Below are 55,947 nucleotides of genomic sequence, written 5' to 3' on the forward strand. Positions count from 1 at the left end.
TTGGATTAAAGGGCGGAAGACGGGCGGCAGGAGAGTTCATGGACAAACTGAAATTCGTTGCCATCGTCACACATGTTGCCGATGCGAGAACCTGTATTCTCCATCCGGCAAGCCATACCCATCGCCAGCTTACCGATGAGCAGCTCGTGGAGGCGGGAGTTGATCCGTCCCTGATCCGGCTCAGCGTTGGAATTGAGGATGCGGATGACATTATTGAAGATTTAAGACAGGCACTGGAAGATTAAATGCTCCTGATGTGCAGGCTGTGTTGAGGACCAGATGACAAGAAGCCGCCGGGGAAACAGTCTCTGGAGGCCTAACAGAAGATATGAGGCATAATTTATGATCGAAATGGATGAAATGAAGGGAAGAGGAAAGCGTGGTCTTTTAAGAGTCGTATTCGGACGAACTATGTTCTTCCTGCTGTTTATCGCGCTGCAGCTGGCGTTTTTCTTCTGGATCTATGTATGGCTGGATAACAAATATCAGGCCTGGGGATACGGTTCTTTCGCTTTGATCAGTGCGATCCTCACGATCCATATTCTGAACGAAAAGCAGAACGCCAGCTTTAAAATGGCGTGGCTGATCCCTGTCCTGTTGTTTCCGGTATTCGGAACCTTGTTCTACGTGTTTGTCCAGCTTCAGATGGAGACGAAGATCTTCGCCAAACGGATCGCCGAGGTTCAGAAGAGGACGGACCACTTTCTGGAGCAGGACACGGCTGTCTATGAACGGCTTAGCCGCAGGAGCCGGAGAAATGCGAATCTCAGCCATTATATGAAGAAAAGCGGCGGCTATCCTACCTGGGACCGCACGAACTTCAAATATTTTCCGCTGGGAGATGAGTTCTATACGGATGTCCTTCAGGAGCTCCAAAAGGCCAGAAGATATATTTTTGTCGAATATTTCATTATTTCAAAAGGGATCCTGTGGGATTCGATCCTGAAGATCCTTGAGCAGAAGGCGAAAGAGGGCGTAGAGGTAAGAATCCTCTATGATGGCATGAACTCCTTTTCCAACCTGCCCCACGACTATCCGAAGGAGCTGGAGGCAAAGGGAATCCGCTGCCGGATCTTCAATCCGATCCGCCCGGCGATCTCTACAAGCCAGAATAACCGTGATCACAGAAAGATCCTTGTGATCGATGGTCATACCGCCTACACCGGCGGCGTGAACCTCGCGGATGAGTATATCAACCGGAAAGTCCGGTTTGGCCACTGGAAAGACAATGCGATCCGCCTGAAGGGAGAAGCCGTGAAGAACTTTACGGTGATGTTCCTCCAGATGTGGGATGTCTGCTCAAAAAAGCCGGATTCGGATTTTGATTACAGCCCATATCTTGATACCGGGGATTATTTCCATTCTCCGGAGCTTGACATGGACGGATTTTCGATCCCGTTTTCTGACAGCCCGATCGACGGGGAAGCGGTGGGACACCAGCTTTATCTGGATATTATCTATCAGGCAAAGAAATATGTGTACATTATGACCCCTTATCTGGTGCTCGATGATGATATGATCACAGCCCTGACCTATGCGGCAAAGCGCGGGGTGGACACGGTCATCATCATGCCTCATATTCCCGATAAAAAGTCAGCGTTCATGCTGGCCCATTCTTACTATACGGAGCTGATAGAGGCGGGGGTAAAGATTTACGAGTACCTGCCGGGGTTTGTCCACTCAAAGACGTTTGTCAGCGATGGGGAGAAAGCTGTGGTTGGATCCGTCAATATGGATTTCAGAAGCCAGTATCTGAATTTTGAGTGCGGGGTTTATATTTATGAGAATCCGGTGGTAGAGCAGATCAAAAAAGATTTTGATGAGACACTGCCGAAATGCGTGCGGATGACAAAAGAGAGCGTAGAGGCGCTTCCGGCACTGCATAAGTTCTGCGGAAAGGCGATGCGGCTGATCGCACCGTTGATGTAGGGAGAACGCAGGAGAAAAACGGCCTTGCGGGGAAAGAACCGGATGGCATCATACAGAAAAAGAAAAGGAAGCGGGCAGAGGAGAATTTCCTCTACTCGCTTCCTTCCTTCTCGTTCAGCGGGTCGGCAGCGGCTGTGTTGATGGATGATTCTGCGCGTTCCCGTAAAGAGGTTGCGCCAATCTCCTTTTTGTAGGCTGCGATCGCGTCCGCGATCCGTTCTTTGATGTACTGGTCTTTTTCTAATTTTCTTTCCTGCTCATCCGGATTATCCAGAATGGGTACGAAGAGAAACCTGCGGACAGCGAAGAGGATCGCAACGGCAACACAGCCGATAAGAGCTTCTTTGATGGCAAGGTGGTCGATGACCATCTGTCTTGCCACGGAGAAGAGAAGGACTTCGACGATGGAGTCGATGTCATGGCGGCAGAACATTTTTAAAAGCTCTACGCCAATGACGAGATCGAAGCTTTTCTTCATGAAATCGGAAAGATCGAAGCCATTGTCGAGATACAGGCTGTACAGGTTGTGGGGAACCGGCACAAAGGCGATCAGGATCGCGACGATCAGGATCAGGGCGCAGACAATCTCCAGATAGGAGGAGACTTTCATAAGGAATAGCTGCGCTCTCTGGATGCGGGGACTTGTGTAGTGCTTCATGAGCTGGTACCTCCCGGGGTATAGAGAAGTCTTGGTGACTTATGCAGAGGTGGACGGGTTGCTGCTTTGTCTTGAAACGTGCTGCAGGTGGTGGAAAACTACAGCAATATGGACAAATATTTAAAAATATTATACAGAAAACCGGCAATATTATCAATTATGAATTGAAATTGTGTTAAATAAAATACAAAATCGCCCCGGATCCGTTCATACTTTTTTAATAGAAAAAATTTTGATTTTTTATTACAAATATGTTACACTATTGTTCGTATGTATCGTACAGGAAGACGGAAAACAGTAATGGAGATAAACACATGAATGATGATAAAGATACAGTAAACTATATGGATTCTATCAACAAGGCGAGCAGAAAGCGGAGAAGGAAACCGTCTTTCTGGGAACAGTACGGAATCCTTGTGATCGGAGCGGCTGTTCTTGCAGTGATCGTTGTGGCGGTGGTATTTGGCGGAAAGGCCGTGAACGCCGTAAAAGGAAAAATGGCGGCGGCGCAGGCTGCATCTGAGTCCGCCTCGGAGAGCGAGAGTGCGGAGGAAGCTTCTCTTCAGGCAGAGGAGGAGAGCCGTGCAGAGATCGAATCCGAGTCGGCGGAAACGGATGCAAAGATTAAAGAAGTGATCGATTCCTACTCGAATCTTGGTATCGCGAAGGTCACAGGCTACTTAAATATCCGGAAAGACCCGAATGAGGCAGCGAATGTGATCGGAACACTTTCCGATGGAAGTGCCTGCGAGATCCTGGAGACTCTGGAGGGCTGGTATAAGATCAGCTCCGGCGAGGTCGAGGGATATGCCAGCGCGGAATATATCCTGACCGGGGATGAAGCAAAGACCGCGGCGAAAGACCTTGTAAAGGAACGTGTATATATTACCGCAGACAATTTAAATATCCGTGAGACACCTTCTATGGACGGAAACATCGTTGGAAAGTGCCTTCAGGGCGAGCTTCATGAACTTCTTGGGGAGACGGATGGATGGTATCAGATCTCCGGCGGTTATATCTCTGCGGATTACGCGGAAAAACGGTTCTGTATGAACGAGGCAAACAAGCTGGATATGAAGGCGATGGTCTTAAATTTCTATGACCGCCCGGGCGTATCCAATGTTTCCAATTATTTAAATATCCGTGCGGGCGCCGGTGAGAGCGAAAAGATCATCGGAAAGCTCCCGAGCTATGCCGGATGTGAGATCTTAGAGGACGCCAACGGCTGGTATAAGATCAGTTCCGGTGGAATTACCGGATATGTAAAGAGTGAATATATCCTGACCGGTGACGCAGCGAAGGAAGCAGCCATGAGCCATGCGGAGCTTATGGCGATCGTCCATGCGGACCGCTTAAACGCGAGAACAGAGCCGTCCACCGACGCGAAAATCTGGACCCAGATCTCCGAGAATGAGCGGTATCATGTCGCGGAGCAGCTTGACGGATGGGTAAAGATCGAATTTGATGAGGGCGGAGAAGGCGATGGAAATGATGAGATTTCTTCCGCGTATGTTTCTTCAGAATTTGTGGAAGTACGATATGCCCTGTCTGAGGCGATCAAATTCTCACCGACGGAAGAAAGTGCTTCCTTAAGAAGCCGGATCGTAAACTACGCGATGAAGTTCCTGGGCAATCCATATGTCTGGGGTGGTACGAGCCTTACAAGAGGCGCTGACTGTTCCGGATTTACCATGTCGGTTATGAAAAACTTCGGGATTTCTCTTCCGCATTACTCCGGTTCCCAGGCGAACAGCGGAAAACGGATCAAGTCGAGCCAGATGAAGCCGGGCGACCTGATCTTCTACGGAAGCAGCCGCGGAAGGATCAACCATGTTGCCATGTACATCGGCAATGGACAGATCATCCACGCAGCGAGCCGAAGAAGCGGAATCAAGATCTCTACCTGGAACTACAGAACTCCGGTGTGCATCGTGGATGTAATTGGAAACAGGTCCTGATCGGGTAAATTGTGATAAAAATGGATATGAGAACTCCTTTCTGGACATACTGGGTGTACCTGGCATGTCAGAAAGGAGTTTTTTTGTTATGAATGAAAAGGAACAGAAGGAGACAAAGGCGGAGGAGGAGCGGATCCGGGAGAACGGACAGGTGACGCTGGAAGAGAATGGTAAGAGGATCCATCTCTTATCTATCATCGGGGAGATCGAAGGGCATGACAATCTATCCGGGAGTACGAAGACTACAAAGTATGAACATATTCTGCCGGAACTTGCGAAGGTGGAGAGCGATGAGAAGATCGGAGGGGTCCTGATCCTTGTGAATACCATCGGCGGGGATGTGAGCTGCGGGCTTGCACTGGCGGAGATGATCGCATCCCTCAGCAAGCCGACGGTTTCCTTAGTCATCGGGGACAGCCACTCCATCGGTGTGCCGTTGGCGGTGGCGTCAGATTATTCCTTCATCGTACCCACCGGGACCATGCTGGTTCATCCGGTACGGATGAGCGGGGTGGTGATCGGGACGGCACAGACCTACGAATATTTTGAAATGATCGAGGAACGGATCATAAGCTTTGTATCAGAGCACAGCAGGATCGATCGGGAAAAAATGAAACGGCTCATGCACAATACGAAGATGCTGACGAAGGATCTCGGGACGGTTCTGGTCGGAAAAGAGGCGGTGGAGTGCGGACTGATCGACGGAGAAGGCGGAATCAGGGACGCCATCGAAAAGCTGAATGTGCTGATAAAAAACGACTGACCGAAAATATGTTCGATTTATAATTTCTTACGGTTGCATTTTGGCATTTTTTTTTGTATACTATATTTTGGGGTACTTGCCCCGTAAAGTTAAAGGGGGAAAAGCACTTGGCTGGAACCAGAAAACAAAAAGAAACGACAAAACAATCACAGGCGTCTGCGAGAACAAAAACCACATCAAAGACAACGCAGAAATCTGCACAGACGCCTAAGAATAAGACAACAAGGACAGGGGCGAGAGCTTCCGAAAAGAGAAGAGAAACGAAACCGCAGTATGAGGAAGATACCGGATTCTTACAGTCTGAGGCAGTGATCCTCGGCACCTTCGCGGTATGTGTGCTGTTATTCTTGAGCAACTTCCATATCTGCGGATTCCTCGGTGACTTTTTCAGCCGGATCATGCTGGGCGTGTTCGGCTGTATCGGTTATCTGGCTCCGTTATTGTTGTTCACAGAACTGTTATTCTACGCTTCGAATAAGGGAAATATCCGGGCAGTCTACAAGATGATCGCGGTGGAAGTCCTTCTGATCGTGCTCTGTGGTCTTGCGCAGCTTGTGTTCGGCGGCGGATACCGGGAAGGTCAGACGATCCTCGACATCTATAAGTCCGCCGGAGTAAGTGGACTTGGCGGCGGCGTGATCGGCGGTGTCCTTGTTATGGTTCTCCACACAGCGGTGGGAACCATCGGGGCCTATGTGGTCCTTCTCGTATTTATGATCATCTCACTGGTGTGCATCACGGAAAAATCCTTCGTGTCCGCTGTTAAGAGCGGAAGTGGAAAGGCATATCGGTATGCAAAGGAAGACTACAGCAGAAGAAAAGAGCTCCACGAGGAACGTCAGGAGGAAAAACGCAGACTCCGGGAAGAGCAGCGCGTTCAGGGCGTGGATCTTGCTGCGACCGATCTCTCGAGAACTCCGGATTTCGGTGGAATTGCCGGTGGCTATATGGGCGTTGTGGATGCTGAGGCTGTGTCCGAGGCAGATGAGACGAAACAGGAAATAGATGTTTCCGATACATATAAAGAAGAAACGGCGGATCCGAAGGCGGAGACAGGAAGTATGCAGCCGGATCCTGCAGATATCTTTAAAGGAAAGATCACGATGGGAGGCAGGCCGGTAGAAAATCCGGAGTCTTCCAGTGAGGATCAGAGTAAGGAAGGCCGGTCCGGAGAAGACGCGATGAAGGATGTGGAACGCGTTCCGTTTGAGGAAGATGCTGTCCCGGCCGGAATCCATGAGGATGAGGACGTGTTTATCAGTCATGGGGAGAGTGCCTTTGATGATGAGGATATGTTCCCGGACGAAAAGAAAAGGGAGACAAAGGCCTGGGAGAAAAAACCGAAGGTGTCCGTCTTATCCAATATCCCGGATATCCCGTTAGATGAGCCCGCGGCGGACGATGACGAGATCTTTGAGTCCATGAGAAGGGACACGGAGAGAAGAGCGGACGGACTCCGTGCAGAGAATGCCAAACCAGACAAAATTGCAGAGCCAGACGAAACTGCAGAGACTTCGAAGACGGCAGAGGAGGAAAAAACCGAGTTCCCGGAGACGGAAGAAAATGAAAAGACGGCCGGAATTCCTGTATCCGGAGAAGGATCCATGAGCGATCTTTCAGATGACGAATTTCTCGACACAGAACCTTATGTGGAAAATGAGGACTACTGGATTCAGGCAGCAGAGCCGGGAAGCCGCGCGTATGCGGTGACACACGGCAGCAACGTGAAATCCCCTGAACCTCCTGCCGCTAAGGAACCGTCCGAAGAACACCAACACCGTCAGGTCGTGACCGCGTCCGGAAAAGTCATTGAAACAGATACAGAAGAGATTATAAAGAAAAAGGCGGAAATAAGAAAGCGGGAAGCAGCCGAGAGGGAAGAGGCAGGAAACGAGGTATTAAAGGAGATCCGGCAGACGGAAGAAAAACCGAAGAAACCTTATATGATCCCGCCGCTTGACCTCTTAAAGAAAGGCGCTCCCGTGACGGGGCAGTCGGAACAGGAATTTAAGGATACGGCGATCAAGCTCCAGCAGACATTAAGAAACTTTGGTGTCGGAGTCACTGTTACGAATATCAGCTGTGGGCCGACCGTTACCCGGTACGAACTTCACCCGGAGCAGGGGGTAAAAGTGAGCCGGATCCTGTCGCTGGCGGACGATATCAAGTTAAACCTTGCGGCGGCAGATATCCGTATCGAGGCGCCGATCCCCGGAAAAGCAGCTGTGGGAATCGAGGTGCCGAACAAGGTCAACAGCATGGTCTATCTGCGTGACCTTTTAGAGAGCCCGGAATTTAAAAATCATAAATCGACACTGGCTTTTGCGGTGGGTAAGGACATCGGCGGACAGGTAGTCATTGCAGACCTCGCAAAGATGCCGCACCTTCTGATCGCCGGGCAGACTGGTTCCGGTAAATCAGTAGGGATCAACACGATGATCATGAGCCTGATCTACCGCTCATCCCCGGATGATGTGAAGCTCATTATGATCGATCCGAAGGTGGTTGAACTTTCCGTCTATAACGGAATCCCACATCTGCTGATCCCGGTAGTCACCGACCCGAAGAAGGCGGCCGGTGCCCTCAACTGGGCAGTTGCAGAGATGATGGAACGATACAATAAGTTCGCTTCCTCGAATGTCCGCGACCTGAAAGGGTATAACGCGAAGGTGCAGACTCTGGCGGAGAGCGGGGATATCCCTGCGGACCAGATTCCGAAGAAACTGCCGCAGCTCGTGATCATTATCGACGAGCTGGCGGATCTCATGATGGTTGCCTCAAACGAGGTGGAGGACGCGATCTGCCGTCTGGCACAGCTTGCCCGGGCAGCGGGAATTCATCTTGTTATCGCGACCCAGCGTCCGTCCGTCAATGTCATCACAGGTGTGATCAAAGCGAACGTGCCGTCACGGATCGCGTTCTCTGTTGCGTCCGGCGTGGATTCGAGAACGATCCTCGACATGAACGGCGCAGAGAAACTGTTAGGAAACGGCGATATGCTGTTTTACCCGTCCGGTTATCCGAAGCCGCTCCGTGTGCAGGGCGCTTTTGTATCGGACGGCGAGGTGTCAAATGTAACCGAGTTCTTAAAAGAACAGAACGAGGATACAGGATATAACACGGAAATCGAGAAAAAACTGACCCAGTCCTCCTTAGCCGGAGGAGCGGGCGGACAGAATGAGCGGGACGCATTGTTTACCGATGCGGGCAAGTTCATTATCGAGAAGGATAAAGCGTCGATCGGCATGCTTCAGAGAATGTTCAAGATCGGCTTTAACCGTGCTGCCCGGATCATGGATCAGCTTGCCGAGGCCGGTGTTGTAGGGGAAGAGGAAGGAACGAAGCCAAGGAAGATCCTGATGTCCATGGAAGAGTTCGAAGAATTCCTGGAAGCGGGGTACTAAAGCCTGCGGCTGTTGAAATTGAAATGGCTGCCGGCTGCGGAATCCGCAGATCCACAGAAATGATATGCTACTACAAAAGGAGGATACCGATTATGAAGACCGATATCGAGATTGCACAGGAGACGAAGATGCTCCCGATTACCACCGTTGCGTCCCAATATGGAATTACTGAGGACGATTTGGAACTTTACGGAAAGTACAAGGCAAAGATCTCCAATGAGCTCTGGCAGGAGATCAAGGACAGACCGGATGGAAAACTCGTTCTGGTGACAGCGATCAACCCGACTCCGGCAGGAGAGGGAAAGACCACAACCAGTATCGGACTTGCACAGGCGATGACAAAGTGCGGAAAGAAAGCAATGCTTGCTCTCCGTGAGCCATCCCTCGGACCGTGCTTTGGAATCAAGGGCGGAGCAGCCGGCGGCGGATATGCGCAGGTCGTTCCGATGGAGGACTTAAACCTTCATTTTACCGGTGATTTCCATGCGATCACGACAGCGAACAACCTGTTGGCAGCACTTCTTGACAACCATATTCAGCAGGGAAATACTCTTGGAATCGACCCGAGACAGATCCTCTGGAAGAGATGTCTTGACATGAACGACCGTGTGCTGAGAAACATTGTAGTGGGACTCGGCGCAAAGGCAGACGGTTTCGTCCGCGAAGACCATTTTGTGATCACGGTTGCCTCCGAGATCATGGCGATCCTCTGTCTGGCAACGGATATGAAGGACTTGAAGGAGCGCCTCGGAAGGATCATTGTAGCGTATAATTTTGCGGGTGAGCCGGTGACAGCGAAGGATCTCAACGCGGTCGGCTCCATGGCAGCTCTCTTAAAGGATGCCATCAAACCGAATCTGGTACAGACCTTAGAGCACACGGGAGCTCTTGTACATGGCGGACCGTTTGCGAATATCGCCCACGGCTGCAACAGCGTTATGGCGACAAGAACCGCATTAAAGCTTGCGGATGTGGCGATCACAGAGGCAGGATTCGGCGCAGATCTCGGCGCAGAGAAATTCTTTGATATTAAGTGCCGCAAGGCGGGGATCCATCCGGATGCCGTTGTTCTCGTGGCTACTGTCCGCGCGTTAAAGTACAACGGCGGTGTTCCGAAGGACCAGCTCTCCGAGGAGAATCTTGAGGCATTGAAGAAAGGTATCGTAAACCTTGAGAAACACATCGAGAACATCCAGAAATACCATGTGCCGGTTGTCGTTACTTTAAACTCTTTCCTCACGGACACAGAGGCAGAGTATGAATTTATCCGGAACTTCTGCGAGGAGAGAGGCTGTGAGTTTGCGCTGTCCGAGGTATGGGCAAAAGGCGGAGACGGCGGAATTGAACTCGCAGAGAAGGTAATAAACACCCTGGAGAAAAAGACGAGTGATTTCGCTCCGTTATATCCGGATGAGATGGGAATCTCCGATAAGATCGAGACCATTGCGAAGGAGATCTACGGCGCGGGCAGCGTAAGCTACTCACCGGCGGCAAAAAAGGCGATCGCGAAGATCACAGAGATGGGCTTTGGCGATCTTCCGGTCTGCATGGCGAAGACCCAGTATTCCTTATCCGATGACCAGAAGAAGCTTGGCCGTCCGGAAGGATTTGACCTGACTGTGCGCGATGCGTATGTGTGCGCGGGCGCAGGCTTTGTGGTTGCGCTTACCGGTTCCATCATGACTATGCCGGGACTTCCGAAGAAACCGGCAGCGGACAATATTGACGTGGACGAGAACGGAAAGATCACAGGATTATTCTAAAAAAGAAGTAAGAAAACTCACAGGCGGGCGCATATGTTCCCGCCTGTGTGGGTTATGAGAAAGGATGACGACAGTGGTAATTGGAGATTGGTTAAAACGCATGAAATACGATCTGGTTTGCGGCAGTCTGGACCAGAACGTAGATGAAGTGATCTATGATTCGAGAAAGGCAAGACCGGATTCCGTATTCGTGTGCATTCAGGGCAGCACCAGGGATTCCCACGAGTTTATTCCGGACGTATTAAGGGCTGGCTGTAAAGTTCTTGTGGTAGAAAAAGAAGTGGAAGTACCGGCGGATGTGACTGTGATCCGGGTTGAGAGCGGACGACTCGCGCTGGCGGAGCTTTCTGCGGCGCGATTCGGTTATCCGGCAGAGAAACTGATCACCATCGGGATCACCGGCACGAAGGGAAAGACCACGACGAGCTATATGATCAAGGCGGTCCTTGAGGCAGCCGGAAAGAAGACCGGTCTCATCGGAACGAATGGCGCAGTCATCGGGGATGTGAAATTCCCGACCTCCAATACGACACCGGAATCCTATGTGGTGCAGGATTATTTCCATAAAATGGTGGAAGCTGGCTGTGAGTGCTGTGTGATGGAGGTCTCCTCTCAGGCTTTAATGCTTCACAGGGTCGGCGGGATCATGTTCGACTACGGTCTGTTCACAAATATTTCTCCGGACCATATCGGGCCGAAGGAACACAAGAGCTTTGAAGAGTATCTTTTTTATAAGTCAAGGCTTCTTACTGTCTGCAAAACGGGGATCGTGAATCGTCTGACAGACCACTACGATGAGGTCGTAAAGGATGCGACCTGCAGACTTCTTACATATGCCCTGAATGGAAACGCGGATTTCATGGGTGATGACATTCACTATGCATCAAATCACGATTTTGTGGGAATTGAATTCACAATCCACGGCATGCTTGACGGAAGAGTCCGCGTAGGGATGCCGGGAAAATTCAACGCGGATAATGCTCTGGCGGCGTTGGCGGTCTGCACTCTGGCGCTTTCCGGTGGAAGCGGGGTGCTTGATGATCATACAAAACAGGCAATCCTTGGATCCCTCGTGAAGGTCCGCGTGGATGGTCGCATGGAGATCGCGCACGTATCGAAAAAGTGCAGTGTGATCGTGGATTACGCCCACAATGCGGTCAGCATGGAAAGTCTGCTCACAACACTCCGGGATTATCATCCGAAGCGTCTCGTATGTGTATTCGGCTGTGGTGGAAACCGCGCCAGAGATCGCAGATATTCAATGGGGGAGATCGGTGGAAAGATGGCGGATTTCTGTATCATTACGGCCGACAATCCGCGTTTTGAGAAAAACGAGGACATCATCAAGGACATCGAGGTGGGCCTTGCGAAGACGGACGGAACATATCTTGTGATCCCGGACAGACGGGAAGCAATCTTTTACGCGATCAGGAACGCCGAGGAGGGTGACATGATCGCCATTATCGGAAAAGGCCATGAGGATTATCAGGAGATCGAAGGTGTGAAACATCATTTTCTGGATCGGGAAGTCGTGGAAGAGGCGGTAAATAATGTATGATCGTCCGCAGAGGGACGCAGACTGCAGCAGTAAAGGAGATTGGAAAGGAATGGAGAACGTAAGCGTTCAGGATATCGTCCTTGCCACCGGAGGCGTACTGCTCTCCGGAGATGACGGTGTCATGTTAAACAAGATCCGCCTGGATTCCAGACAGGTTGAGACCGGAGATCTTTTCGTGCCGATCATCGGCGAGAAAGTAGATGCACATAAATTTCTGGAACAGGTTGCCGAAAAGGGAGCCGGTGCGGTGCTTACAAGTGAGCATAAGGAAAAAACGGAAGAAATGGCGGAGACCTCCTGTGCCTGGATCGCTGTGGATGACACGAAAAAAGCACTTCAGGCCGTAGGCCGTTACCTCAGAAAACGTCTGACACTGCCCATTGTCGGTATCACAGGGAGCGTCGGAAAGACCACAACGCGGGAAATGATCGCGGCGGCACTCTCTGCGCGGTTTCATGTATACAAGACTCCGGGCAACAGCAACAGTCAGGTAGGAGTTCCGATTACCGTGTCCGAGATCACAAAAGAAGATGAAGTGGGTGTTCTGGAGCTTGGAATGAGCGAGCCGGGTGAACTTACCGTGATCGCACGGATCGCGAAGCCGGATGTGGCAGTGATCACAAACATCGGGATCACCCACATCGAGCAGCTTGGATCCCGCGAGAATATTTACAGGGAGAAGCTGACGATCCAGGACGGACTTTCCGATGGCGGCATCCTCATCTTAAACGGCGACGATGATATGCTTTGCAGGACCAGGGGAAAGGCCGGTGTGAAGACAGTCTACTATGGCACCGGGGAAACCTGTGATTACCGCGCAGTGGACATCGTCCTCATGGACGGAAAAACGGAGTTTACGGCTGTTCATGCGGGAAAAACCCAGGAAGTCCTCTTGAACGTCATGGGCACACACAATGTGATGAACGCTCTGGCAGCCATTGCGGTCTGCTGTGAACGCGGTATGACGATGGAAGAAGCCGCGGAGGGTCTTCTGACTTTCCATGGATTCAAACACCGCCAGCAGGTCTATGCCGACGGAAGATTTACGGTGATGGATGACTCTTACAACGCGAGTCCGGCATCCATGAAGGCGGCTCTCGATGTGTTTCAGGGACTCACGGGAAAACGCCATATTGCTGTCCTTGCGGATATGAAGGAGCTTGGCGGGAATTATCTGGCCTACCACAGGGAGGTGGGCGAGTACGCGGCCAATTCCGGCGTGGATCTTGTTGTGACGCTGGGCGAGGCATGCAGGAGTCTGGCAGAAGGCGCCCGTGCGGTAAAGGAGATTCCGGTGGTGGAATTTTCAGACTGCGGGGAGATGGTGAAATATCTGGAAGCGGAGATCCGGGACGGAGACTGCGTTCTCTTTAAGGGATCCAACTCCATGGGATTGTCTGCTGTGGCAGATCAATTCGTGGAGATGGCCGGAAGGTAGGAATGGCCGGAAGTTTTGAGAAGGGAGGGATCCGAAATGGAACCGTATGCAGATGTCATCATTGATCTTTCCGTAAAAAATGTGGACCGGATCTTCCAATACCGGATCCCTGACCATCTGAAAGAGCTTGTAAAGCCCGGAGTTCAGGTGAATATCCCTTTCGGAAAGGGAAATACCGAACGGAAAGGGATCGTGGTAGGTCTCTCAAAAGAGACAGATTATGACCCTGAAAAAATGAAAGAGCTCCTGGATGTGGAGACAGGCGCTGTCCCGATCCGTACTCAGATGATCTGCCTCGCCTTCTGGATGAAGGACCGCTATTCCACCACGATGAATCAGGCACTGAAGACGGTTCTTCCCGTAAAGGCGAAGGTGATGCCGAGGGAAGAACGTGTGATCGTTTCCTTAAAACCGAAGAATGAGATCGAAACGCTGCTTATAGAAGCGGAAAAGAAGAAATACCGGGCACGGATAAGGCTTTACCGGGCACTTCTTGAAAACGGGGAGCTGCCTTTGAAGCTGACTTCCGAAAAGCTCGGCATCACGGCTGCGATGCTGAAACCGTTAGTAGAAAAAGAGATCGTGGACCTGAAAACAGTCAAAAAAGAACCGGGAGCAGGAAACAGATTTCCAGAGACCGGACCTGTTGCCCTGAATCAGGAACAGAAGAACGCGGCGGAGACCGTGATCCGGGACTATGATTCCGGACAGCGTAATACCTATCTGCTCTACGGAATCACGGGAAGCGGTAAGACGGAGGTCTACATGGAGCTCATCGACTACGTCCTTCGGAAAGGCCGGCAGGCCATCGTCCTGATCCCGGAGATCTCCCTGACTTACCAGACCGTGATGCGTTTTTACCGGCGATTTGGAAACCGGGTTGGTATCATGAATTCCAGACTTTCGGCGGGAGAGCGCTATGAGCAGTCGGAGAGGGCGGCAAACGGGGAGATCGATATTATGATCGGTCCGCGTTCCGCTCTTTTCACACCGTTTCCGGATCTGGGGCTCATCATCATCGACGAGGAACATGAGGGAGCTTACAAGAGTGAGACAGCACCGCGGTACGATGCCAGGGAGGTTGCAAAGGTCCGGGCAGATATGAGCCGGGCAGCCGTAGTCTTAGGCTCTGCGACACCGTCCGTGGAGAGCTATTATCTGGCAGAACAGGGCGAGTATAAGCTTTTGACCCTCACAAAGAGGGCAAAGGAGAACAGCCGTCTGGCGGGGGTCCATATTGTGGATCTGAGAGAAGAACTCGCAGAGGGAAACCGCTCGATCTTCAGCCGGAGATTAAAAGGGCTGATCGAGGACCGGCTGGCGAACAGGCAGCAGGTGATGCTGTTCATGAACCGGCGGGGATATGCGGGCTTTGTGTCCTGCCGCTCCTGCGGAAAGGCGATGAAATGCCCACACTGTGATGTGAGTCTTACATACCACAAAAACGGACGGTTAAAATGCCACTACTGCGGATTTGAACGGCCGCTGCCGGATCGATGTCCGTCCTGCGGTTCCCCGTTTATCGCGCCCTTTGGGACGGGGACCCAGAAACTGGAAGAATTTACAAAGAGGGAATTTCCAAAGGCCCGGATCTTAAGGATGGATGCGGACACCACGGCAAAAAAAGGGGCTCATGAAGAAATCCTCACCACCTTCGCAGAGGGCGGGGCGGATATTCTCATTGGGACCCAGATGATCGTAAAGGGTCATGACTTCGCGAGTGTGACCCTTGTGGGTGTCATGGCAGCGGATCTCTCCCTCTATGCACCGGACTATAAGAGCGCAGAGCGTACCTTTGAGCTCCTGACTCAGGCATCCGGGCGGGCCGGGCGCGGGGAGCTTCAGGGAGATGTGGTGATCCAGACATATGCGCCGGACCATTATGCAGTATCCTCCGCGGCAGAGCAGGACTATCTGCAGTTTTACCGGCAGGAGCTTCTGTACCGGAAGATGATGGGATATCCGCCCCTTGTGAGGCTTCTGACTATCAGTCTTTCCTCAAAGAGGGAGGCGGATGTGATCCGTGCGTCAGAGGATATGAAACGGGTCATTCTGAGGGAATATGCACTGGATGGACTGAAGGTCATCGGTCCGGTGGAGGATTCCCCCTACAAACTTAATGATAATTACAGAAAAATTTTATATATGAAACATGAAAGTTATGATATACTATTAAAAGTCAGAAATTGCGCCCGGAAGCGGGAGAACATCCCGGATCTTTTCCGGAATGTGTTCGTCCAGTACGATCTGACTTAGTAGTTTTCGATAAAAAATTGAGAGGAAATAAGATAAAATGGCAATCAGACAGATCAGAACCATCGGAGATGAGATCCTTACAAAAGAGTGTAAGCCGGTAAAGGAAATGAATGAGAGGACCCTTGAGCTCATCGAAGATATGTTTGAGACAATGTATGAGAATAACGGCGTCGGCCTTGCCGCACCGCAGGTGGGTGTCCGCAAGCGCGTCGTGGTTATCGATGTGGAGGACGGAAACCAGTATGTGCTGATCAACCCGGAGATCCTCGAGACGAGCGGAAGCCAGACCGGTCAGGAAGGCTGCTTAAGTGTTCCGGGAAAATGCGGACAGGTGACCCGCGCGGATCATGTAAAGGCAAAAGCTCTCAATGAGAATATGGAAGAGTATGTGATCGAGGCAGACGGACTTCTTGCGAGATGCATTCTCCACGAGTGCGACCATCTGGATGGAAAACTTTACGTCGATCTCGTAGAAGGCGAACTTCAGGATACAGCCGGAGAGGATGAGGAATAGTATGCGTATTGTTTTTATGGGAACGCCGGACTTTGCGGTTCCGACGCTGACTGCTCTCATTGAGGGCGGACATGAAGTTGTGGCTGTGGTGACACAGCCGGATAAGCCGAAGGGGCGCGGAAAAGCCGTCCTTATGACTCCTGTAAAGGAAAAAGCGATCGAGTATGAAATCCCGGTATACCAGCCGGTAAAGGTGCGGGATCCGGAATTTGTGGAGCTTTTAAAAACGATGGCACCGGATGCCATCGTTGTCGTCGCATTTGGCCAGATCCTTCCGAAGTCCATTCTGGATCTTCCGAAATACGGCTGCGTGAATGTACACGCGTCCCTGCTTCCGAAATACCGCGGGGCTGCCCCGATCCAGTGGGCGGTCATTGACGGTGAGAAGGAGAGCGGAGTGACGACCATGATGATGGATGTGGGGCTGGATACCGGCGATATGCTGGAACAGAAAGCGATCCCGTTAGATGAGAAAGAGACTGGCGGAAGCCTGTTTGACAAGCTCTCTGCTCTCGGTGGATCCATGATCTTATCCACTCTAAAGGGACTGGAAAACGGAACGATCACGAGAACTCCGCAGGGAGAGTCCGGTACTTCCTACGCGAAGATGCTCACGAAAGAAATGGGACATATCGACTGGACGAAGGACGCGGTGTCCATTGAGCGTCTTGTCCGCGGCTTAAATCCGTGGCCAAGCGCATATACATCATATGCCGGAAAGACGATGAAAATCTGGTCAGCAGAGGTTACGGATCTTCCGGGAGAAAGAGCTCCGGGAAAGATTCATGTGACAAAGGACCGGCTTTTTTTTGAGACCGGAGAGGGTGTCCTTGATGTAAAGGAGCTTCAGCTTGAGGGAAAGAAGCGGATGGATACAGCTTCCTTCCTGCGCGGTTTCCAGATGGAAGACGGAAGTTTCTGCGGGTAAGCTTCGCGGGTGATGCCGCGGGCGGTCCTGAAAAATCCGGCTGAAAAGCCGGCTGCCGGGACGACAGAAACGAGATCGAAAGGAGAGATGTTTTATGTACGGAATGTATGGTTACGGTTATGGTTATGGCCTTGATCCGACGATCATCCTTGTATTGATCGGAGTTGCCCTTTCTCTCTGGGCTCAGGGACGTGTAAATTCCACGTTCTCGAGATATTCCAGAGTCCGCAGCATGACTGGCATGACAGGGGCAGAGGCGGCGAGACGCCTTTTAAATGCGCAGGGAATCTACGATGTGACGGTCCAGCAGATCGCCGGTGAACTTACCGATCACTATGATCCGCGGACGAAGACCGTAAACCTGTCCCAGTCCGTTTACGGAGCGACTTCCGTTGCGGCTATCGGTGTTGCCGCCCACGAATGCGGCCACGCGATGCAGGACAATGAGGGATATGCGCCGTTACGGTTCAGAAGTGCTCTCGTTCCGGTGGCAAACTTCGGCTCCAGTCTTTCCTGGCCGCTGATCCTTTTAGGACTTGTGTTCGGCGGACTTGGTTCTCCGCTGGTGGAGATCGGAATCTTAATGTTCTCTCTGGCGGTGCTGTTCCAGCTTGTGACACTTCCGGTAGAGTACAATGCGTCTGCCCGTGCGGTAAGACTTCTGGATGCACAGGGCATTCTCGCGGGCGAGGAAGTAAACGGGACGAGAAAAGTACTGAACGCGGCGGCACTGACCTATGTGGCGGCAGCAGCGACTTCGATCCTGCAGCTTCTCCGTCTCATAATTCTCTTTGGAGGAAGAAACAGACGTGACAGATAATACGACAAATATCCGGGAGGTCGTCCTTGACGTCCTTCTGGAAGTCCTCGAAAACCATAATTTGAGCCATATTGTTTTAAAGCAGGCACTGGAAAAGTACCTGTTTCTGGAACGTCAGGACCGCGCGTTTATCACAAGATGCGTGGAGGGAACTCTGGAGTACCGGATCCAGATCGATGCAGTGCTTGACCGCTTTTCGAAGGTGAAGACCGCAAAAATGAAGCCGGTGATCCGGGAGATCCTCAGAATGTCGGTCTACCAGATTCTGTATATGGAGCGTGTACCGGACTCCGCGGTCTGCAATGAGGCGGTAAAGCTTGCAAAGAAACGAAAATTCCAGGGGCTTTCCGGCTTTGTGAACGGTGTCCTGCGGACGGTCTCCAGAGAAAAAGGGAAACTTGTCTGGAAGGACGCTTCGGAGCGCTATTCGATCCCCCGGTGGATGTTATCCATGTGGGAGGAGATGTATGGAAAAGAGACTTCTGAAACCATTGCTGCGTCATTTTTAGAAGAACGCCCCCTTACGGTGCGCTTTAATGAGAGCATCTCCCCGGCGGAGAAAACGATCGGAGAGTTGAGAGATCATGGCATTACGGTGGAGGAGTCCGGGATATTTCCGGGGATCGCTTCGATCCGTGGCTTCGACTACTTAGACCGGGTGTGCGCGTTCACGGAAGGAAAGATCACAGTTCAGGATCCAAGCTCCTCCCTTGCGGCACAGATGGCATCTATTGCCCCGGGAGATTTCGTTCTTGACGTGTGCGGAGCTCCGGGAGGAAAGGCCATGCATGCAGCAGATCTTTTAAAAGGTACCGGTATGGTGGAAGCGAGAGATGTGAGCGGGAGAAAGACGGATCTTATTGAGGAGAACATCATGCGCTGCGGCTTCCGGAACATTCGCACGAACGTTTGGGACGCGACAGTTCTGGATCCGTCTATGGTGGAGCAGGCAGATGTGGTTCTGGCAGATCTCCCATGTTCCGGTCTCGGAATTATCGGAAAGAAACCGGATATCAAAGAGCGGATGACGAGAGATGAGATCAAAAATCTCGCAAAGCTGCAGAGGGAGATCCTTTCTGTGGTGACTCAGTATGTAAAACCTGGTGGAACGCTTGTTTACAGTACCTGTACGATCACTGAGGAAGAGAATGAAGAAAACGCGGACTGGATCGAGAAGCATCTGGCGTTTGAAAAGAAGAGGATCGCAGATCTCCTGCCGGAGGCTCTTAAGAGTTCCTGCGAGGAGAACAGGATCCAGCTTCTTCCGGGACTCCATCCCTGCGACGGCTTCTTTATCTCTGTGTTCAAAAAGAAGAAATAATACTGTGCAGGTTCTGAATCCGCGGACATGACTGCCTGCGGATCCGTTAAAAACGGATTTATGTGGAAACATGACAGAACCAAGGCTTTTGGAGAATCGAGAATGGAAAAGAAAGACCTGAAATCAATGACACTGGAAGAACTGACAGAGTTCGTGAAGGAGCTGGGTGAAAAATCGTTCCGGGCAAAACAGTTATACCAGTGGATGCATGTAAAATTAGCCGAGTCTTTAGACGAATGTACGAACCTTCCGAAGTCGCTTAAGGAAAAGCTTTCGGAATACAGTACATACACGTCCCTTAAGACCGTAAAGATGCTGGAATCGGGGATCGACGGGACAAGAAAGTATCTGTTCGGTCTCGATGACGGAAACGTGATCGAGAGCGTCCTGATGAAATATCACCACGGAAATTCTGTGTGTATTTCCTCTCAGGTGGGCTGCCGCATGGGCTGCCGGTTCTGTGCGTCCACTCTGGACGGACTCACAAGAAACTTACGTCCTTCGGAGATGCTGGATCAGATCTACCGGATCCAGAGATCCACGGGAGAGCGTGTCTCCAACGTTGTGGTCATGGGAAGTGGTGAGCCGATGGATAACTATGATAACCTGATCCGGTTTATCAGGCTTCTTTCCGATGAAAACGGTCTGAATATCAGTCAGAGAAATATCACGGTATCCACCTGCGGGATCGTACCAAAGATCTTAAAGCTTGCGGAAGAAGGTCTTTCCATTACTCTGGCACTTTCCCTTCATGCGCCGGACGATGAGACGAGAAAGACTCTGATGCCCATCGCCAACAGCTACTCCTTATCGGAGGTGCTTCCGGCATGTAAGGAATATTATAAAAAGACAGGAAGACGCCTGACCTTTGAGTACAGTCTTGTACAGGGCGTCAATGATAACCTTGACGAGGCAAAGCGCCTGACTGCGCTTTTAAAGGATATGCAGGGGCACGTGAACCTGATTCCGGTAAACCCGATCAAGGAACGCGACTTCAAACAGTCCAATCGGGATGCCATTGACGCGTTCAGGGGTTATCTTGAAAAACACGGCATCAACGTTACGATCCGCAGGGAGATGGGCCGCGATATCGGCGGTGCCTGCGGACAGCTTAGAAAGAGCTATCTGAGTGAGGAGGAATCGTCATGATCTCTTACGCGAAGACAGACACCGGTCTTGTGAGAAGATCCAATCAGGATTTCCTGTTTGCAGCGGATCAGCCGGTGGGACCGCTTCCGAATCTGTTCATCGTGGCAGACGGAATGGGCGGACATAAGGCCGGGGATTTCGCGTCCCGGTATGTCGTGGAACATATGAAAGAATATATTGAAAATTCTGATCTGGCCAGTCCTGTGATGATCCTCAGAAAAGCTCTGGAGAAGACGAATCAGGGGCTCTTTGAGGAAGCTCAGGGAAACCCGGACCGGGAAGGAATGGGGTCCACTCTGGTTGCCGCTACGATCGAGGACGACATGATGTACGTGGCAAATGTGGGGGACAGCAGACTTTATCTTTTGCGGGACAGTCTTGCACAGATCACGAGAGACCATTCCCTTGTGGAAGAGATGGTCGCGAGAGGAAAAATGGAGCGGGACAGCGAGTCCTACCGAAGTCAGAAGAACATTATTACCCGCGCCATGGGAATCGGAAACCGGGTGGAGGCGGATTTCTTTGAAGTGCCGCTTCTTGAGTGTGACTGTATTCTGCTCTGCTCTGACGGATTGACGAACATGGTGGATGATGCCGAGATCAGCCGGGTCTTAAAGACAACGGATACGCTGAAAGAGAAGACGGAAGCGTTGGTTGACGAGGCAAACCGGAACGGAGGAAAGGACAACATTGCGATTGTCCTTGTAGAACCTCAGATAAGTGAGGTGAAGCTATGATTTTATACCCTGGAACGATGCTGCAGGACCGATATGAGATTCTGGAAAAGATAGGTTCCGGCGGAATGTCAGAGGTCTATAAAGCAAAATGCCATAAATTAAACCGTCTGGTCGCGATCAAGGTACTGAAATCGGAGTTTACTTCCGACGCGACCTTTGTCAGTAAATTTAAGATGGAAGCTCAGGCAGCGGCCGGACTTTCACACCCGAATATTGTCAATATATATGATGTCGTGGATGAGGGAGACATCCACTTTATCGTTATGGAGCTCGTAGAGGGAATCACCTTAAAGAGCTATATCACGAAAAAAGGTCATCTGGATGTAAAGGAAGCCATCGGGATCGCGATCCAGGTAGCCTCCGGAATCGAAGCAGCCCATGAACAGCATATCATTCACCGTGATATCAAGCCTCAGAATATGCTGATCTCCATGGATGGAAAGGTGAAGGTAGCGGACTTCGGAATTGCGAGAGCTGTGTCGTCCCAGACCATGAATGCGGCGACAGTTGTGGGATCTGTCCACTATATCTCCCCCGAACAGGCGAGAGGCGGATACAGCGATGAGCGGAGCGACCTGTATTCCTTAGGTATCACCATGTTTGAGATGGTCACCGGCCATGTTCCGTTTGAGGGGGACAACACGGTGACGGTCGCGCTGGCACATCTGGAAGAACCAATGCCGGATCCCAGAATGTTGAATCCGGATGTGTCCCCAAGTCTTGCGAGGATCATCTTAAAATGTACGGAAAAGAGACCGGAGCGCCGATACCCGAACGCGGCGGCCGTGATCAGTGACCTGAGAAGAGCACTTTTAAATGATGATGACCCGACTATCGGCGCCGTTAAAGAGGAAGACCACAGCTCCGATACCATCGTCATCAGCCCAAAAGAACTGAATCTGATCAAGACGAGAAGTGGGGAACGGATCCGGGAGTCAAAGCCGGTAAAAGAGATCCGTGAGCGCAGGGAACGGCGGGATCTGGAAAAGCGGTATGATCAGCCGGAGAACGCGAAGAAGAAACCGAAAAAGAATAAAGTGGATGATGAAGCCACAGGACTGGAAAAGATCCTGACAGGCTTAGGCGTGGCGGCAGCCATCGTCATTGTCGCGGTTGTGATCGTGTTTGTCCTGAAGCTTGGCGGTCTGTTCAGAAGCAGCACTCCGGAGGATCCGACAAAAACCGTTTCTGAGGAAGCTATGACGGAAGAAGCGAAGACAACTGCGGCATCGGAGACTGTTATCAGCCAGAAGGAAGTCTATATGCCGAAGCTTGTGGGCCACTCCGAGGAGGAAGCCGAGAAGATCTTACAGGGACTCGATCTCACCATGCAGGTAGAGCAGAAAAACTCGGATGAAGTGGAAAAAGGCATAGTCATCTCACAGAAGGAAGAGCCCGATACCGTGATTCCGCGTTTCTCCAAGGTAACTGTTGTCATCAGCGCGGGTTCTGATAAGGTTGATCTCTCAGAACTTGGCCTTTCCGGAATGACACTGGAAACGGCGGTCCGCCTGTTGGAGGGAAAGAATTTAAAAGCAGATGTTCGGGAGGAAGCCAGCGAGGAGGTGGCTTCCGGAACGATCATCCGCTATGAACCGGAGGAAAAAGTGGCCCTCGGAAGTACCGTAACCTTATATGTGAGTACGGGACCGGAGGAGGAATTCGTTCCTGTACCGAATCTTTATGGAAAGACGGACGCGGAGGCGGCAGCACTTCTTTCCGCGGCAGGACTTGTGACCGGAGAGGTTTCAAAGGAGTACGACAGCACGATCTCGGCCGGTCACGTCATCAGTCAGGGCGTTGAGGCAGGAACTCAGGTAGCACCTGGGGATACCGTGGATTACACTCTGAGTCTTGGGCCGGAAGCTCCGAAAAAACAGTTTATTGCATCTCTGGATGCAAGCTATCCGCTTCAGGTCTCCTATGGACCGGGGGCAGCGTCCTCCGAGATCCAGATCCTGATCCGTTTAAAGCAGACGGTGAACGGCAAAGTGACCTATACGAAGCTTGCGGAGCCAAAGTCTTACAGCGCGGACACAACCCTGAATATCAAGTTAGACAGGATCCGCGGCGCGGACGGCGTACAGACCGGTGAGGTGGAGATCGTGGACCTCACGAACAACGTGGTACTGACATCCTATAATGTGACATTTACGGAGGTTGACGGTTGACTGGAAAGATCATAAAGGGAATTGCCGGATTCTATTACGTACATGACGGCGTTTCCAAAGTATACGAGTGTAAGGCAAAGGGCGTATTCCGGAACCGGAAGATCAAGCCTCTTGTGGGCGACAATGTGGAGTTCGACGTGCTTTCTGAGGAGCAGAGCCTCGGAAACATCGCGGAGATCCTTCCGAGGGAGAACTCCCTGATCCGTCCGGCAGTGGCGAACATCGATCAGGCAATGATCGTGTTTGCCGTCGCTGACCCGGAACCGAATTTAAACCTTCTGGACCGCTTTCTGGTTACGATGGAAGCCCAGAATGTTCCGGTGGTGATCTGCTTTAATAAGACAGATCTCGGAAAAGAGGGTGAGGCAGAACGACTTGCTGGAATCTATCGGGATGCCGGATATGATGTCCATCTGTCCTGTGCTCTGGCGGGGGAAGGGATCGAGGCGATCCATGACCTCTTAAGGGGGAAGACAACGGCACTTGCCGGCCCGTCCGGTGTTGGAAAATCATCCCTGACAAACAGGATCCAGCCGGAGGCGGAGATGGAGACGGGGGCCGTCAGTGAGAAGATCCGCAGGGGTCGCCATACCACAAGACATTCGGAGCTGTTCTTCGTCGAGAAGGAGACCTTCGTGATGGACACGCCGGGCTTCAGCTCCATCTTTGTCGACAATATGAAGCCGGAAGAGTTAAAGGATTTCTTTCCGGAATTTGAGGCCTACGAGCCGGAATGCCGGTTTTTGGGCTGTGTCCATGTGGGAGAACGGGAGTGCGGCGTCAAGGAGGCCGTAAAAGCAGGAAAGATTGCGGATTCCCGGTATGAAAATTACCGGCTGATCTATGAAGAACTGAAGAGTAAAAGGAGATATTAAGATCATGTATATATTAGCGCCATCGATTCTTTCAGCAGACTTTTCAAAACTTGGTGAAGATGTAAAGACAGTTTCTGACGCGGGAGCGCAGTACATCCATCTGGATGTGATGGACGGAGCGTTTGTCCCGAGCATTTCCTTCGGTATGCCGGTGATCTCATCCCTCAGAAAGACAACAGACCGTGTGTTTGATGTCCATATGATGGTGGAGGAGCCGGGAAGATATGTAAATGATGTCAGAAAGGCCGGCGCGGATATCATCTGTGTCCATCAGGAAGCCTGTCTTCATCTGGACCGTACCATCAACCAGATCAAGGAGACCGGTGCCAGAGCAGCTGTTGCGTTAAACCCGGCAACTCCGGTCGAGACACTTTCCTGTATCTTAAAAGAAGCAGATATGTTTCTGATTATGTCCGTAAATCCGGGATTCGGAGGACAGAAGTTTATCCCGTATACGTTAGAGAAGATCAAAAAGCTCCGCGGCATGTTAGATGAGGCCGGACTCACCACCGATATTGAGGTGGACGGCGGCGTGAATGCGGCAAATGTCAGAGAGGTTCTCGATGCAGGCGCGAACGTGATCGTTGCGGGTTCCGCGGTGTTTAAGAACGATGCGGCAGCGAATACAAAGGAGTTCCTGAAGATCTTTGAGGAGTATTCCGCAAGATAAGGGGCCGCACCCGGCGTGAGGATGTGCCATGGATAGGGGAGAGGCAGCTAATATGAATGCAGACAGAAGAGAAATGACGGATACCTGCCTGATCGTGTCGGGCGGGCCGACGGACCGGAAATTTGCAGCAGAATTTGTGAAGGAGCGGAAGTATCCCTATGTGATCGCTGTGGACGCGGGGCTCGCCGTCTGTGAGGACCTGGGGCTTGTGCCGGACCTTGCGGTGGGCGATTTTGATACCTTCGGGCTGGAACGGATGGAAGAACTCAGAAAGAAAGAGGGATGGGCGACGGATGTCCATAAGCCGGAGAAGGATGAGACGGACACGGATCTTGCGGTCCGCTCCGCACTCCGGGCAGGGTTTCATACCGCCCATGTTCTGGGGGCCACAGGGGGCAGGCTGGATCATGAGCTTTCCAATATCCATCTGATGCGGGCGGCGAAGGATGCAGGACTTTTCATGGAGATCTATGATGCAAAAAACCGTATCTTTCTCCTGACACCGGATGATGAGGAACATTCCGTTTTTTTGAAAGACCGGATCTACGGGAAATATGTCTCCTTTCTTCCGCTTACGGAGACCGTTCTTGGAATCACGCTGGATGGATTTAAATATCTGCTGCACAATAAGGACATCTCGATCTTAGAGGATCCCAGTCTCTGTGTCAGCAATGAGATTCCAGGGGAGCGGGCAAAGATCACGTTCCGGAAAGGGATCCTGATCTGCGTGGAGTCAAGAGATTAAAGAGAACACCGCGTGAAAATATCAGCGTGAAAAAGCGAAAAAGAAGGATAATATACGTTGCAGTCTACAATGTTGCGGCGAGGAAAACAGACTGGACTGTATAAAAAAAACAAAACTGGACATTTCATACAATCCACTCGCATGCTACCATGGGTATCAGGATGACAGAAAGGCTTTCCGGATGATCCATTCAGAAATCCTTGAACCGATTATGAAAATATGAACGGTTCTGCCTGTCAATAACACACGAGGGGGGATTTTACTTATGAAAGAAAAGAATGGGCAGTTAATGAAAATTGCGCAGGCTGGCCTGATGGCGGCGCTCTGCTATATCGGATATGCTGTGTTCCCGGCGATCTCAGCCAGCGGAACGAAGATTCATATCGGAAACGCATTTGTCGTGCTTTCCGCATACCTTCTCGGCGGCGTTTACGGTGGACTTTCCGGTGCTGTTGGCTTATCCATTGCTGATATCGTTGGCGGCTATGCGGCATCTGCACCGAGAACTTTTATCACAAAGCTTGTGATCGGTCTCATCGTAGGCTTCGTTTCCCACAGGATCGCAAAGCTTTCCGATGAACATGACCATGCCTATGTGATCCGCTGGTCTGCGATCGCGGCTGTCTGTGGTCTCGGTTTTAACTGCTTCTTTGAGCCGGCATTAAAGTATGTATGGTATACCTTATTATTCCCGAACGCTGATAAAGCAGCATCTGCGATCAAAGCGCTGATAGCGATCACAACGTACACCACGATCATCAACGCGGTGATCAACTCCGTGATCGCAGTCGTCCTTTATGCGGCGCTTCGCCCGGCGTTAAAACGAGCTGGCTTTTTAGCTGCTCAGTAGGTCTGCACACTTGTTGCGCTGACCGTAAAAAAGAATAGGCTGGAAGTCAAAAATCCCATCGACGCAGTCGATTTGGGATGGATTTTAAAACTAAGAAAAATAAATTCTGCAGTGTAACATAGATGTTGCTGTATCGGATGTGGACAATAAAAAATTCTACTTGCGAGCAGCAAATATACTGCGGAAGCAGGAAGATTGGAAGATAAATTCATGCAGAAGAAGATTGCTGTGATCAATGATCTTTCAGGTTATGGCCGCTGTTCATTAACAGTGGCTATTCCTGTTTTATCCGCGATGGGTCATCAGTGCTGTCCGATACCGACGGCGATCCTTTCAAACCATACGGAATTTCCGGTTTACTTTTTCGATGACTATACGGAAAAAATGACCACATATACGGACAAATGGAAAGAACTTGGACTTTCCTTTGACGCGATCGCAACGGGATTTCTTGGGTCGGAGGCCCAGATCGGGATCGTCATGGAGATCGTTCAGAAATTAAAGGCAGAGAAAACGTTTGTTGTTGTGGATCCGGTGATGGGAGACCATGGACATGCCTATGAGACTTATACACCGGAGATGTGCGAGCAGATGAAGGAACTTGTCTGCATGGCGGATGTTGTTCTTCCGAATGTGACGGAGTGCTGTATCCTCACGGATACTCCATACAGGGAGGAAAACTGGGCGAGAAAAGAACTCTTAAATATGGCGATGATGCTGCGGCTCATGGGCGCGAAATCTGTGGTCATCACAGGAGTGCGGGAGGGAAGCTGCTACACCAATGTGGTTCTGGAGCAGGGACAGTACGATGCAAAATTTATCTGGACAAGGTCCTCCGGTGGAGAGCGTCCGGGAACCGGAGATGTATTTTCCTCTGTTGTGGCGGGCGCGTTATTAAACGGGAAGTCCCTCCCGGAGGCGGTGAGCCAGGCAGCAGGATTCGTAAAAGAGTGCATAAAAGTCTCCGATGAGGAGCAGATCCCTCACGCGAACGGTGTTTGTTTTGAGAAGATTCTTGGTAAACTGATAAAAAAGTAGGAGAAATACCCTTCCTTTTCTCAGCAAAATATGATATATTTTTACCAAAGCGTGTTTTTACACGGCAATAAGGAGAAAAGCTCATGTTAGATTTAAGATTTGTAAGAGAAAATCCGGAAATCGTAAAGCAGAATATCCGGAATAAATTCCAGGACGCGAAGCTTCCGTTAGTAGACGAAGTGATCGAACTGGACGAGGAGAACAGAAAAGTAAAGAAGGAGGCTGATGACCTCCGCGCGAGCAGAAATAAGATCTCCAAGCAGATCGGCGCGTTGATGGGACAGGGCAAGAAGGAAGAAGCTGAGGAAGTTAAGAAACAGGTTACAGCAGCTTCCGACCACCTTGCTGAGTTGGAGGAGAAGGAAAAAGATCTCGAGGAGCGCATCAAGAAGATCATGATGACGATCCCGAATATCATCGACCCGTCCGTACCGATCGGTAAAGATGACAGCGAGAACGTAGAAGTCCAGAAGTACGGTGATCCGGTCGTTCCGGATTTTGAGATCCCGTACCACACAGAGATCATGGAGAAATTTAACGGCATCGATCTTGATTCCGCAAGAAGAGTTGCCGGCAATGGTTTCTACTATTTAATGGGTGATATCGCGAGACTTCACTCCGCAGTGATCGCATACGCAAGAGATTTCATGATCGACCGTGGATTCACATACTGCGTACCGCCGTTTATGATCCGCAGTGACGTTGTCACAGGCGTTATGAGCTTCGCTGAGATGGACGCTATGATGTACAAGATCGAGGGTGAGGATCTCTACCTGATCGGTACAAGTGAGCATTCCATGATCGGCAAATTCATCGACCAGATCATTCCGGAAGAGGAGCTTCCGAAGACCTTAACAAGCTATTCTCCGTGCTTCCGTAAGGAGAAAGGCGCACACGGCATCGAGGAGCGCGGCGTATACCGTATCCATCAGTTCGAGAAGCAGGAGATGATCGTTGTCTGCAAGCCGGAAGAATCCAAGATGTGGTTCGACAAGTTATGGCAGAACACCGTAGATCTGTTCCGTTCCATGGACATCCCGGTTCGTACCTTAGAGTGCTGCTCCGGTGACCTTGCTGACCTGAAGGTAAAATCTGTCGATGTTGAGGCATGGTCCCCGAGACAGAAAAAGTACTTCGAGGTAGGAAGCTGTTCCAACCTTGGTGACGCTCAGGCTAGACGTTTAAGAATCCGTGTAAACGGACCGGACGGAAAGAAATATTTCGCACATACCTTAAATAACACAGTTGTAGCTCCGCCGAGAATGCTGATCGCCTTCCTTGAGAACAACTTACAGGCAGATGGTTCTGTAAGAATTCCGGAAGTTTTAAGACCGTATATGGGCGGAAAGACAGAAATCAAATAAATAAGGATTTATAAAGCTGTGGCGATTCATTTTGTCACAGCTTTTTCAGTTGCAGGACAGCTCCGGGAACTGTCAGAATAACCGGGATTTTTTGTTATGCAGAGCATATTACGAAGGAGATGAGATCCATGCCGGCAGCATTTGCGCATGATCTATACGGGAGAAAAGTATATATGGAGGCCGATCCGGTCATTAAACGGATCATAAAGAAGGAGCGGTACTGCTTTCTTTTAGGGGTTCACGGGCCGGATATCCTGTTCTTTTACAAGGCACTTGGAAAAAACAAGGTAAACCAGAAAGGCGTTCGGATGCACGGCGAACCCGCTGCAAAGCTCATGGAACGTGGCCGGATGTTGGTACGTGAGGCTGAGACAAAGGACGAGAGAGACGAGATGATTGCGTATCTCATGGGTGTTGCCTGCCATTTCTGTCTCGACAATCGCGTCCACGCTTACGTGAACGCAGAGGAGAAGCGGACCGGAATCACCCACGCGGAGATCGAGACGGAGTTAGAACGGAGACTTTTGGAGCGGGAACATATGCGTCCGCTGCATTCGAACCTCACCTGCCATTTGAAGATCACAGCCCAGACCGTGCGGGCATCATCGAGGCTTTTCGATGAGGATCCCATCAAGGTGGCAAAGGCGATCATGAGCTTCCGTACTATGAACCGGCTGTTCATCAACTCCAGCGAGTGGACGAAACGGTTCTGCTGCTTCCTCCTGCGTTTTACGGGAAGCTATGGGGTCATTCACGGCATGTTTATGAGGAAACAGCCAACGCCGGGCTGTGAGGCCATCACAGACCACCTGGAGCGTGAATTTCATGAGACAGTCCCTAAAGGAGCAGAACTTTTAAGCGATCTGCTTACATACCTGAGGGGAAAAGGACCGATGCCGGAAATCTTTCAGGGGAATTTTAACGGCGAATAGAGATGTGGCAGAAATTGAAGGCAGATTGCATGTCAGCCGGAAAGACTGGAAAGGTTGCACAGAATTGAAGAAATAGAACATAAAGGAGAACAACATGCAGGGAAAGATCTATGGAATCGGAGTGGGACCGGGGGATCCGGAACTCATGACATTGAAGGCGCTGCGCCTGATCCGGGAGGCGGATGCGATCGCGATTCCGGGAAAAGAAAAAGAGACATGTACCGCATATCAGATCGCTCTGGGGGCGGTTCCGGAGATCGAGGAGAAGGAGATCATCCCTGTGGTGTTCCCGATGACGAAGGACGAGGCGGTGCTGAAGGAGAGCCATGAGGCAGCGGTGAAGAGTCTGGCTGCCCTCATGGATCAGGGAAAGACCGTGGCGTTTTTGACACTGGGGGATGTGACGGTCTATTCCACATATGGCTATGTCCATAAAAAGCTTCTGGCTCTGGGATACGAGTCTGTCCTGATTAACGGAGTCCCGTCTTTCTGCGCGGCGGCGGCAAAGCTCGGGATCTCCCTTGGGGAGAAGGCGGAGTCCATCCATATCCTGCCGGGCTCCTATCCGGTGAAGGATGGGCTGAAGCTTTCAGGGACAAAGATCTTGATGAAATCCGGGAAAAAGATCGCGGATGTGAAGCGGGAGCTTCTTCTCACGGAGTGTCCTGCCTGGATGGTGGAAAACTGCGGGATGGAGGGTGAGCGGCTGATACGAAGTGCAGCCGACATCCCGGAGGACGCGGGATATTATTCCCTTATTATCGCAAAAGACAGGGAGGAACAGTAAAGGATGGGAGCAATAAAACGCCGAACGGTCCGGATCGGAACACGAAAGAGCAGGCTGGCGCTTGTGCAGACAAACATGGTGGCGGAGGCAATCGAGGCCGTATGTCCGGAGGTGAAGTGTGAGCTGGTTCCCCTAATGACAAAGGGCGACAAGATCTTAAAGACATCCCTGGTGGCATTCGGAGGAAAAGGAGCTTTCGTGGAGGAGTTTGAGCAGTCCCTCTTAAACGGGGACATTGATCTTGCGGTCCACAGCGCGAAAGACATGCCAATGGACTTGAGCGACGGGCTCTGTATTGGGGCCGTCTTAAAGCGGGAAGATCCGAGGGATGTCTTTGTGACGGTAAAGGGTCGTACTCCGGAGCGGAGTCCCAGGATTATCGGAACGGGAAGTCCGAGACGCCAGGTGCAGATCATGGAGCGCGGGGATGTGGAATGCCGTCTGCTTCGCGGAAATGTCGACACGAGACTGGAAAAACTGTACCAGAAGGAGTACGACGGGATCATCCTGGCTGCGGCGGGTCTTAATCGTCTGGGCCTTTTTAATGATCCGAGATTTTCCTTTGAGTTTCTGGAACCGGAAATGTTTATCCCGGCAGGAGGTCAGGGGATCATCGCAGTGGAAGCGAAAAAGGGCAGTGAGGTATTAAAGATCCTCAAAAAACTGAATGATAAAGAAGCGGAGCGGGCATTGTTCGCGGAGAGAAAAGTGCTGCGCCTTTTAGGTGCCGGCTGTACCGCAGCGGTAGGCGTGTACGCGAAGGAAGAGAATGGAACATTTTGGATGGGACTCATGCGGGAGACAAAAAATGGACTTATCCGCAGGAAGATCTCCGGAGCGCCGGAGGATTCCATGAAACTCGCGGAGCTTCTCGTAAAGAAGGGGACCGAAGGGGAGCTTCCGGCAGGGAAAGCTTATCTTGTGGGAGCAGGCCCCGGAAACGGCGGACTTATCACGGTAAAAGGACAGCAGATCTTAAAGGCAGCGGAGGTCCTTGTCTATGATCGACTTGGCTCCGAGGAACTGCTCTCCCTGGTGCCGGAGGACTGCGAGCAGATCTATGTGGGAAAAGAGGCAGGACACCACATCAAAAAGCAGTCGGAGATCAACCGGATCCTGGTGGAGAAGGCACTGGAAGGAAAGCGCGTCGTCCGGTTAAAGGGTGGAGATCCCTTTGTGTTCGGGCGCGGCGGAGAGGAGATCCAGGCGCTCACAGAAGCAGGAATCCCCTATGAAGTGATCCCCGGCGTTACCTCAGCCATCGGGGCACTGGAGGCGGCTGGAATCCCTGTCACCCACCGGAATATCGCGAGAGATTTCCATGTTTTCACGGGACATATCTCCCACGAGGGCGGCGAGGGACTTTCCGGGGATTACAGCCTGTACGCGAAGCTTCCGGGAACTCTGATCTTCCTTATGGGACTCTCAAACCTTGAGGAGATCGTGAAACGTCTCATAGATGGCGGAAAAGACGGGGAGACGCCTGCAGCCGTTGTGACGGACGGAACACTGTCCCGAATGCGCGTTGTCCGGGCATCCTTAAAGGATCTGCCTGAGGCTGTAAGAAAAGCGGGACTTACGCCTCCCGGAATCATCGCTGTGGGTGAGGTCTGTGCCTTCCACTTTACATCTATGGTGCCGGGCGTGCTTACTGGAATCACGGTGGGAGTCACCGGAACAGAGGCCGTTAGAGGACGGATCATAAGCCGCCTGTCCGATGAGGGTGCGAAGACGGTCCGCGCGGGGGAATCCCTTGTGGTACGGGAGTCCATGGAACGGCTGGATCAGGCGTTTGCGGACCTTTCCCGTTACAGATGGGTGATTTTTACGAGCCGGAATGCAGTCCGGATCTTCTTTGACCGGATGCGGGAGAAACATGTAGATATCAGAAAACTTGGCGGATTAAAATTTGCGGTTGTCGGGCGCGGAACAGGGGAGTATCTGGAGAGCGTCGGAATCACGCCGGACTTTATCCCGGAGGAATATACAACGAAGGCGCTGGCAGATGGACTTGTCAAATACCTGAAGGAGAATGGAGAGACTTCTGGGGCAAAAACTGCTGCCGCCAATATAGCCTACAGCATTTCCAGTTCAGAAAATGTTTGTCCGTGTGCTGAGGCAGGAAAATTTCTGATCCCGCGGGCAAAGCAGGGCTCGAAGGTCCTCACGGAGACACTGGCGGAACAGGGATATGCGTTTGATGATATTCCAATCTATGATATCCTGGTGGAGCAGACGGAGCTTGCGAGACTTAAAACTGCCGACTATATCACGTTTGAGAGCGGCTCCGGCGTCCGAGGATTCTTCGCGGGACGTGAGGCGGAAGCGGTATCTCTGTTTGAGACGGTGAGACCAGTCTGCATCGGAAAGGTGACAGCGGCAGTCCTTGCGGAATACGGAGTGAAGAATGCCCTGACAGCTTCCGACTATACAGCGGACGGAATTTTAGAGGTGCTGCTGACGGACAGAAACGAGATCACGAGGTAAACATGGATACCTTTGTATACAAAGATCATAAAAAGTTAAGATGCGGATACACCACAGGGACCTGTGCGGCCATAGCGGCCCAGGGGGCGGTGCGATTTCTGCTCACAGGGTCCTGGAAAGAGACGGAGGAGATCATGACCCCGAAGGGGATTCCGGTGTGCGTATCGCTGGAAGAGAAAACTTCCGGGGATAGTTGGGCGGAGTGCGCGGTCAGGAAGGACGCAGGGGACGATTATGATGTGACGAACGGGATCCTGGTGTATGCGCGGGCGGAGTTTGTGAAAGATAAAAACTTTTATGAAAAGGTTCAGATGTCACATCTGGAAAGTTCCGGGTTCGGAGTTGCAGGAGAAAAACCTGGTCTGAGTCCAGAAAACCAGAAACAACAGAAAAAAGCGAATGCCGCTCATCAGAAAGAGGCACTTCCTGAGTCGCTTGTCAGAATCGACGGCGGCATCGGCATCGGTCGCATCACAAAATCCGGTCTGGATCAGCCAATAGGCGCTGCAGCGATCAATTCTGTGCCGCGTAAGATGATCCGGGACGCTGTCTACGAGCTTTTGGAGGAAGCCGGAGAGCTTCGCCTGGTATCGATCACAATATCGGTTCCTGCAGGCGTAGAAGCCGCGAAGAAGACCTTCAACCCGGTCCTGGGAATCGAGGGCGGGATCTCCGTTCTCGGGACCAGCGGGATTGTGGAGCCCATGAGTGAGGAAGCGCTTGTCGAGACGATCCGTACCCATCTAAATGTCTTAAAGGCAGAGGGCAGAAAATGGGTGATCGCAGTGCCTGGAAATATGGGCGCGGGATTTTTAGAGAGGTATCTCGTAGAACATGGTAAATTCTGTACCGATGCTCATCAAGGGAGTAACGCGGCGGACACGGATGCTGCTGTTGAGGCGGAACAGATGGCTTATGGAGAATTATCAACGGAAACAGAACCATCACTTCTGGAAGGATTTATGAATTCCCTCGTCACCATGAGCAACTTCGTCGGCAAGACCATTGACCTTGCCGCGGAACTGGGCTTTTCCGGTATCCTGATCGCCGGTCACATGGGAAAACTCGTGAAGATCGGAAACGGGATCATGAACACCCACTCCAGGGAGGCGGATGGTCGCATGGACACGATGCTGTCCTGCGCGTTATCTGCCGGAACCGAGGACCTGGAACTCCTTAGAAAGATCCAGAGATCCAACACGACGGATGAGGCGATGGATCACTTAAAACAGGCGGGAATCATAGAGGACACGATAAACGTATTCTTAAAGCGTGCCGATTGGCACCTTACCCATCGATCCAGGGACGAGGTGAGGACGGGAATGATCGTCTTCGGGACAAAGGGGGAGTATCTGGGAGAGACGGAAGGCGCGGATGCGATTCTGCGGTCAGCGTTGAAAGAGCTGGATCAATAAGCTTCCACTTAGCGCTGAAAGAACTGAAACAATAAGTTTTGGAACAACGCATGAAAGTTACGGTCTCTGATCATTCATCGAAATTAAAGGAAACACTATGGAAAACAGGCAGAAAAATTACGGGAGCGTCCATGACACAAAGGCATCCATGATGTATAACCGCTTCCTGAAACAATACAACGAGTGGCTTTCCGGCGGACCGATCCCGGATACCGGGAATCAGGATACAAAGTATTTTCTGGGCCAGCAGCGGAAGCGGTTGGAAAAACGCGGACTTCACAGAGAGTCATCCATAGAACTCCGGGGTCTTCTGGCCTCAGCCGGCGCGATCCCGCCGAAGGTCGGAAAGAAATATACGAATGTGACAGAATTCCGCACGGCGCAGAGAAATACGACATATTCCAGGGGTGGACGGATCATCGGAAAATTCCGGAAGAAAGAGATCTTATACCAGACGATCACCTTCGCGAATGAGGCGACGGTAGACGGAACGGAGCCATGTACCTGCCCGTCCTGCGGAGCGGTGAGCCAGATCAAGGCGCTGTTTGAAGGCTGCCCATACTGCCACACAAGATTTCTGATGCAGGATCTGTATCCGAAGGTCGCGAATTTTTATTCCATTGAAGACCTCAGCTATTCCAAGGAAGAGATCAAAAGAACATTAACTCCCTGGTGCGGCGGAGGGGCAGTCATCTTCACGGTGTTCATGCTGGCATACCTGGCATGGGAGAGGGCAAAGACCGGTGATCCTCTGACACTATATTCCATGATCTGCCCGCTGATCGGGTATCCAGTAATCGGAGCCTTCGGCGGATATATGCTGTTTGCCTTAAAAACACTTGGGTATATTTTCTGGCGGGCGATGCAGAGCCTTGGACTTCTGTTTGCCACTTCTGGCAGCAAAAACAGGCTGATCCGGTTCATGAAGAATTACGAGCCGGATTTTGGCTATGAAAACTTTGCAAACCAGGTCATTGCTCTGGCAAAAAATATTATCTTTTCCGAGCCGGGAGAGGACCTTTCTATTATCCGCGGTCCCTGGGATGGGGAAAGTTTCCAGAACATCACGGACATTGTATACAGGGGAGCTATGTCGGTGGGGAACTGCTGGCAGGAAGGCCCGTATGTGTATGCGGATATCGATCTGTACTTCTGCGATACATATGACAGGGGAAGTTCGATGAAGGAGAAAAACGACAGGATCCGGATGATCGTCGGAAAGAATATCCAGATCCCGCAGGACCCGGGATACTCGATCCATCAGGTCTCCTGTGAAAGCTGCGGGGCAAGCTTTGACGCGATGAAGATCCGTCACTGCCCGTACTGCAAGCGGGAGTATGACATGAGAGACCATGCATGGACGGTCATGAAGATTCGAAAAACAGGAGGAAAACCATCATGATACATTTTGTGGGAGCCGGAAGCGGAGCGCCGGACTTGATCACGGTCCGGGGACAGAAATTCCTTCGGGAGGCGGACGTGGTGATCTATGCGGGATCCCTTGTGAATCCGGAGCTTTTAAAGGAGACGAAGCCGGGGTGTGAGATCTTAAACAGTGCCTACATGACTCTTGACGAGGTGATCCGTGCCATGGAGAAAGCGGAGCGTGAGGGAAAAATGACGGTGCGGCTTCATACCGGTGATCCGGCGATCTACGGCGCGATCCGGGAGCAGATGGACCGGCTGGATGAGAAAAAGATTGCTTACGATGTATGCCCGGGGGTCAGCTCCTTCTGCGGCGCTGCATCGAGTCTCCATGCGGAACTCACGCTGCCTGGCGTGTCCCAGTCCGTGATCATCACGAGAATGGCGGGGCGGACCGGAGTCCCGGAGCGGGAGAGTTTCCGTTCCTTGGCGGTTCACCATGCGACCATGGCGGTGTTCTTAAGCACGGGACTGTTGTCACAGATGGAAAAGGAACTTGCGGAAGCCGGATATGAGTCGGACACGCCGGCGGTGATCATCTACAAGGCGACATGGCCGGAGGAGAAGATCGTCCGCTGCACCGTCTCTACGCTGGCGAAGTCCGCAGAGGAGAACGGAATTAAGAAGACGGCAATGATCTTTATCGGTGATGTATTCGGCACGAGAGAGGCAAACGGTTACGAGGAGTCAAGACTCTATGCGCCGGACTTCTCCACGGAATTCAGAAAGGGGACGGACATATGAAGAAGCTGACAGTGGTCGGCATGGGACCTGGAGAATATGAATCCATGACGCTCCGTGCCGTAAAGGCGCTTAACACCTGCGATGTGATCGTGGGATACACGGTCTATGTGGATCTCGCGAAGCCGTACTTTCCAGATAAGGAATTTCTGACGACCCCCATGAAACGGGAGATCGAGCGCTGCGAGATGGCTTTTGCGGAGGCGGAAAAAGGAAGATCTGTCGTGATGATCTGCAGCGGGGACGCAGGAATCTACGGAATGGCGGGACCGATCCTGGAACTCGGGGAGAAGCACCCGGAGGTGGAGATCGAGGTGATCCCGGGGATCACGGCGGCTCTCTCCGGCGGCGCTGTCCTCGGGGCACCGCTGATGCATGATTTTGCGGTGATCAGCTTAAGTGATCTTTTAACACCCTGGGAGACCATTGAGAATCGCCTGGACGCGGCGGCGAAGACTGATTTTTCCATCTGCCTCTATAATCCGTCCAGCAGGAAGCGGGCGGACTATTTAAAGCGTGCGTGTGAGATCTTTTTACGGTACAAGAGCTCGAATACCGTCTGCGGCATTGTAAAGAACATCGGAAGAGACGGGGAGACGAAGAAGGTCATGACGTTAGCGGAATTGAAAGATTACGAGGCGGACATGTTCACCACCGTGTTTATTGGAAACAGCCGGACCGAAAAGTCCGTCCTTGGCGGGCAGAACTGGATGGTCACACCGAGAGGATACCGGATATGAAGATAGCGGAAGGGAAAATTGCGGTTTTTGCGGGGACAACGGAAGGACGGGTTCTGGCATCCCGCCTTGCCGGAAGTCAGGTAGCGGCTGATGTGTTTGTTGCGACGGAATATGGAAAAGAGGAGATCCCGAAGGCTGAGAATCTTCAGGTCCATGACGGGCGTGTCGATGAGATCCAGATGGAGAAACTGTTTCAGGAAAAGAAGTATGACTTGATCCTTGATGCAACCCATCCTTTTGCGGTGGTGGTCACGGCAAATATCAGGGAGGCGGCAGAAAAGACAGGGACCCCGCTTTTAAGGATCCTGCGGGATAAAAACGGTGAGAGAACAAATGTTTTCACTTCTGAAAACGGACCCCGTACTTTTGAAGATGACAACCAGAAAAAAAAGAACACAAAAACAGATATGGAAATGCCCGGAGAAAGTGCTTGGACAGAAACGGAAGGCATTTCAGACGGTTCAGACTGCCGGATCATCACGGTGGAGAATATTCAGGCGGCAGTGGACTTTTTAAAGACCACGGAAGGTCCGGTATTCGTCACGACGGGAAGTAAGGAGCTCTCCGCATTTTTAGCTCTCCCGGACTGGGAGACGAGAGTCTACGCGAGAGTCCTTTCCATGCCGGAGGTGGTAAAGACCTGTGCCGATATGGGCTTTTACGGCAGCCATCTGATCGCAATGCAGGGGCCCTTTGCGGAAGACTTAAATGTTGCAATGATGAAAGCGGTCCATGCGAAGTGGATGGTGACGAAGGAGTCCGGGAAGGCGGGCGGATTCGAGGAAAAGGTCAGTGCGGCGAAAAAAGCAGGTGTCGGTCTTGTCGTGATCGGAAGACCGGTGGAAGAAGGAATCTCGTTAGAAGAAGGAATTGCTTATCTGGAGGAGCATTTTGCTCTGGGAAGGTCAGTTAAAAATTCCGGGAAACGCCAGGTATTCCTTATCGGCACAGGACCCGGAAGCGAATCCTATCTAACCGGTGAGGCAAAAAAACGCCTCGACAAATGTGATCTGATCGTCGGCGCAAGCCGCTGTGTGAGACAGCTGGAAAGTTTCCACAAACCTGTATTTGAGGCATACCAGCCGGAAAAAATTGCGGACTATCTGGATGCCCACCCGGAGGTACAGGTGATCTGTGGAGCCATGTCCGGTGATACCGGATTTTACAGCGCAGCGGAAAAACTCGGTGCAGTGCTGGAACGCCGCGGAAACTATACCGTGGAAGTAATTCCGGGGATCTCTTCCGTTGGATATTTTTTCGCGAAGATCCGGCGTCCCTGGGATCACGCGAAACTCTTCAGCATGCACGGGCAGGCGGCAAACTTCGCTTTGGAATTAAAGCGCTCCGGCAGTGCCTTTATCCTTGGCGGCGGCTCGGATTTCTATGAAACGATCTGCGGACAGCTCATCGATCTTGGGATGCAGGAGACAAAGCTCTTTGCCGGGGAAAACCTGACACTTGAAGACGAACAGATCTTCACCTCCACTCCAGAGGAAATAAAGGGCAGGAAAGCCCCTTCACTGGCCGTCCTCTATGCGGAATGGACCGGGCCCCGAAGACCTTTATCCCACGGTATTTCCGATGAGGCGTTCACCCGCGGGAAGGTTCCGATGACGAAGATGGAAGTCCGCACCGTGTCCGTGGCAAAGCTGGAACTCACGGAAAATTCCGTTCTCTACGATGTCGGAGCCGGAACAGGATCCGTCTCTGTGGAGTGCGCAGGCCTTTCCGATTCGGTGAAAGTCTATGCTATCGAGAAGAATTCGGAGGCCGTGGAGCTTCTCTATGAAAACCGGAAAAAATTCGCCCTCACAAATCTGGAGATCATAGCGGGAACAGCGCCGGAAGCGTTAGAAGATCTTCCGGCGCCAACCCATGTCTTCATTGGCGGAAGCGGAGGACAGATGGAAGAGGTTATCGCATTATGCCTTAAGAAAAATCCTAAAACACGATTTGTTGTAAACCTCATCACTCCTGAGTCTCTGGCAGCAGTCCTTGAAGCCGCAAAGACTCTCCCGGTGACAGAACCGGATCTTGTGACGCTTACTGCCGCAAGGTCCAAAAAAGTCGGTTCCAGCCATCTGATGATGGGGCAGAATCCGGTATGGATCGTGACGTTTGAGGGAAAAACCTGCATCAGCGGAATTTAATGATTATGAAGGAGCTGGAAATATGGATAAGGAGCGGATGAAGTGTTTGGTTCAGGATTCTCAGGCAGTTTCCGTCCGCTTTCCCCGGATCATGATTGCCGCGGAGAAGAGCGGTGGGGGGAAGACGTTGTTTACCTGTGCGCTGCTTTCTCTTTTGAAAGAGAAAATTCAGGAGGTTCGCGCGTTTAAGTGCGGGCCGGATTATATCGATCCGATGTTTCACCGGACGGTGCTGGAGATCCCGTCGAGAAATCTGGACAGCTTTTTTGCGGACGGGGATACGCTGAGATATCTGCTCGGCAGGGAAGTCCTCGAAATGGAGAAATTCCCGGAAAGCCGAATCGCTGTACTGGAGGGCGTCATGGGCTTTTACGATGGACTTGGCGGTGTCTCGGAGCGGTCCAGTGCCTGGGAGGTGGCGGATCTCACGGATACGCCGGTGATCCTTCTGGTGGATATGATGGGGCGGAGTCTTTCTGCTTTAGCGTCGATCAAGGGATTTCTTGATTACAAGGAGAAGAGCCATGTGACAGGGGTAGTCTTTAACCGGCTGTCACCGATGTTGTATCCGAGATTAAAAGAGCGGGCAGAGCGGGAGCTTGGAATCCGGGTATTCGGGTATGTGCCGGAATTAAAGGATATGACGCTGGAGTCCCGCCATCTGGGGCTTGTGATGCCGGAAGAGATTCCAGGGATCCGGGAACGGCTGGATCTGATCAAAGAAAAGGTTCGAGTGGGAATCAATCTGGATGGGATTATTGAGGAGGCTGGGAGAGCGGCAGAGATAGAAGTGAAATTGCCAGAAGCTGTAAGGCAGTTTTGTAATGTGGATTGCGGGACAGGTATTAAGAAAACAGTAGTTGCAGTCGCCAAAGATGAAGCTTTTTGCTTTTATTACGAGGATAATCTGGATATTCTGAGAAAACTTGGAGCGGAAATACAGTATTTTTCCCCGATCCACGACAGAAACCTTCCGGTGGAAACCTGCGCAGTCTATCTTGGCGGCGGTTATCCGGAGCTTCATGCGAAAGCACTTTCAGAAAATATCAGTATGTGGAATGCGATCCGTCAGGCGGTGATGGAAGAGGTGCCGTGTATCGCGGAGTGCGGCGGATATCTGTATCTGAAGGATTCGATCGTGGATCCGGACGGCGTGGAATGGCCAATGGCAGGTGTGCTGCCGGGCAGCAGCCGTGACACGGGGAAGCTTGGGAGATTTGGGTATATTACTGTTACCTCAAAGAAAGAGGGACTGTTAGGACCTGCGGGAATTGAATTCCGCGCCCATGAGTTCCACCACTGGGATTCGGAGGAGAACGGGACGGATTTCGCAGCAAAAAAGCCGGTGGGAACACGGGGCTGGGACTGCGGATATACAACGGAGAGCTTTTATGCAGGCTTCCCGCACTTGTATTTTTACAGTAATGTGAAAATTGCTGAGAATTTTATTAAATGTGCAGAAACGTGGAAAAAGAAAAATCTAGTAGTGAAATGAAATATGACAGCAGAATGAAAATAAATATGACAGAAAAAACTTCAGTAGAAAAGACCTGGAAAGCATATCTGAATAAGATTGAACCGGCAGATCGAACTGCCATGGAGCTTGCGAAAAAGCGTTGGAATTCTGTGGCAAAACCCATCGGAAGTCTCGGAATTCTGGAGGAGGATATTATAAAGATCGCGGGGATCCGCGGGAACGCATCGGGAATGAAACTGGACCGGTCCGCACTGGCAGTCATGTGCGCGGATCATGGTGTCGTTGCGGAAGGGGTTTCCCAGACAGGTAAAGATGTGACGAGGATCGTTGCGGAAAACTTCACGAAAGGCGAGACATCCACCTCCAAGATGTGCCGGATCTCTGGAACTGACCTCTATCCGGTGGATATGGGAATGGATTGTGAGCCGACCGGGCAGAAAGAGCCTGACATGCACCGGATTTTGGACCGGAAAGTGGCAAGAGGATCCGGAAATATCGCGAGGGAACCGGCGATGAGCAGAACCGGGTGTCTTCAGGCACTTCTTTCCGGCATAGATCTCGCATTCCGGTTGAAAGAGATGGGATACGAAATTCTTGCCGCCGGGGAGATGGGAATCGGAAATACGACCCCTGCTGCCGCCATGAGCGCGGTGCTCACGGGGCTCTCTCCTGAAGAGGCGACCGGCCGGGGCGCCGGACTCTCTGACGCGGGACTTGAGAAGAAAAAAAAGGCAGTGGAGATGGCAGTTTCCCGTTTCTATGAGAAATATCCGGAATACCGGAATGGAACAAAAGAACAATATGAGAGTGGAGAGCTGTCCGCTGCGACGGTGCTTGCAGAGCTTGGCGGTTTTGATCTCGCTGGAATGACGGGGCTATTCCTCGGCGGAGCGGCGGCAAAGATCCCGGTTTTGACGGATGGATTCCTCTCCACCGTCTCTGGCCTTCTGGCGGTTCTCATCAGGAAAGAGGCGAAGGACTATATGCTCGCGTCCCATATCTCCACAGAACCTGCCGGGGCGGCGGTCCTTCAGATGCTGGATCTTCCGGCACCTCTTCACATGGGAATGCATCTCGGCGAGGGAAGCGGGGCGGTTGCCATGATCCCGCTTCTCAGGATGGGTGCAAAGGTATATGAGGAGATGAGCACATTTTCTGATATCTCTGTGGAACAGTACGTGGACTATCAGGAGAAAGGAGAGCGGCCATGAGGGCGGCATTTATCGCTTTTTCCATGTATTCCAGAATACCGATGCCGATGTTCGAGTGGAAAGAGGAGGACATGAAATATGCCATGTGTTTCTTCCCGGCCATCGGCATGGTGATCGGGGCAGTATTTTACGGGATGTTTCTGCTGCTCTCATGGCTTCTTCCGGGAAGCTTTCTGGCAGCGGGAATCCTTCTCGCAGTTCCGATCTTCATCACAGGCGGAATCCACATGGATGGATTTATGGACACGTGTGATGCAAGGGCGTCCTACGGAGACAGGGAGAAGAAACTCGCGATCTTAAAGGATACCCACACGGGGGCGTTCGCTGTGATCTTCGGCGCACTGTATCTGATCCTTTATGCGGCGGCATGTCTGGAGCTTGACCGGGAGACGGCGGTGCTTGTCTCGATCGGTTTTGTGATTTCAAGATCCTTAAGCGGACTCTCCACGGTGACATTCCCGGAGGCGAGAAAACATGGGATGCTGGCAGATTTTATGAAGGACGCGAAAAAGAAGACGGTGGCGGTCTGGATGGTCATCCTGTTCCTTGCGGCAGCAGTTCTGGAACTTTTTCTGGGCGGCAGAATTGGGGGAATCATTCTATCAGCATCGATCCTGATCTTTTTCTACTACCGGCATATGGCAGTGAAGGAGTTCGGTGGGGTCACAGGAGATCTGGCGGGATTTTTCCTGCAGATCTGTGAGCTTGGGATCCTCCTTGCGGCCGTGATCGGGAAGGCGGTGATCGGATGAAACTTTTCATGATCCGGCATGGGGCAACGGCCGGGAATCTGGAAAAACGGTATGTGGGCCGGACTGATGAGGGACTGACGGAGCAGGCAGTGTTCTTTCTGCGGGAAGAAGCACTGAAGCTTCGGGAGATTTCAGGAAACGTGGCAGCGATCATCACAAGCCCGATGAAGCGGTGTCTTGAGACGGCAGAAATTCTGTTCCCGGAGAAGCTATATGAACATGTTCCGAGAATCCAGAAAGCCGGACTCTCCGAGTGTGATTTCGGAACCTTTGAGTATAAGAATTATCTGGAACTTTCCGGGGATGCGGAGTATCAGCATTTTATCGACACGCTGGGGAGAGAGGGATTTCCCGGCGGGGAGACCACGGAGGCGTTTAAAGCCCGGACAGTGAAGGCATTTCAGGAAATATGGAAGGAAATTTCTTCTCAGGCTGAACAGGGGACTGACCGGACGCTCGTTTTTGTCGTTCATGGAGGAACGATCATGGCAGTCATGGAGGCATTTTCGGAGGAAAAGAAAAGTTACTATGACTGGCAGGTTGGGAACGGGGAAGGCGTTTTGGGAAAAATGGATGCGTCAGATGGACAGATCCGCAACGCGCGGATCATTAAAGCTAAATGATCGATAACGAAACGTGTAAAGGAAAAGATGAAGGGAGAACAAAAACATGATACTTTTATTATCTGTATGCAGCATCGGATTTCTGATCTACGGTGCGTTGGTTGTAAGCGGCATCTACACGCCGATCAGCTCAAAGATCCTTGTGGAGGACGAAGAGCGGGCAAAATGGTGCCACACAGAGGGAGTCACAAAGATGCTCTGGGGGCTGGATCTGGCATTCTTTGTCATGTACCGATGCAGCGTATTTCCGGCAGTTTTATGGCTGGCGGCATTTCTTGTACTGACGGTGGTTATTATCATCATGGCATATAAGAATAACGGAAAATATTTGAAATAGAGTCCGTAAAGGATTCCTGAATTTTTTGTCCGCGGGGAAAAGGGCGACAGGCTCATATGCGTATGGAAACATAGTTTCGTTTGTGCAGCTGAAAACAGGAAAAATTACGGCAGATAAGGATGAATTTACATGATAGACAGAGTGGAACTTCTGGCGGTGATCGCGCTTGGTTTTCTGCTGGATCAGGTCCTCGGCGATCCGCACTGGCTGTATCACCCAGTGCGGCTGATCGGGACATATATCAGTTTTCTGGAAAAAGGAATACGGAAGATATTCGGAGACGGGGAACGGGCGCTGCTTGCGGGCGGCGTCGTCCTTGTCCTTTTTGTGACGGGAACGACGGCGGTCGTATCCGGCGGCATTCTTTATGCCTGCGGGCGGATTTCCCCAGGGCTTAAATTTCTGGTCTCGGTGATCCTCTGCTATCAGCTATTTGCGGTGAGATCCTTAAAAGATGAGAGCATGAAGGTCTACCGGGAATTGAAAAAAGATGATTTACCGGCAGCCCGGTACGCGGTCTCCATGATCGTGGGCCGTGATACGGAACGTCTCGACATGACGGGAGTCACGAAAGCGGCGGTGGAAACTGTAGCGGAAAATACTTCGGACGGTGTCGCAGCCCCGCTTTTTTATATGACTCTTGGCGGCCCGGTCCTCGGCTGGATATATAAGGCAGTTAACACCATGGATTCCATGGTGGGATACAAGAACGACAAGTATCTTTATCTTGGAAGGGCGGCGGCAAAGCTTGACGATCTCCTGAACTTCATACCGGCGAGACTCTGCGCCTGCGTCATGATCTTCGCCTCCTATCTGCCATCAAAAGATCATGAATTTGACGGTTCCCATGCGAAGGAGATCTTTTTAAGGGACCGTTTCAACCACGCGAGCCCAAATTCCGCCCAGACGGAATCGGTCTGCGCCGGATCACTCAGGATCCGCCTTGCGGGAGATGCCTGGTATTTTGGAAAACTTGTGAAGAAGAAATACATTGGGGATGATCTGAGGCCGGTAGAGATCGAGGATATTCCGCGGGCGAATAAGCTTCTTTACCGGACATCATGGATCCTTATGGGACTCTGTGCGGTGGTGGAAATGGTTCTCAATTTATTGTAAAGATGGTTTAGAGGCATAAAAACAGGATATGGCAGCAGTCGTAATGCAGAGTATATACGATTATAAATTGTGTTAAAACGGCTGCAGCACTACGGAGGAATCAAATTGGCAAAAGTAATCATGATCCAGGGAACGATGTCGAATGCTGGGAAAAGCTTTCTCGCGGCGGGGCTCTGCCGGATCTTTAAACAGGACGGGCTCAAGACCGCCCCGTTCAAATCCCAGAATATGGCATTAAATTCCTATATCACAAAGGACGGTCTTGAGATGGGCCGTGCTCAGGTCATGCAGGCGGAGGCGGCGGGAATCGAACCCGAGGCGGCGATGAACCCGATCCTCCTAAAGCCCACCTCGAACATGGGCTCCCAGCTCATCGTAAACGGGGAGGTTCGTGGAAATTATCCGGCGGTGGAATATTTTAAGATGAAAAAGAGCCTGATCCCGGATATCATGGATGCCTACAATTCCCTTGCATCCCGGTATGACGTGATCGTAGTGGAAGGGGCCGGAAGTCCTGCTGAGATCAATCTCCGGGAAAATGATATCGTGAACATGGGACTGGCAGAGATGCTCGATGCACCGGTCCTTCTTGCGGGAGATATCGACCGGGGCGGGGTCTTCGCCCAGCTTTACGGAACCGCGGCACTTTTGACAGAGGCGGAGAGAAGGCGGATCCGCGCCTTTGTGATCAACAAATTCCGCGGCGATAAGGAGATCTTAAAACCGGGGCTTGCCATGCTCTATGAGCGGATCCGGATCCCGTTCGCGGGTGTGATCCCATATATGGATGTGGATGTGGACGATGAGGACAGTCTCTCGGAGCGCCTGACCGGAAAACACGGTTCAGGGCCGCTGCTCGACCGATCCGGTCATGAGGCGTTTGCAAAGGTCACGGTCGTAAAACTTCCGCGGATCTCAAACTTCACGGACTTCAATTCCCTTGAGCGCCTTCCGGGAATTGCTCTTTCCTATGTGAGCCGGCCCGAAGAACTGACAGGATCCGATCTCATTATCATACCCGGAACAAAGAATACGATGGGGGATCTCAAATGGCTCCGCCAGAACGGGCTGGAGGCAGTGATCACACGGATGGCAGGAAAGGGAACGCCTGTTATCGGTGTGTGCGGTGGATTCCAGATGCTCGGAACGAGTCTCGACGATCCCTATGGGGTCGAGGAGGGCGGAACCATGCGGGGAATGGAGCTCTTACCGATCCGGACGATCTTCGCGGAGAAGAAGACGAGAACGAGAGTAACCGGCACGGCGAGATTTTCGGAGGACGGCGAACCGGTTAAAATCTCCGGCTACGAGATCCATATGGGTGAGACGATCCGGGATGGTGGAAGGAATTTCTCGGAAATCTGTTGCAGTGATGGAACTGGCGGACATACAGCCGATACAAAAGAGGACGGCTGTGTATACAAAAATATATTCGGAACCTACGTCCATGGCGTTTTCGATACGGAAGAGATGCAGACAGCGGTTCGTAACTTCCTTGCAAAACAGAAAGGTGTCCGTCCGGACGAATACGAGAGCGGAGTGACCTTTTCCATGGCGAAATACAAAGAGGAACAGTACGATAAAATGGCAAAAATCATTCGGGAAAATCTCGATATGGATATGATCTACCGGATCTTAGAGCGAAAGGATGTGAGAGGATGAGCGGACTCGACTGGACAGAAGAATTAAAAAAGCGGACGGGCATCGATTTTCTGACGACCCGCCCGATGGAGATCGAAAAGAAGAGCTTTGAGATCATAAAGGGAGAGCTGGGGGACGAGTTCGTTTCCTCTTATCCGGCGGAGGCGCTCCCGGTTCTCTGCCGGGTGATCCACACGACGGCGGACTTTTCCTACAGGGACACTCTGACGATCACCGACGGAGCTGTCGAAAAGGCAAAGGAAGCAATCCGACGCGGACTTCCGATCATCACGGACACCACGATGGCTGCATCTGGGATCAATAAAACGGCGGCAGGAAAATTTGGGATCGAGGTGCACTGTTTTATCGGAGATGAGGATGTGAAGGTAAAAGCGAAGGAGAGCGGCATGACGAGATCGGCGGTCAGTGTCGAAAAAGCCGCAGGATGTTATCCGGAATGCATCTACGCGGTGGGCAACGCACCGACAGCCCTGATGCGCCTTTATGAGCTGATCGAAGAGAAGAAGATCCGCCCGGCGCTCATTATCGGAGTCCCGGTGGGATTTGTAAATGTGGTGGAAGCAAAAGAGTTGATCTTAAGGACAGATGTTCCGGCCATCGTCGCAAGAGGACGGAAAGGCGGCAGTAATATCGCGGCGGCGATCTGCAATGCGTTATTATATGAAGCTGGTGGAAGATAAAAGAATATACGATGGAATACAGATATAGAAAAATGCCTCAGAGCTTTGCACATTCGGTGCTGCTCTGGGGCATTTTCTATTTGTACGATAAAATTACACTTCCTGCACCGTGATCCCCGGTACAGCCATCAGGGAGTAGTTCGTGTGATACACAACGAAACCGGGAGCAGCGCCGGGAACTTTTTTCAGATTCTTTCTCTGGATATAATCAACTTCCACCTTCTCGTTCCCCCGTCCCTTGGAGTAATAGGCAGCCAGCGCTCCGGCTTCCTCAAAGACGCGGTCAGGCAGCTCCTTTCCCTCGGTCTTTACGATCACGTGGGAACCCGGGATCCCCTTTGCGTGAAACCACCAGTCACCGCCGTTGGCAAACTTGAAGTCGAGTTCTTCGTTCTGGTAGTTGTTTTTTCCGACATAGATATGGAATCCGTCGCTGGAAAGGTAGTGGAACGGGCGGCTTGTGATCTTTACCTTTTTTCCTCCGGTATAATGGCGTTTGATATAGCCGTATTCCGTAAGCTCTTCCTTGATCTGTACAAGATCCTCCTCCAGCCTTGCGATATCCATGGAGGTACTGATGGATTCCAGATGGTCGATCTCCGCCTTTGTCTGCGCGAGCTGTTCCGTGACGGCCTCGTAGGTCCGTTTTTGTTTATTGTACTTATCGAAATACCGCTTTGCGTTCTCCTGGGCTGTCATCGTCGGATCCAGAGGGATCGTAATTTCTGCATTGTCGTAATAATTTAAACATTTGAAACTTTTTTCACCGCCGGAGAGACCATATCCGTAGGTATTCAATAGTTCTCCGTAGATCCGGTATTTTTCCCGTTTTTCGGTATCTTTGAGCTGCTTTGTCTGAAGATCCAGCTTTCTCACACTGCGCTCCAGTGCATTGGAGATGATCTTTCTAAGATCCGTGGACTTCTGGTGGATCCGTGATACCGTATTTTTTTCCGCGTAGTACCGCTCGAGGAGCTCACTGATGGAATCAAACTTCACAGTCCTGTAATTTCCGCCTTCCATCATCGTCAGCGGGACAGCGGCAAATTCGATGGGTTTTTCTCCCTCGTAGATAATATTCGGGGTGAAATTGCCCTCGCGGATATCGTCCATGATCCAGTTGAACGCGTGGAAGAGGTGGGTGAGTTCCGCGTCGGAAAATTCTTTTGCGGAGATATCCCCGTCTAAGGATGCCAGATGGCAGATCTCAGCGGCAACCACGGGACTTAAGCCGGTAAGATCCATGTAGAGCGCTTTGGAAAGATTCTGCGGTGTGCTGTGCAGAAGCTCTTTAAATTCCGTTTCCGTGATCGTAAGCGGATTCTTCTTCTCACCGGAGTGGGGGATAAAATAATCTCTTCCCGGGAGGACTTCCCGGACAGAGCTTACCTGAGCCGAGATATGTTTGATGCTGTCTAAGATCACGTTATTCTCATCGCAGAAGATGATATTGCTGTGTTTTCCCATGAGCTCGATCACGATGAACTTTCTTCTGAGGTCGCCCATCTCATCAAGATGCTCCACCTCGATCCGGACGATCCGCTCCAGCCCCGGCTGGGTGACAGAGATAATCCTGCCATTTGCGATATGCTTTCTTAAGAGCATACAGAAGTTCGGGGCCGTCATCGGGCTCGGTTTATTGTTTGCCGTAAAATAGAGAAGCGGGAGACTGGCGTTGGCTGAGACGAGCAGCCGCACGTTCTCCCGGTTTCCTTTTATCGTAAAAAGTAATTCGTCCTTTTCCGGCTGGGCGATCTTTGAGATCCTGCCGGAGACGATCTTATCGTTCAGATCGCGGACCAGATTCGCGATCACAATTCCGTCAAATGCCATTGTTGTGGTGGTTCCTTTCTGACAACAGCTCCGTCTGAAATGTCAAAAACCGTGACTGTGGAATCTGCTGTCTCTATATAGATTTTGTGTAACTGTTCAGTAGGTCTGCGCACTTGCTGCGCTGACCGTAAGAAAACATAGGCTGGAGGGCAAAAATCCCATCAGCGAAGCTGATCTGGAATGGATTTTTGCGTGTAACTATGAAGGTACTGAATAGTTACGATTTTGTACAAAATATGGAATGCCGGACAAGGAAGGAGATAAGGCCTTAACCGATTTCCGGTGGAACATTATCCGGCAAAGTTTTCCTTAAAAATCTTCTCGATCGCGGATGTCAGTTCCGCCACGGAATGTGTCCGGCTTCTGGAGCACTCTCTCGCAGGGCGTCCGCAGAGCAGACAGGTTCGGCCCGGTTTTCCGATATCGCTCCGTGCGATCTTTTTTCCATCCCGTCCGATGATGTCGATATCGTAAAGACGTCCAAGCTTTGACGCATCCTCCAACGGCACCAGCAGGCGCTTTACATCAAGGGCATCCGCGTCCACGCATAAGAATGCCTCCGGACCTGTTCGATCCAGGATCAGACTGCGCTTTAAGACCGGGATACCGGAATCGGATAACGCCTGTAAGATCTCCTTCAGCGCAAGAGCAAAGGCCTCCGGTATATAGGGCAGGACCTTCACCGGTCCCGGAATATTCAGGGTGAAGGAGACGAGAACTCCGGGATATTCCGCGAGAAGTTTCTCCTGTACCCAGACACGTCGCTCTCTGGCATTGAGCATATCTGGCAGTTCTGCCTCCGCACCGATAAACTGTTTTAATTCTTCTTTTTCTGTATCACTCAATAAAAAATGTTCCATAAAAACCTCGAATTCTGAAAATACGGAGACTCCGTGCAGGATCCGTTAAGTGTTTTTGGCCGGATTGCGGAGCGCATGCAGGATCTCAAGAAATCCCTTCATATATTTTGTCAGATACATGTCCTTCCGGTAGCAGGCATAAAAGTGCCGCGGGTTCTCTACACCGAGGATCGGATAGGAAAAGTAAGGGGATTCCGCGGAGTTAGAGGTATCCACATAGGCGTCCGGACACGCCATAACAACAGGGCTCGACGCTACTACATGTTTTCCGATCTCAATGCTGATCGTCTCAAGATCGATCTTCGGCTTCATATCTCTTGTGATGAAGAGAGCGTCCTGAATCGACCGGACGGAGTGTCCGGGGCGGCTGGAGACAAAGGTCTCATCCTTTGCCTCTAAAATATCGATAGGCGTTCCGGGCCGGATCCGTTTTGCGAGTGCGCAGTCTCTGTTCACGATGAGAACGAGCTCTTCCTCCTGGATCAGGTCATAATATAGATCCGCATGCTTCGGAAACGTGGTCAGGAGTGCGATTCCGACCTCCCCCTCCAGAACACTTTTTTCCATCGTCGCGGACCCCTGCTCGTGAAGCTCGATCTCCACATGGGGGAATCGTTTTTTAAAACGCGGATATAATTCCGGTAAAAGCTCCATGCCGCGCTGAACAGAGATACCAAGACGGATCTTTCCGAATTCCTCATTACTGAGTTCTTCCACCTGCTTTACAAGATTCGTGGAGATCGTTGTGACCTGTCTTGCTGCTTCCACATAGAGCTGTCCCGCGGGCGTCAGGGTGATCGGATCGGTAGAACGGTTAAAGATCGGAGCGCCGAGATTGCTTTCTGCCGTCTTTATGATCTGGCTCAAAGAGGGCTGGGAGACATAGAGCTTCTTTGCCGCATTCGTAAAGCTGCCTTCTTTTAAGACGGTCAGTACGTACTGCATATGTTTTTCATTCATGTGGGGCACTCCTTTCCAGAACCGGAACGATACGGGATCGTTTGCGTCCCTATATTTTAACATATCTTCCTTAAAAATTCAACGCACGGAAAAAGACACGTATCTCCCCATAAGAATTCTCCTATATTCCCCATAGACGGATATGTATTGGATTAAAAAAAATACAAGTGATATAGTAAAGCCATTGAAAGTTATAGAACTAAGGCAGGAAACAAAAGTGATTTTGTGTATCCTGCATAAAAAGAAAAACGGAAGGTCCGGCAGGCGGGATATACATAGGAATGACAACAGCGGACCATGCGGCCGCCTGAAAAATGGCTGCCGACCGTGAATGATCACAGGAGGGGATTAAATGGAAATCAAGAAGACAGCCATGGCCGGCACACTGGAATCCAGCGATGCCCAGGTCACTGTTGAACCGGGCGATGGAACGATCGAGCTCACCATCGAGAGCAGCGTGATCCATCAGTACGGCAGACAGATCAGAAAAGTCACATTAGAGACGCTGGACCGTCTCGGTGTTGACAACGCGAAGGTCACGATCTTCGATAAGGGAGCTCTCGACTGTACCTTAAAGGCGAGAGTTGAGTGTGCGGTCTACCGTTCCAACGGCATCACCGAAAATCTTCCGTGGGGAGGTGTCATCAAATAATGCATCCGAATAAAAAACGCTTAAGAAGATCCATGATGTTTTTAAACTGCCAGAAACCGGGTCTCATCAAGGATCCGTATATCTATAAACCGGACTCCATCATGTTGGACCTTGAGGACGCAGTTGCCGAGAACCAGAAGGACGCAGCGAGATATTCCTTATATCATGCACTTCAGGAGATCGATTACCGCGGTGTTGAGAGAGTCGTAAGAATCAATGGTCTTGATACCCCGCACTGGAAAGAGGATATCCGTGTCTGTGTTGCCGGAGGTGCTGATACGATCCGTATCGCAAAGACCGAGACAGCACAGGATGTTAAGACCGTTGAGGAGCATGTCCTTGCGGCAGAGAAAGAGTTTGGACGCCCGGAGGGAAGCACGCTCTTAATGGCAGCCTTAGAGTCCTGCAAAGGTGTTTTAAATGCCTTGGAGGTATGTCAGTCTTCTGACAGACTTATCGGAATCGCTTTATCCGGCGGAGATTACACAAAGGACCTCCAGACAACGATCACAGGAACCGGAGTGGAGCTCATGGGAGCGAGACAGCACATGATCATGGCGGCGAGAGCGGCAGGCGTTCAGTGCTGGGATACAGTGTTCACAAACCTTGACGACATGGAAGGTTTCGAGAATGAGACAAGAATGATCAAGATGATGGGCTTCGACGGAAAGTCTCTCGTAAACCCGAGACAGATCGCCATCGTCCATAAGGTCTTCACACCGTCGGAAAAAGAGATCATCTTTGCGGAGAAGGTTGTCCGCGAGATCGATGACAAGAAGGCAAAGGGAATCGGAGTCTTCACCGTTGACGGAAAGATGATCGACATCGCATTCTACGACGGAGCAAAGAGAACACTCGCCATGGCGAAAGCAGCAGGCGTTTATAAGGGGGATTTATAAGATGATCAATGCAGTTGGAAGAGAAATTCCCGAAGAGGTCTTAAAAGCAACAGGCAAGGAGCCGTTTAAGGGTGTCTATGCCTACGATAATTACGAATATACAAAGGCGGCTCCGACCGTCCGTACATTAAACGATCCGACAAGAAGCAAGCTTGTCGAGAACATTCATGATGCCCTCGTAAAATGCGGCATTAAGGACGGCATGGTCCTTTCCTTCCACCATCATTTCCGTGAGGGTGACTATGTGGTAAATATGGTCATGGAAGAGGTCCATAAGATGGGCATCAAGGACATCACGATCTGTGCAAGCTCCTTAGGAAAAGCTCACGATCCGATCGTTCCGTACATTGAGGATGGCACCATCACAGGAATCCAGTCCTCCGGTGTCCGCGGAAAGATCGGTGAGGCGATCTCCACAGGACGGTTAAAAAACCTTGCGATCATGCGCTCCCACGGCGGACGCGTCCGCGCCATCGAGTCCGGCGAAGTCCATATCGATATCGCCTTCATCGGCGCTCCGACATGTGATGAGTACGGAAACATGCGCGCAAACGGCGGAAAGAGTGATTGCGGTGTCTTATCTTATGCGATGGTCGATGCCCAGTATGCAGATAAGGTTGTTGCCGTGACAGACTGTCTCGTTCCGTTCCCGAACATTCCGGCAAGCATCTCCATGGTAGATGTGGATTACGTTTGTGTCGTAGATGAGATTGGAAATCCGGCAAAGATCGCGACAGGTGCTGCAAAACCGACGACGGATGTCAGAAAGATCATGATGGCGGATTACTGCACAAAGTTTGTTGTCAATACCCCATATTTTAAGGAAGGTTTCTCCTACCAGACAGGTGTCGGCGGAGCTTCCATCGCCTCCACGATCTCCCTCGGAAAGATCATGGAAGAGAGAGGCATCCATATGGGACTTGGCCTCGGCGGAATCACAACTCCGATGTGTGAGCTGTTGGCGAAAGGCCTCGTAAATAAGCTCGTTGATACCCAGGATTTCGATCAGGGTGCCATCGAGTCCATCAAGACAAATCCGAACCACTTCGAGATCTCTGCGTCCGAGTACGCGAACCCGTTCAACAAGGGCGCTTATGTCAATAAGCTGGATTTCGTGATCCTTGCATCTCTTGAGGTTGACGTAAACTTTAACTGTAACGTCGTTGTCGGTTCCGACGGCATGATCACAGGTGCCCAGGGCGGACATCCGGATACGGCAGCAGGAGCGAAGTGTACGATCGTCATTGCTCCGCTGCTTCAGGGAAGAATCCCGGCAATCTGTACAAATGTTACGACTGTTACAACACCGGGTGAGTCTGTTGACGTGGTAATCACAGACTACGGAATCGCCATCAACCCGAGAAGACAGGACCTCATCGAGTGCATGAAGGATGTTGATCTTCCGTTCTGTACGATCGAGGAGCTTCGTGACAAGGCATACGCCATGGTCGGAACACCGGATCCGGTACAGTTTGATGACCGCATTGTCGGTGTCATCGAGGCACGTGACGGCACCATCATTGATGTAGTCAGAAAGATCAAGGATTATGAGTTTACAACAGATGTAGAGTGACTCAGAGAGCGATCTGTCAGCTTGCTCTGACTGGAAAGCGTAGGGGAACACTTTGCAGCCTGTGGAACATCGGCCGGAAGCTTCAGATTCCGGCCGGACAAATAATAATAGTATAGGGGATCACATATATGTCAGAATTAACAGTAGGTATATTGGGGTTTGTCTGTATCGTTGCGATCGTTATAACCCTTTTTAAGAGCAAGACCATGCCAAGTATGGCATTTATCATTTTCCCGTCGATCCTTGGTCTCATTCTTGTCCTTGGTGGATATTATACCATCGGAGAGATCGGAGATCTGATCAAAGGCGGATTTAAAAGCACAGGCCCGACCGCAGCACTGTTTGTGTTCTCTGTCCTGTTCTTCGGAATCATGACAGATGCCGGTATGTTTGATGTAATTATCGACAAGCTTATGAAGTTCGTCGGTGACAATGTGATCGGTGTGACCGTCATGACAGCGGTTATTGCCCTGATCGGTCATCTTGACGGCGGTGGAGCATCCACATTCCTGATCGTTGTCCCGTCCATGCTTCCGGTCTACAAAAAGATGCACATGAGACCGACAACACTCCTTCGCGTAGCCGTTCTTGCAATGGGTGTATTAAACCTGATGCCATGGGCCGGTCCGACCATGCGTGCAGCATCCGTACTCGGTATGGAAGCAGGACAGCTCTGGGGCGGTCTGATCCCGATCCAGATCTTTGGAATCATTCTCTGCCTGGCACATGCGGTGTTTGCAGGTATTCAGGAGAAAAAAAGAGGCGCCGGTCTGAACGGAAAGCTTGCAATGGAAGCAGCTTCTGAGGACGCTGCAGAAGAAGTACAGCATCAGAAGGACGAGAATGAGTACGCAAGACCGAAGCTTTTCGCTTTCAATATCTGCCTGACCATCGCAGTTATCGCTATGCTTGTATGGGATCAGTTCCCAAGCTATTTCCCGTTCATGCTCGGTGTAGCGGCAGCTCTTCTTGTAAATTATACACCGATCAAGCTTCAGAAGAAGATGATCAACCGTCATGCAGGTCCGGCACTTATGATGTGTTCCACTCTGATGGGCGCTGCAGTCCTTATGGGTGTCCTTGTATATGGCTTTAACGCAAGCGGTGCCGCTGCGATCGCAAAGCCGGGCGTAGAGATGATGAAGACCTCCGTTGTATCCAACATGGCCAGCATCATTTCCATGATCCTCCCAGCAGCACTTGGACAGCACTTACCGCTTGTGATCGGTATCCTTTCCGTTCCGCTTGCACTTTGCTTTGATACCGATTCCTATTTCTATGGAATGCTTCCGGTCATGATCGCAATCGGTGCTTCCTTCGGAGTTGAGGCATTCCCGATCGCCGTTGCAATGGTTGTTTGCCGTAACTGCGCAACCTTCATCAGCCCGATGGTACCGGCAACTCTGCTTGGTATCGGACTTGCCGATGTGGACATCAAGGATCACATCAAGTCCAGCTTCAGTTATGTATGGATCTTCTCGATCCTTTGCATGCTGTTTGCAGTACTGATCGGAATCCTTCCGTTATAAACGACAATTTTCTTGAATTCAGATAGAATTGAGCGGCCGCTCTTCTTACCCCACAGACGGCTGCAAACTACCCTCTTTTCAAACACCCCGGAGCTTCGATCGGATCTCCGGGGTGTTTTCCTGTTCATAAGGTCCCCGTTCATAAATCTTTTGATTTACCACGAAAAACGCATGAGTAAATAAATTGTGAACATGCC

Annotated in this window: 46 protein-coding genes (1 of these 46 running past the window's edge); 42 read left to right on the forward strand and 4 right to left on the reverse strand. The window is 51.3% G+C overall.

Features of this window, described 5'->3' with window-relative positions:
• Together DW826_RS07135 and cls are read left to right on the forward strand one after the other, a co-directional pair.
• Positions 1-245 carry the 3' end of an O-acetylhomoserine aminocarboxypropyltransferase/cysteine synthase family protein gene (locus DW826_RS07135; RefSeq protein WP_117483688.1) on the forward strand. The gene continues 1,036 nt to the left of window position 1, outside the view, so the window shows 245 of its 1,281 coding nt (coding positions 1,037-1,281); its start codon lies off the left edge, out of view; it ends in the stop codon at positions 243-245.
• A 97-nt stretch (positions 246-342) separates the two neighbouring features.
• Positions 343-1,929 carry a cardiolipin synthase gene (gene cls, locus DW826_RS07140; protein WP_181968016.1) on the forward strand — a complete coding sequence of 529 codons (1,587 nt, stop codon included), beginning with the start codon at positions 343-345 and terminating at the stop codon, positions 1,927-1,929.
• A gap of 91 nt (positions 1,930-2,020) precedes the next feature.
• Here cls and DW826_RS07145 read toward each other — a convergent pair whose 3' ends face one another.
• On the reverse strand, positions 2,021-2,587 hold the full coding sequence (locus tag DW826_RS07145; protein WP_117469678.1) for a hypothetical protein: 567 nt from the start codon (positions 2,585-2,587) through the stop codon (positions 2,021-2,023).
• A 314-nt stretch (positions 2,588-2,901) separates the two neighbouring features.
• Between DW826_RS07145 and DW826_RS07150 the strand changes: the two genes are divergently transcribed.
• The 36 genes from DW826_RS07150 to DW826_RS07325 all read left to right on the forward strand — a co-directional run bounded on the left by DW826_RS07150 (position 2,902) and on the right by DW826_RS07325 (position 47,444).
• On the forward strand, positions 2,902-4,545 hold the full coding sequence (locus DW826_RS07150) for an SH3 domain-containing protein (protein ID WP_117469677.1): 1,644 nt from the start codon (positions 2,902-2,904) through the stop codon (positions 4,543-4,545).
• An 88-nt stretch (positions 4,546-4,633) separates the two neighbouring features.
• Positions 4,634-5,308: an ATP-dependent Clp protease proteolytic subunit gene (locus DW826_RS07155; RefSeq protein ID WP_117469676.1), complete on the forward strand. Its 675-nt coding sequence runs from the start codon at positions 4,634-4,636 to the stop codon at positions 5,306-5,308.
• Between the two features lie 107 nt (positions 5,309-5,415).
• Positions 5,416-8,712, forward strand: a complete 3,297-nt coding sequence (locus DW826_RS07160) for a DNA translocase FtsK (RefSeq protein WP_117483686.1) — start codon at positions 5,416-5,418, stop codon at positions 8,710-8,712.
• Positions 8,713-8,804: 92 nt separating this feature from the next.
• On the forward strand, positions 8,805-10,475 hold the full coding sequence (locus tag DW826_RS07165; protein ID WP_117469672.1) for a formate--tetrahydrofolate ligase: 1,671 nt from the start codon (positions 8,805-8,807) through the stop codon (positions 10,473-10,475).
• 64 nt (positions 10,476-10,539) lie between these two features.
• Positions 10,540-12,033: a UDP-N-acetylmuramoyl-L-alanyl-D-glutamate--2,6-diaminopimelate ligase gene (locus DW826_RS07170; RefSeq protein ID WP_347472303.1), complete on the forward strand. Its 1,494-nt coding sequence runs from the start codon at positions 10,540-10,542 to the stop codon at positions 12,031-12,033.
• 49 nt (positions 12,034-12,082) lie between these two features.
• On the forward strand, positions 12,083-13,471 hold the full coding sequence (gene murF, locus DW826_RS07175) for a UDP-N-acetylmuramoyl-tripeptide--D-alanyl-D-alanine ligase (RefSeq protein ID WP_117552426.1): 1,389 nt from the start codon (positions 12,083-12,085) through the stop codon (positions 13,469-13,471).
• Positions 13,472-13,507: 36 nt separating this feature from the next.
• Entirely contained in the window at positions 13,508-15,727 is a 2,220-nt protein-coding gene (gene priA, locus DW826_RS07180) for a primosomal protein N' (protein ID WP_117503830.1), read from the forward strand.
• A gap of 37 nt (positions 15,728-15,764) precedes the next feature.
• The gene (gene def / locus DW826_RS07185) at positions 15,765-16,241 is read left to right on the forward strand and encodes a peptide deformylase (RefSeq protein WP_117469670.1); all 477 of its coding nucleotides are present in this window, start codon (positions 15,765-15,767) and stop codon (positions 16,239-16,241) included.
• 1 nt (position 16,242) lies between these two features.
• The gene (fmt, locus tag DW826_RS07190) at positions 16,243-17,169 is read left to right on the forward strand and encodes a methionyl-tRNA formyltransferase (RefSeq protein ID WP_117552406.1); all 927 of its coding nucleotides are present in this window, start codon (positions 16,243-16,245) and stop codon (positions 17,167-17,169) included.
• Between the two features lie 94 nt (positions 17,170-17,263).
• Entirely contained in the window at positions 17,264-17,989 is a 726-nt protein-coding gene (locus DW826_RS07195; protein ID WP_015554621.1) for a zinc metallopeptidase, read from the forward strand.
• Positions 17,979-19,310, forward strand: a complete 1,332-nt coding sequence (gene rsmB / locus DW826_RS07200; protein WP_117552407.1) for a 16S rRNA (cytosine(967)-C(5))-methyltransferase RsmB — start codon at positions 17,979-17,981, stop codon at positions 19,308-19,310. Before DW826_RS07195 ends, rsmB begins: the two co-directional genes overlap by 11 nt.
• Before the next feature lie 102 nt (positions 19,311-19,412).
• Positions 19,413-20,459, forward strand: coding sequence for a 23S rRNA (adenine(2503)-C(2))-methyltransferase RlmN (gene rlmN / locus DW826_RS07205; RefSeq protein WP_117552408.1), 1,047 nt, complete (start codon positions 19,413-19,415; stop codon positions 20,457-20,459).
• Complete coding sequence (locus tag DW826_RS07210; protein ID WP_117469668.1) at positions 20,456-21,196, forward strand: Stp1/IreP family PP2C-type Ser/Thr phosphatase; 741 nt, start codon at positions 20,456-20,458, stop codon at positions 21,194-21,196. Before rlmN ends, DW826_RS07210 begins: the two co-directional genes overlap by 4 nt.
• Entirely contained in the window at positions 21,193-23,367 is a 2,175-nt protein-coding gene (pknB, locus tag DW826_RS07215; protein WP_117552409.1) for a Stk1 family PASTA domain-containing Ser/Thr kinase, read from the forward strand. The genes DW826_RS07210 and pknB overlap by 4 nt, the downstream gene beginning before the upstream one ends.
• Positions 23,364-24,242: a ribosome small subunit-dependent GTPase A gene (gene rsgA / locus DW826_RS07220; protein WP_117483680.1), complete on the forward strand. Its 879-nt coding sequence runs from the start codon at positions 23,364-23,366 to the stop codon at positions 24,240-24,242. Before pknB ends, rsgA begins: the two co-directional genes overlap by 4 nt.
• A gap of 4 nt (positions 24,243-24,246) precedes the next feature.
• Complete coding sequence (rpe, locus tag DW826_RS07225) at positions 24,247-24,912, forward strand: ribulose-phosphate 3-epimerase (RefSeq protein WP_117552410.1); 666 nt, start codon at positions 24,247-24,249, stop codon at positions 24,910-24,912.
• A gap of 52 nt (positions 24,913-24,964) precedes the next feature.
• Positions 24,965-25,657, forward strand: coding sequence for a thiamine diphosphokinase (locus DW826_RS07230; RefSeq protein ID WP_242994059.1), 693 nt, complete (start codon positions 24,965-24,967; stop codon positions 25,655-25,657).
• 265 nt (positions 25,658-25,922) lie between these two features.
• Positions 25,923-26,507, forward strand: a complete 585-nt coding sequence (locus tag DW826_RS07235; RefSeq protein ID WP_117552411.1) for an ECF transporter S component — start codon at positions 25,923-25,925, stop codon at positions 26,505-26,507.
• A gap of 210 nt (positions 26,508-26,717) precedes the next feature.
• Positions 26,718-27,545: a pyridoxamine kinase gene (locus DW826_RS07240; RefSeq protein WP_117503837.1), complete on the forward strand. Its 828-nt coding sequence runs from the start codon at positions 26,718-26,720 to the stop codon at positions 27,543-27,545.
• Positions 27,546-27,628: 83 nt separating this feature from the next.
• Complete coding sequence (gene serS, locus DW826_RS07245) at positions 27,629-28,909, forward strand: serine--tRNA ligase (RefSeq protein ID WP_015554613.1); 1,281 nt, start codon at positions 27,629-27,631, stop codon at positions 28,907-28,909.
• 128 nt (positions 28,910-29,037) lie between these two features.
• The gene (locus tag DW826_RS07250; protein WP_181968017.1) at positions 29,038-29,841 is read left to right on the forward strand and encodes a zinc dependent phospholipase C family protein; all 804 of its coding nucleotides are present in this window, start codon (positions 29,038-29,040) and stop codon (positions 29,839-29,841) included.
• A 94-nt stretch (positions 29,842-29,935) separates the two neighbouring features.
• On the forward strand, positions 29,936-30,628 hold the full coding sequence (gene cobI / locus DW826_RS07255) for a precorrin-2 C(20)-methyltransferase (protein WP_117503841.1): 693 nt from the start codon (positions 29,936-29,938) through the stop codon (positions 30,626-30,628).
• Positions 30,629-30,631: 3 nt separating this feature from the next.
• Complete coding sequence (cobA, locus tag DW826_RS07260; protein WP_117552413.1) at positions 30,632-33,115, forward strand: uroporphyrinogen-III C-methyltransferase; 2,484 nt, start codon at positions 30,632-30,634, stop codon at positions 33,113-33,115.
• 2 nt (positions 33,116-33,117) lie between these two features.
• Positions 33,118-34,530: a cobalt-precorrin-5B (C(1))-methyltransferase CbiD gene (gene cbiD, locus DW826_RS07265; protein WP_117552414.1), complete on the forward strand. Its 1,413-nt coding sequence runs from the start codon at positions 33,118-33,120 to the stop codon at positions 34,528-34,530.
• Between the two features lie 97 nt (positions 34,531-34,627).
• On the forward strand, positions 34,628-35,932 hold the full coding sequence (locus DW826_RS07270) for a hypothetical protein (RefSeq protein ID WP_117552415.1): 1,305 nt from the start codon (positions 34,628-34,630) through the stop codon (positions 35,930-35,932).
• Positions 35,929-36,699, forward strand: a complete 771-nt coding sequence (gene cobM, locus DW826_RS07275) for a precorrin-4 C(11)-methyltransferase (protein WP_117552416.1) — start codon at positions 35,929-35,931, stop codon at positions 36,697-36,699. The genes DW826_RS07270 and cobM overlap by 4 nt, the downstream gene beginning before the upstream one ends.
• Positions 36,696-37,436 carry a precorrin-3B C(17)-methyltransferase gene (gene cobJ, locus DW826_RS07280; RefSeq protein WP_117503849.1) on the forward strand — a complete coding sequence of 247 codons (741 nt, stop codon included), beginning with the start codon at positions 36,696-36,698 and terminating at the stop codon, positions 37,434-37,436. Before cobM ends, cobJ begins: the two co-directional genes overlap by 4 nt.
• Entirely contained in the window at positions 37,433-39,586 is a 2,154-nt protein-coding gene (gene cbiE / locus DW826_RS07285) for a precorrin-6y C5,15-methyltransferase (decarboxylating) subunit CbiE (RefSeq protein WP_117503851.1), read from the forward strand. Before cobJ ends, cbiE begins: the two co-directional genes overlap by 4 nt.
• 22 nt (positions 39,587-39,608) lie before the next feature.
• A complete protein-coding gene (locus DW826_RS07290; protein ID WP_242994060.1) occupies positions 39,609-41,081 on the forward strand; it encodes a cobyrinate a,c-diamide synthase in 1,473 nt (490 codons plus the stop codon).
• A gap of 26 nt (positions 41,082-41,107) precedes the next feature.
• Complete coding sequence (locus DW826_RS07295) at positions 41,108-42,274, forward strand: nicotinate-nucleotide--dimethylbenzimidazole phosphoribosyltransferase (RefSeq protein WP_117483708.1); 1,167 nt, start codon at positions 41,108-41,110, stop codon at positions 42,272-42,274.
• Positions 42,271-43,026, forward strand: coding sequence for an adenosylcobinamide-GDP ribazoletransferase (gene cobS, locus DW826_RS07300; RefSeq protein ID WP_117552417.1), 756 nt, complete (start codon positions 42,271-42,273; stop codon positions 43,024-43,026). The genes DW826_RS07295 and cobS overlap by 4 nt, the downstream gene beginning before the upstream one ends.
• The gene (locus DW826_RS07305) at positions 43,023-43,649 is read left to right on the forward strand and encodes a histidine phosphatase family protein (protein WP_117552418.1); all 627 of its coding nucleotides are present in this window, start codon (positions 43,023-43,025) and stop codon (positions 43,647-43,649) included. Before cobS ends, DW826_RS07305 begins: the two co-directional genes overlap by 4 nt.
• 46 nt (positions 43,650-43,695) lie before the next feature.
• Positions 43,696-43,986 (forward strand): hypothetical protein, encoded by a 291-nt coding sequence (locus tag DW826_RS07310; RefSeq protein ID WP_021904962.1) that lies wholly within the window; start codon positions 43,696-43,698, stop codon positions 43,984-43,986.
• Between the two features lie 129 nt (positions 43,987-44,115).
• On the forward strand, positions 44,116-45,102 hold the full coding sequence (gene cbiB / locus DW826_RS07315) for an adenosylcobinamide-phosphate synthase CbiB (protein WP_117552419.1): 987 nt from the start codon (positions 44,116-44,118) through the stop codon (positions 45,100-45,102).
• Positions 45,103-45,207: 105 nt separating this feature from the next.
• The gene (locus DW826_RS07320) at positions 45,208-46,764 is read left to right on the forward strand and encodes a cobyric acid synthase (protein ID WP_117552420.1); all 1,557 of its coding nucleotides are present in this window, start codon (positions 45,208-45,210) and stop codon (positions 46,762-46,764) included.
• The gene (locus tag DW826_RS07325; protein ID WP_242994061.1) at positions 46,761-47,444 is read left to right on the forward strand and encodes a precorrin-8X methylmutase; all 684 of its coding nucleotides are present in this window, start codon (positions 46,761-46,763) and stop codon (positions 47,442-47,444) included. The genes DW826_RS07320 and DW826_RS07325 overlap by 4 nt, the downstream gene beginning before the upstream one ends.
• A gap of 93 nt (positions 47,445-47,537) precedes the next feature.
• On the opposite strand, the gene DW826_RS07330 is transcribed toward DW826_RS07325, so the two are convergent.
• The 3 genes from DW826_RS07330 to DW826_RS07340 form a co-directional block, all read right to left on the reverse strand.
• Positions 47,538-49,277 (reverse strand): NFACT RNA binding domain-containing protein, encoded by a 1,740-nt coding sequence (locus tag DW826_RS07330; protein ID WP_117552421.1) that lies wholly within the window; start codon positions 49,275-49,277, stop codon positions 47,538-47,540.
• 290 nt (positions 49,278-49,567) lie between these two features.
• Complete coding sequence (gene citX, locus DW826_RS07335) at positions 49,568-50,137, reverse strand: citrate lyase holo-[acyl-carrier protein] synthase (protein WP_117552422.1); 570 nt, start codon at positions 50,135-50,137, stop codon at positions 49,568-49,570.
• Positions 50,138-50,182: 45 nt separating this feature from the next.
• Positions 50,183-51,097 (reverse strand): LysR family transcriptional regulator, encoded by a 915-nt coding sequence (locus DW826_RS07340; protein ID WP_117483666.1) that lies wholly within the window; start codon positions 51,095-51,097, stop codon positions 50,183-50,185.
• A gap of 352 nt (positions 51,098-51,449) precedes the next feature.
• Here DW826_RS07340 and citD point away from each other — a divergent pair, with 352 nt between their 5' ends.
• The 4 genes from citD to DW826_RS07360 all read left to right on the forward strand — a co-directional run bounded on the left by citD (position 51,450) and on the right by DW826_RS07360 (position 55,750).
• The gene (citD, locus tag DW826_RS07345; RefSeq protein ID WP_015554593.1) at positions 51,450-51,749 is read left to right on the forward strand and encodes a citrate lyase acyl carrier protein; all 300 of its coding nucleotides are present in this window, start codon (positions 51,450-51,452) and stop codon (positions 51,747-51,749) included.
• A complete protein-coding gene (locus DW826_RS07350) occupies positions 51,749-52,648 on the forward strand; it encodes an aldolase/citrate lyase family protein (protein ID WP_021904969.1) in 900 nt (299 codons plus the stop codon). The genes citD and DW826_RS07350 overlap by 1 nt, the downstream gene beginning before the upstream one ends.
• A gap of 1 nt (position 52,649) precedes the next feature.
• Positions 52,650-54,221, forward strand: coding sequence for a citrate lyase subunit alpha (gene citF / locus DW826_RS07355; protein WP_021904970.1), 1,572 nt, complete (start codon positions 52,650-52,652; stop codon positions 54,219-54,221).
• Positions 54,222-54,349: 128 nt separating this feature from the next.
• Positions 54,350-55,750, forward strand: coding sequence for a citrate:proton symporter (locus tag DW826_RS07360; RefSeq protein ID WP_117552423.1), 1,401 nt, complete (start codon positions 54,350-54,352; stop codon positions 55,748-55,750).
• Positions 55,751-55,947 lie beyond the last annotated feature (197 nt).

It is taken from the genome of Clostridium sp. AM34-11AC (assembly GCF_003435375.1).
Taxonomy (GTDB): domain Bacteria; phylum Bacillota; class Clostridia; order Lachnospirales; family Lachnospiraceae; genus Pilosibacter; species Pilosibacter fragilis.

Coding starts and splice junctions, on each gene's coding strand:
- DW826_RS07295 (WP_117483708.1), top strand. CDS start 41,108: ATGACAGAAAAAACTTCAGTAGAAAAGACCTGGAAAGCATATCTGAAT.
- cobM (WP_117552416.1), top strand. CDS start 35,929: ATGATACATTTTGTGGGAGCCGGAAGCGGAGCGCCGGACTTGATCACG.
- DW826_RS07350 (WP_021904969.1), top strand. CDS start 51,749: ATGCATCCGAATAAAAAACGCTTAAGAAGATCCATGATGTTTTTAAAC.
- DW826_RS07230 (WP_242994059.1), top strand. CDS start 24,965: ATGAATGCAGACAGAAGAGAAATGACGGATACCTGCCTGATCGTGTCG.
- cobS (WP_117552417.1), top strand. CDS start 42,271: ATGAGGGCGGCATTTATCGCTTTTTCCATGTATTCCAGAATACCGATG.
- cbiE (WP_117503851.1), top strand. CDS start 37,433: ATGAAGATAGCGGAAGGGAAAATTGCGGTTTTTGCGGGGACAACGGAA.
- serS (WP_015554613.1), top strand. CDS start 27,629: ATGTTAGATTTAAGATTTGTAAGAGAAAATCCGGAAATCGTAAAGCAG.
- pknB (WP_117552409.1), top strand. CDS start 21,193: ATGATTTTATACCCTGGAACGATGCTGCAGGACCGATATGAGATTCTG.
- DW826_RS07170 (WP_347472303.1), top strand. CDS start 10,540: ATGACGACAGTGGTAATTGGAGATTGGTTAAAACGCATGAAATACGAT.
- DW826_RS07195 (WP_015554621.1), top strand. CDS start 17,264: ATGTACGGAATGTATGGTTACGGTTATGGTTATGGCCTTGATCCGACG.
- DW826_RS07290 (WP_242994060.1), top strand. CDS start 39,609: ATGGATAAGGAGCGGATGAAGTGTTTGGTTCAGGATTCTCAGGCAGTT.
- DW826_RS07340 (WP_117483666.1), bottom strand. CDS start 51,097: ATGAATGAAAAACATATGCAGTACGTACTGACCGTCTTAAAAGAAGGC.
- fmt (WP_117552406.1), top strand. CDS start 16,243: ATGCGTATTGTTTTTATGGGAACGCCGGACTTTGCGGTTCCGACGCTG.
- citF (WP_021904970.1), top strand. CDS start 52,650: ATGATCAATGCAGTTGGAAGAGAAATTCCCGAAGAGGTCTTAAAAGCA.
- cobJ (WP_117503849.1), top strand. CDS start 36,696: ATGAAGAAGCTGACAGTGGTCGGCATGGGACCTGGAGAATATGAATCC.
- cobI (WP_117503841.1), top strand. CDS start 29,936: ATGCAGGGAAAGATCTATGGAATCGGAGTGGGACCGGGGGATCCGGAA.
- DW826_RS07250 (WP_181968017.1), top strand. CDS start 29,038: ATGCCGGCAGCATTTGCGCATGATCTATACGGGAGAAAAGTATATATG.
- citX (WP_117552422.1), bottom strand. CDS start 50,137: ATGGAACATTTTTTATTGAGTGATACAGAAAAAGAAGAATTAAAACAG.
- DW826_RS07360 (WP_117552423.1), top strand. CDS start 54,350: ATGTCAGAATTAACAGTAGGTATATTGGGGTTTGTCTGTATCGTTGCG.
- DW826_RS07150 (WP_117469677.1), top strand. CDS start 2,902: ATGAATGATGATAAAGATACAGTAAACTATATGGATTCTATCAACAAG.
- DW826_RS07145 (WP_117469678.1), bottom strand. CDS start 2,587: ATGAAGCACTACACAAGTCCCCGCATCCAGAGAGCGCAGCTATTCCTT.
- DW826_RS07330 (WP_117552421.1), bottom strand. CDS start 49,277: ATGGCATTTGACGGAATTGTGATCGCGAATCTGGTCCGCGATCTGAAC.
- citD (WP_015554593.1), top strand. CDS start 51,450: ATGGAAATCAAGAAGACAGCCATGGCCGGCACACTGGAATCCAGCGAT.
- murF (WP_117552426.1), top strand. CDS start 12,083: ATGGAGAACGTAAGCGTTCAGGATATCGTCCTTGCCACCGGAGGCGTA.
- DW826_RS07305 (WP_117552418.1), top strand. CDS start 43,023: ATGAAACTTTTCATGATCCGGCATGGGGCAACGGCCGGGAATCTGGAA.
- DW826_RS07325 (WP_242994061.1), top strand. CDS start 46,761: ATGAGCGGACTCGACTGGACAGAAGAATTAAAAAAGCGGACGGGCATC.
- cbiB (WP_117552419.1), top strand. CDS start 44,116: ATGATAGACAGAGTGGAACTTCTGGCGGTGATCGCGCTTGGTTTTCTG.
- priA (WP_117503830.1), top strand. CDS start 13,508: ATGGAACCGTATGCAGATGTCATCATTGATCTTTCCGTAAAAAATGTG.
- DW826_RS07165 (WP_117469672.1), top strand. CDS start 8,805: ATGAAGACCGATATCGAGATTGCACAGGAGACGAAGATGCTCCCGATT.
- DW826_RS07240 (WP_117503837.1), top strand. CDS start 26,718: ATGCAGAAGAAGATTGCTGTGATCAATGATCTTTCAGGTTATGGCCGC.
- DW826_RS07210 (WP_117469668.1), top strand. CDS start 20,456: ATGATCTCTTACGCGAAGACAGACACCGGTCTTGTGAGAAGATCCAAT.
- cbiD (WP_117552414.1), top strand. CDS start 33,118: ATGGATACCTTTGTATACAAAGATCATAAAAAGTTAAGATGCGGATAC.
- cls (WP_181968016.1), top strand. CDS start 343: ATGATCGAAATGGATGAAATGAAGGGAAGAGGAAAGCGTGGTCTTTTA.
- DW826_RS07310 (WP_021904962.1), top strand. CDS start 43,696: ATGATACTTTTATTATCTGTATGCAGCATCGGATTTCTGATCTACGGT.
- cobA (WP_117552413.1), top strand. CDS start 30,632: ATGGGAGCAATAAAACGCCGAACGGTCCGGATCGGAACACGAAAGAGC.
- DW826_RS07270 (WP_117552415.1), top strand. CDS start 34,628: ATGGAAAACAGGCAGAAAAATTACGGGAGCGTCCATGACACAAAGGCA.
- rlmN (WP_117552408.1), top strand. CDS start 19,413: ATGGAAAAGAAAGACCTGAAATCAATGACACTGGAAGAACTGACAGAG.
- DW826_RS07155 (WP_117469676.1), top strand. CDS start 4,634: ATGAATGAAAAGGAACAGAAGGAGACAAAGGCGGAGGAGGAGCGGATC.
- rpe (WP_117552410.1), top strand. CDS start 24,247: ATGTATATATTAGCGCCATCGATTCTTTCAGCAGACTTTTCAAAACTT.
- DW826_RS07235 (WP_117552411.1), top strand. CDS start 25,923: ATGAAAGAAAAGAATGGGCAGTTAATGAAAATTGCGCAGGCTGGCCTG.
- def (WP_117469670.1), top strand. CDS start 15,765: ATGGCAATCAGACAGATCAGAACCATCGGAGATGAGATCCTTACAAAA.